General features: G+C 51.7%; 56 protein-coding genes and 1 other RNA gene (2 of these 57 only partly in view). 22 read left to right on the top strand and 35 right to left on the bottom strand.

Annotated elements, in window-relative coordinates:
• On the bottom strand, positions 1-1,879 hold the 5' portion of the coding sequence (locus FRIGORI9N_RS03050) for a UvrD-helicase domain-containing protein (RefSeq protein ID WP_159568420.1). Its footprint begins 353 nt before the window's first position; 1,879 of the gene's 2,232 nt are visible here — the first part of the coding sequence; the start codon lies at positions 1,877-1,879; the stop codon falls past the left edge of the window.
• A gap of 164 nt (positions 1,880-2,043) precedes the next feature.
• Between FRIGORI9N_RS03050 and leuS the strand changes: the two genes are divergently transcribed.
• From leuS to FRIGORI9N_RS03020, 6 genes are read left to right on the top strand one after another with little or no spacing between them, the layout of a single operon-like run.
• A complete protein-coding gene (gene leuS / locus FRIGORI9N_RS03045) occupies positions 2,044-4,689 on the top strand; it encodes a leucine--tRNA ligase (RefSeq protein ID WP_159568419.1) in 2,646 nt (881 codons plus the stop codon).
• A gap of 28 nt (positions 4,690-4,717) precedes the next feature.
• Positions 4,718-5,236 (top strand): LPS assembly lipoprotein LptE, encoded by a 519-nt coding sequence (gene lptE / locus FRIGORI9N_RS03040; RefSeq protein WP_159568418.1) that lies wholly within the window; start codon positions 4,718-4,720, stop codon positions 5,234-5,236.
• Positions 5,233-6,273 carry a DNA polymerase III subunit delta gene (gene holA, locus FRIGORI9N_RS03035; protein WP_159568417.1) on the top strand — a complete coding sequence of 347 codons (1,041 nt, stop codon included), beginning with the start codon at positions 5,233-5,235 and terminating at the stop codon, positions 6,271-6,273. Before lptE ends, holA begins: the two co-directional genes overlap by 4 nt.
• A 13-nt stretch (positions 6,274-6,286) precedes the next feature.
• A complete protein-coding gene (locus tag FRIGORI9N_RS03030) occupies positions 6,287-7,543 on the top strand; it encodes a glutamate-5-semialdehyde dehydrogenase (protein ID WP_159568416.1) in 1,257 nt (418 codons plus the stop codon).
• A 31-nt stretch (positions 7,544-7,574) separates the two neighbouring features.
• On the top strand, positions 7,575-8,006 hold the full coding sequence (locus FRIGORI9N_RS03025; protein ID WP_159568415.1) for a CopD family protein: 432 nt from the start codon (positions 7,575-7,577) through the stop codon (positions 8,004-8,006).
• Positions 8,007-8,022: 16 nt separating this feature from the next.
• Positions 8,023-9,306 (top strand): class I SAM-dependent RNA methyltransferase, encoded by a 1,284-nt coding sequence (locus tag FRIGORI9N_RS03020; protein WP_159568414.1) that lies wholly within the window; start codon positions 8,023-8,025, stop codon positions 9,304-9,306.
• A gap of 3 nt (positions 9,307-9,309) precedes the next feature.
• On the opposite strand, the gene FRIGORI9N_RS03015 is transcribed toward FRIGORI9N_RS03020, so the two are convergent.
• Together FRIGORI9N_RS03015 and FRIGORI9N_RS03010 are read right to left on the bottom strand one after the other, a co-directional pair.
• Positions 9,310-9,798: a glutathione peroxidase gene (locus FRIGORI9N_RS03015; RefSeq protein ID WP_159568413.1), complete on the bottom strand. Its 489-nt coding sequence runs from the start codon at positions 9,796-9,798 to the stop codon at positions 9,310-9,312.
• A gap of 57 nt (positions 9,799-9,855) precedes the next feature.
• Positions 9,856-10,890, bottom strand: a complete 1,035-nt coding sequence (locus tag FRIGORI9N_RS03010; protein ID WP_159568412.1) for a type IV pilus twitching motility protein PilT — start codon at positions 10,888-10,890, stop codon at positions 9,856-9,858.
• 39 nt (positions 10,891-10,929) lie between these two features.
• Here FRIGORI9N_RS03010 and FRIGORI9N_RS03005 point away from each other — a divergent pair, with 39 nt between their 5' ends.
• A complete protein-coding gene (locus tag FRIGORI9N_RS03005) occupies positions 10,930-11,643 on the top strand; it encodes a YggS family pyridoxal phosphate-dependent enzyme (RefSeq protein WP_159568411.1) in 714 nt (237 codons plus the stop codon).
• Positions 11,644-11,658: 15 nt separating this feature from the next.
• Positions 11,659-12,465, top strand: a complete 807-nt coding sequence (proC, locus tag FRIGORI9N_RS03000) for a pyrroline-5-carboxylate reductase (RefSeq protein ID WP_159568410.1) — start codon at positions 11,659-11,661, stop codon at positions 12,463-12,465.
• A 7-nt stretch (positions 12,466-12,472) separates the two neighbouring features.
• Here proC and ubiA read toward each other — a convergent pair whose 3' ends face one another.
• From ubiA to FRIGORI9N_RS02985, 3 genes are all read right to left on the bottom strand, one after another.
• The gene (gene ubiA / locus FRIGORI9N_RS02995; protein ID WP_159568409.1) at positions 12,473-13,336 is read right to left on the bottom strand and encodes a 4-hydroxybenzoate octaprenyltransferase; all 864 of its coding nucleotides are present in this window, start codon (positions 13,334-13,336) and stop codon (positions 12,473-12,475) included.
• 3 nt (positions 13,337-13,339) lie between these two features.
• Positions 13,340-14,284: a LysR substrate-binding domain-containing protein gene (locus FRIGORI9N_RS02990; protein WP_159568408.1), complete on the bottom strand. Its 945-nt coding sequence runs from the start codon at positions 14,282-14,284 to the stop codon at positions 13,340-13,342.
• A gap of 82 nt (positions 14,285-14,366) precedes the next feature.
• Positions 14,367-16,319 carry an APC family permease gene (locus FRIGORI9N_RS02985; RefSeq protein ID WP_159568407.1) on the bottom strand — a complete coding sequence of 651 codons (1,953 nt, stop codon included), beginning with the start codon at positions 16,317-16,319 and terminating at the stop codon, positions 14,367-14,369.
• Between the two features lie 134 nt (positions 16,320-16,453).
• Here FRIGORI9N_RS02985 and FRIGORI9N_RS02980 point away from each other — a divergent pair, with 134 nt between their 5' ends.
• Together FRIGORI9N_RS02980 and recG are read left to right on the top strand one after the other, a co-directional pair.
• The gene (locus FRIGORI9N_RS02980; RefSeq protein WP_159568406.1) at positions 16,454-16,837 is read left to right on the top strand and encodes a RidA family protein; all 384 of its coding nucleotides are present in this window, start codon (positions 16,454-16,456) and stop codon (positions 16,835-16,837) included.
• Between the two features lie 21 nt (positions 16,838-16,858).
• The gene (gene recG / locus FRIGORI9N_RS02975) at positions 16,859-18,964 is read left to right on the top strand and encodes an ATP-dependent DNA helicase RecG (protein ID WP_201301397.1); all 2,106 of its coding nucleotides are present in this window, start codon (positions 16,859-16,861) and stop codon (positions 18,962-18,964) included.
• An 88-nt stretch (positions 18,965-19,052) separates the two neighbouring features.
• Here the strand turns inward: recG and rplS are convergent, their stop codons facing one another.
• The 4 genes from rplS to rpsP form a co-directional block, all read right to left on the bottom strand.
• Positions 19,053-19,433: a 50S ribosomal protein L19 gene (rplS, locus tag FRIGORI9N_RS02970; RefSeq protein WP_159568405.1), complete on the bottom strand. Its 381-nt coding sequence runs from the start codon at positions 19,431-19,433 to the stop codon at positions 19,053-19,055.
• Positions 19,434-19,558: 125 nt separating this feature from the next.
• Positions 19,559-20,299 (bottom strand): tRNA (guanosine(37)-N1)-methyltransferase TrmD, encoded by a 741-nt coding sequence (gene trmD / locus FRIGORI9N_RS02965; RefSeq protein ID WP_159568404.1) that lies wholly within the window; start codon positions 20,297-20,299, stop codon positions 19,559-19,561.
• Positions 20,299-20,865 carry a ribosome maturation factor RimM gene (gene rimM, locus FRIGORI9N_RS02960; protein WP_159568403.1) on the bottom strand — a complete coding sequence of 189 codons (567 nt, stop codon included), beginning with the start codon at positions 20,863-20,865 and terminating at the stop codon, positions 20,299-20,301. The genes trmD and rimM overlap by 1 nt, the downstream gene beginning before the upstream one ends.
• Before the next feature lie 189 nt (positions 20,866-21,054).
• Complete coding sequence (gene rpsP, locus FRIGORI9N_RS02955; protein WP_105029926.1) at positions 21,055-21,309, bottom strand: 30S ribosomal protein S16; 255 nt, start codon at positions 21,307-21,309, stop codon at positions 21,055-21,057.
• 141 nt (positions 21,310-21,450) lie between these two features.
• Between rpsP and FRIGORI9N_RS02950 the strand changes: the two genes are divergently transcribed.
• Complete coding sequence (locus FRIGORI9N_RS02950; RefSeq protein ID WP_159568402.1) at positions 21,451-21,804, top strand: hypothetical protein; 354 nt, start codon at positions 21,451-21,453, stop codon at positions 21,802-21,804.
• A gap of 225 nt (positions 21,805-22,029) precedes the next feature.
• Here FRIGORI9N_RS02950 and rfaD read toward each other — a convergent pair whose 3' ends face one another.
• From rfaD to gyrA, 13 genes are all read right to left on the bottom strand, one after another.
• Positions 22,030-23,040: an ADP-glyceromanno-heptose 6-epimerase gene (gene rfaD, locus FRIGORI9N_RS02945; protein ID WP_159568401.1), complete on the bottom strand. Its 1,011-nt coding sequence runs from the start codon at positions 23,038-23,040 to the stop codon at positions 22,030-22,032.
• Positions 23,041-23,053: 13 nt separating this feature from the next.
• A complete protein-coding gene (rfaE1, locus tag FRIGORI9N_RS02940) occupies positions 23,054-23,977 on the bottom strand; it encodes a D-glycero-beta-D-manno-heptose-7-phosphate kinase (protein WP_159568400.1) in 924 nt (307 codons plus the stop codon).
• A 13-nt stretch (positions 23,978-23,990) separates the two neighbouring features.
• Positions 23,991-25,211 carry a lipopolysaccharide assembly protein LapB gene (gene lapB / locus FRIGORI9N_RS02935; protein ID WP_159568399.1) on the bottom strand — a complete coding sequence of 407 codons (1,221 nt, stop codon included), beginning with the start codon at positions 25,209-25,211 and terminating at the stop codon, positions 23,991-23,993.
• Entirely contained in the window at positions 25,201-25,521 is a 321-nt protein-coding gene (locus FRIGORI9N_RS02930) for a lipopolysaccharide assembly protein LapA domain-containing protein (protein ID WP_256366109.1), read from the bottom strand. Before FRIGORI9N_RS02930 ends, lapB begins: the two co-directional genes overlap by 11 nt.
• Before the next feature lie 102 nt (positions 25,522-25,623).
• The gene (locus tag FRIGORI9N_RS02925; protein ID WP_255411449.1) at positions 25,624-25,932 is read right to left on the bottom strand and encodes an integration host factor subunit beta; all 309 of its coding nucleotides are present in this window, start codon (positions 25,930-25,932) and stop codon (positions 25,624-25,626) included.
• A gap of 44 nt (positions 25,933-25,976) precedes the next feature.
• Positions 25,977-27,680: a 30S ribosomal protein S1 gene (gene rpsA / locus FRIGORI9N_RS02920; protein WP_159568397.1), complete on the bottom strand. Its 1,704-nt coding sequence runs from the start codon at positions 27,678-27,680 to the stop codon at positions 25,977-25,979.
• A gap of 175 nt (positions 27,681-27,855) precedes the next feature.
• On the bottom strand, positions 27,856-28,530 hold the full coding sequence (gene cmk / locus FRIGORI9N_RS02915; RefSeq protein ID WP_159568396.1) for a (d)CMP kinase: 675 nt from the start codon (positions 28,528-28,530) through the stop codon (positions 27,856-27,858).
• Between the two features lie 5 nt (positions 28,531-28,535).
• Complete coding sequence (gene aroA / locus FRIGORI9N_RS02910) at positions 28,536-29,879, bottom strand: 3-phosphoshikimate 1-carboxyvinyltransferase (RefSeq protein WP_159568395.1); 1,344 nt, start codon at positions 29,877-29,879, stop codon at positions 28,536-28,538.
• 31 nt (positions 29,880-29,910) lie between these two features.
• Positions 29,911-30,771 (bottom strand): prephenate dehydrogenase/arogenate dehydrogenase family protein, encoded by an 861-nt coding sequence (locus FRIGORI9N_RS02905; protein ID WP_159568394.1) that lies wholly within the window; start codon positions 30,769-30,771, stop codon positions 29,911-29,913.
• Positions 30,772-30,797: 26 nt separating this feature from the next.
• On the bottom strand, positions 30,798-31,925 hold the full coding sequence (hisC, locus tag FRIGORI9N_RS02900; protein WP_159568393.1) for a histidinol-phosphate transaminase: 1,128 nt from the start codon (positions 31,923-31,925) through the stop codon (positions 30,798-30,800).
• Between the two features lie 12 nt (positions 31,926-31,937).
• Positions 31,938-33,029, bottom strand: coding sequence for a prephenate dehydratase (gene pheA / locus FRIGORI9N_RS02895; RefSeq protein ID WP_159568392.1), 1,092 nt, complete (start codon positions 33,027-33,029; stop codon positions 31,938-31,940).
• Positions 33,029-34,147, bottom strand: a complete 1,119-nt coding sequence (serC, locus tag FRIGORI9N_RS02890; RefSeq protein WP_159568391.1) for a 3-phosphoserine/phosphohydroxythreonine transaminase — start codon at positions 34,145-34,147, stop codon at positions 33,029-33,031. Before serC ends, pheA begins: the two co-directional genes overlap by 1 nt.
• A 27-nt stretch (positions 34,148-34,174) precedes the next feature.
• A complete protein-coding gene (gyrA, locus tag FRIGORI9N_RS02885; protein ID WP_159568390.1) occupies positions 34,175-36,796 on the bottom strand; it encodes a DNA gyrase subunit A in 2,622 nt (873 codons plus the stop codon).
• Between the two features lie 169 nt (positions 36,797-36,965).
• Between gyrA and FRIGORI9N_RS02880 the strand changes: the two genes are divergently transcribed.
• The 5 genes from FRIGORI9N_RS02880 to ssrA all read left to right on the top strand — a co-directional run bounded on the left by FRIGORI9N_RS02880 (position 36,966) and on the right by ssrA (position 40,927).
• Positions 36,966-38,288, top strand: a complete 1,323-nt coding sequence (locus tag FRIGORI9N_RS02880) for a TRZ/ATZ family hydrolase (protein WP_159568389.1) — start codon at positions 36,966-36,968, stop codon at positions 38,286-38,288.
• A 75-nt stretch (positions 38,289-38,363) separates the two neighbouring features.
• Positions 38,364-39,014 carry an outer membrane protein OmpA gene (gene ompA / locus FRIGORI9N_RS02875; protein WP_159568388.1) on the top strand — a complete coding sequence of 217 codons (651 nt, stop codon included), beginning with the start codon at positions 38,364-38,366 and terminating at the stop codon, positions 39,012-39,014.
• A gap of 107 nt (positions 39,015-39,121) precedes the next feature.
• Positions 39,122-39,838 carry a bifunctional 2-polyprenyl-6-hydroxyphenol methylase/3-demethylubiquinol 3-O-methyltransferase UbiG gene (ubiG, locus tag FRIGORI9N_RS02870; protein ID WP_159568387.1) on the top strand — a complete coding sequence of 239 codons (717 nt, stop codon included), beginning with the start codon at positions 39,122-39,124 and terminating at the stop codon, positions 39,836-39,838.
• Positions 39,839-39,849: 11 nt separating this feature from the next.
• Positions 39,850-40,506 carry an HAD family hydrolase gene (locus FRIGORI9N_RS02865; protein WP_159568386.1) on the top strand — a complete coding sequence of 219 codons (657 nt, stop codon included), beginning with the start codon at positions 39,850-39,852 and terminating at the stop codon, positions 40,504-40,506.
• Between the two features lie 37 nt (positions 40,507-40,543).
• Positions 40,544-40,927: a transfer-messenger RNA gene (gene ssrA, locus FRIGORI9N_RS02860) on the top strand.
• A gap of 40 nt (positions 40,928-40,967) precedes the next feature.
• Here ssrA and FRIGORI9N_RS02855 read toward each other — a convergent pair.
• Both FRIGORI9N_RS02855 and FRIGORI9N_RS02850 read right to left on the bottom strand, forming a co-directional pair.
• Entirely contained in the window at positions 40,968-41,279 is a 312-nt protein-coding gene (locus FRIGORI9N_RS02855; protein WP_159568385.1) for a c-type cytochrome, read from the bottom strand.
• Positions 41,280-41,348: 69 nt separating this feature from the next.
• Positions 41,349-42,458, bottom strand: coding sequence for a sorbosone dehydrogenase family protein (locus FRIGORI9N_RS02850; protein ID WP_236550785.1), 1,110 nt, complete (start codon positions 42,456-42,458; stop codon positions 41,349-41,351).
• On the opposite strand from FRIGORI9N_RS02850, the gene FRIGORI9N_RS02845 reads away from it, so the two are divergent.
• A complete protein-coding gene (locus FRIGORI9N_RS02845; protein WP_201301461.1) occupies positions 42,385-42,786 on the top strand; it encodes a hypothetical protein in 402 nt (133 codons plus the stop codon). The genes FRIGORI9N_RS02850 and FRIGORI9N_RS02845 overlap by 74 nt on opposite strands.
• On the opposite strand, the gene FRIGORI9N_RS02840 is transcribed toward FRIGORI9N_RS02845, so the two are convergent.
• Positions 42,757-43,089, bottom strand: coding sequence for a hypothetical protein (locus tag FRIGORI9N_RS02840; protein WP_159568383.1), 333 nt, complete (start codon positions 43,087-43,089; stop codon positions 42,757-42,759). The two genes, FRIGORI9N_RS02845 and FRIGORI9N_RS02840, sit on opposite strands and share 30 nt — an antisense overlap.
• A 330-nt stretch (positions 43,090-43,419) precedes the next feature.
• Between FRIGORI9N_RS02840 and rarD the strand changes: the two genes are divergently transcribed.
• A complete protein-coding gene (gene rarD / locus FRIGORI9N_RS02835) occupies positions 43,420-44,310 on the top strand; it encodes an EamA family transporter RarD (protein WP_159568382.1) in 891 nt (296 codons plus the stop codon).
• Positions 44,311-44,319: 9 nt separating this feature from the next.
• Here the strand turns inward: rarD and FRIGORI9N_RS02830 are convergent, their stop codons facing one another.
• Positions 44,320-45,249, bottom strand: a complete 930-nt coding sequence (locus FRIGORI9N_RS02830; protein ID WP_159568381.1) for a LysR family transcriptional regulator — start codon at positions 45,247-45,249, stop codon at positions 44,320-44,322.
• A 122-nt stretch (positions 45,250-45,371) separates the two neighbouring features.
• Here FRIGORI9N_RS02830 and FRIGORI9N_RS02825 point away from each other — a divergent pair, with 122 nt between their 5' ends.
• Both FRIGORI9N_RS02825 and FRIGORI9N_RS02820 read left to right on the top strand, forming a co-directional pair.
• Positions 45,372-46,502: an alkene reductase gene (locus FRIGORI9N_RS02825; protein WP_159568380.1), complete on the top strand. Its 1,131-nt coding sequence runs from the start codon at positions 45,372-45,374 to the stop codon at positions 46,500-46,502.
• A 49-nt stretch (positions 46,503-46,551) separates the two neighbouring features.
• The gene (locus FRIGORI9N_RS02820) at positions 46,552-46,872 is read left to right on the top strand and encodes a nucleotide pyrophosphohydrolase (protein WP_159568379.1); all 321 of its coding nucleotides are present in this window, start codon (positions 46,552-46,554) and stop codon (positions 46,870-46,872) included.
• Here the strand turns inward: FRIGORI9N_RS02820 and FRIGORI9N_RS02815 are convergent.
• Genes FRIGORI9N_RS02815 through FRIGORI9N_RS02805 form a run of 3 tightly spaced genes read right to left on the bottom strand, consistent with a single transcriptional unit; the run spans position 46,869 to position 49,934 of the window.
• Positions 46,869-47,927, bottom strand: coding sequence for a serine endopeptidase (locus FRIGORI9N_RS02815; RefSeq protein ID WP_159568378.1), 1,059 nt, complete (start codon positions 47,925-47,927; stop codon positions 46,869-46,871). The two genes, FRIGORI9N_RS02820 and FRIGORI9N_RS02815, sit on opposite strands and share 4 nt — an antisense overlap.
• Positions 47,928-47,974: 47 nt before the next feature.
• Positions 47,975-48,811, bottom strand: coding sequence for an S-formylglutathione hydrolase (gene fghA / locus FRIGORI9N_RS02810; RefSeq protein WP_159568377.1), 837 nt, complete (start codon positions 48,809-48,811; stop codon positions 47,975-47,977).
• A 1-nt stretch (position 48,812) separates the two neighbouring features.
• The gene (locus FRIGORI9N_RS02805; RefSeq protein WP_371717143.1) at positions 48,813-49,934 is read right to left on the bottom strand and encodes an S-(hydroxymethyl)glutathione dehydrogenase/class III alcohol dehydrogenase; all 1,122 of its coding nucleotides are present in this window, start codon (positions 49,932-49,934) and stop codon (positions 48,813-48,815) included.
• Positions 49,935-50,067: 133 nt separating this feature from the next.
• On the opposite strand from FRIGORI9N_RS02805, the gene FRIGORI9N_RS02800 reads away from it, so the two are divergent.
• Both FRIGORI9N_RS02800 and FRIGORI9N_RS02795 read left to right on the top strand, forming a co-directional pair.
• A complete protein-coding gene (locus tag FRIGORI9N_RS02800; protein ID WP_159568376.1) occupies positions 50,068-50,649 on the top strand; it encodes a sigma-70 family RNA polymerase sigma factor in 582 nt (193 codons plus the stop codon).
• The gene (locus tag FRIGORI9N_RS02795; protein WP_159568375.1) at positions 50,646-51,281 is read left to right on the top strand and encodes an NrsF family protein; all 636 of its coding nucleotides are present in this window, start codon (positions 50,646-50,648) and stop codon (positions 51,279-51,281) included. The genes FRIGORI9N_RS02800 and FRIGORI9N_RS02795 overlap by 4 nt, the downstream gene beginning before the upstream one ends.
• An 18-nt stretch (positions 51,282-51,299) precedes the next feature.
• Here FRIGORI9N_RS02795 and FRIGORI9N_RS02790 read toward each other — a convergent pair whose 3' ends face one another.
• From FRIGORI9N_RS02790 to FRIGORI9N_RS02770, 5 genes are all read right to left on the bottom strand, one after another.
• Positions 51,300-51,923 (bottom strand): 2OG-Fe(II) oxygenase, encoded by a 624-nt coding sequence (locus FRIGORI9N_RS02790; RefSeq protein ID WP_159568374.1) that lies wholly within the window; start codon positions 51,921-51,923, stop codon positions 51,300-51,302.
• A gap of 69 nt (positions 51,924-51,992) precedes the next feature.
• Complete coding sequence (locus FRIGORI9N_RS02785; protein ID WP_159568373.1) at positions 51,993-52,925, bottom strand: chemotaxis protein; 933 nt, start codon at positions 52,923-52,925, stop codon at positions 51,993-51,995.
• Positions 52,926-53,019: 94 nt separating this feature from the next.
• The gene (locus tag FRIGORI9N_RS02780) at positions 53,020-53,955 is read right to left on the bottom strand and encodes a hypothetical protein (protein WP_159568372.1); all 936 of its coding nucleotides are present in this window, start codon (positions 53,953-53,955) and stop codon (positions 53,020-53,022) included.
• A gap of 66 nt (positions 53,956-54,021) precedes the next feature.
• Entirely contained in the window at positions 54,022-55,008 is a 987-nt protein-coding gene (locus tag FRIGORI9N_RS02775; RefSeq protein WP_159568371.1) for a succinylglutamate desuccinylase/aspartoacylase family protein, read from the bottom strand.
• Between the two features lie 106 nt (positions 55,009-55,114).
• Positions 55,115-56,779 carry the 3' portion of an RND family transporter gene (locus FRIGORI9N_RS02770; protein ID WP_159568370.1) on the bottom strand. 702 nt of this gene lie beyond the right edge of the window, so only the last 1,665 of its 2,367 coding nucleotides appear in the window; its start codon lies beyond the right edge, outside the window — the gene reads right to left on this strand; it ends in the stop codon at positions 55,115-55,117.

The following is a 56,779-nucleotide window of genomic DNA, read 5'->3' as shown; positions in this document are numbered from 1 at the left end:
GCTGGGCATGGCTCAAAAACAGTTGCTCGCGCGCACGGGTAATGGCCACGTACATCAAGCGGCGCTCTTCTTCCACAGCTTCCACACTGGTGCCGTCGCCGCCCTCCACTGAATTGCCAATGCTGTTCTCGTGCGGAAACAGACCTTCTTCCAACCCAGTCACGAATACACATTTGAATTCAAGACCCTTGGCAGAATGCGCTGTCATGAGTTGAATGGCCTCTTGACCAGCCGCAGCGGCGTTGTCACCTGCCTCCAGTGATGCATGCGATAAAAAATCCGCCAGGGGCGTAATCAGTTTTTCTTCGTCCACCATGGTGGCGGCTGCATCTTGGTAATAGCCTTCTGAAATCGCAAAGGAGGCCGCAGCGTTAACCAATTCCTTCAAGTTTTCTACGCGATCCTCACCATCTTTGTCAGCTTGAAAATGGGCAATCAAACCGGACTCATTAATCACTTTGTCGACCAAATCAGCAAGGCTCAAGCCACGGGTCTCGAACCGCATGCGCTCAATCAAGTCAGCAAATTTTTTCAAACCCGCCTGCGCACGCCCTTCCATGCGGTGGATAGCGCGATACAAGGAAGTACCCTGCGCAGTGGAAATGTCTTGCAACTGCTCCACACTGCGCGCACCAATGCCGCGAGTGGGAAAATTAACCACCCGGGAAAATGAGTTGTCATCGTCTGCGTTGTCCATCAAACGCAAATATGCCAAGGCATGTTTAATTTCAGCGCGTTCAAAAAAGCGCAAGCCGCCATACACCCGGTAAGGAATACCGGCGTTGAACAAAGCCTGTTCAACCACCCGTGACTGTGCGTTGGACCGGTACAGAATTGCGACGTCGGATCTGCTAAAACCTTCATCCAGAATCAACTTTTTGATTCGATCAATAATGAATGCGGCCTCGTCTTGATCGCTCACCGCCTCGTACACACGAATGGCCTCGCCCTCGCCTGCTTCGGTCCACAATTCTTTGCCCAAGCGGGCTTTGTTGTGCGCAATCAGTACGTTGGCCGCCTTCAGCACATTGCCAACCGAGCGATAGTTCTGTTCAAGCTTGATTCGGTTTTGTACATTGAAATCGTTTTCAAACTGCACCATATTCGCCACGCGTGCACCGCGAAATGCGTAGATGGACTGGTCATCGTCGCCCACGGCAAATATGCATCCTTGTGGCCCAGCCAAACGCTTCAGCCAGTTGTACTGCAGGCTGTTGGTGTCTTGGAACTCGTCCACCAAAATGTATTTGAATCGGGCTTGGTAATGCTCGCGCAATGCGGGGTTGGCACCCAGCAACTCGAATGAACGCAACAACAACTCCGCGAAATCAACCACACCTTCGCGCTGGCACTGGGCTTCGTAGGCCTCGTACAACCGAACCATCATTCGGTGGTATTCGTCGTGCGCTTCGACATCTTTTGGGCGCAAGCCCTGGTCTTTCGCAGAGCCAACGAAATAACTGAGCTGCTTGGGGGGAAACTTTTCAGCGTCAATGCCCAAGACCTTGTACATGCGTTTGATGGCCGACAACTGGTCTTGCATGTCCAGAATCTGGAAGGCCTGTGGCAAACCGGCTTCTTTCCAGTGTGCCCGCAACATGCGGTTGCACAAGCCGTGAAACGTACCCACCCACATGCTGCGGGTGTTAATGGGCAGCATGGTTGAAATGCGATGAAGCATTTCTTTTGAAGCTTTATTGGTGAAGGTAACCGCCAACACCCCATTGGGCCCCACCTGCCCGGTTTGAATCAACCAGGCAATGCGTGCAGTCAGCACTTTCGTTTTTCCGCTGCCAGCACCCGCAAGAATCAGCGCAGATTCACGCGGCAAAGTGACGGCTGCCAGTTGTTCGGGATTCAGGCTATCGAGTAAAGACACGGCTTCTCACAATCAAATTTGGTTTTGCTGTTGATTTTAACAGTGATTGGGGTACCAGCCGCGCCCGTAAAAAACGAAAAAGCCCGATATAATGACCGATTGGCCTGCCCAACCCGGCATGGTCCCGCCCGCATTCAAAATTCACACCAAGTTTCAACGCCACCATGTTTGACAAATACGCCGCACAAGACATTGAAAACGCCGTTCAAGGCCTATGGAAAAAATCGGACGCTTACAAAGCCGAGGCTTTCGCAAAAGATGCAAGCGGCAAACTCAAGCCCAAGTACTACTGCGTATCGATGCTGCCTTACCCCAGCGGAAAACTGCACATGGGCCATGTGCGAAATTACACAATCAACGATGTAATGATTCGCCAAAAACGCATGAAGGGCTACAACACCCTGATGCCCATGGGCTGGGACGCATTTGGCATGCCCGCGGAAAACGCCGCGATGGCCAACGGCAAGCCGCCAGCGGCCTGGACTTACAGCAACATTGATTACATGAAAAAGCAGATGGAATCCATGGGCTTGGCCATTGACTGGTCCAAGGAAGTGGCCACCTGCAAGCCCGATTACTACAAATGGAACCAGTGGCTGTTTTTGAAAATGCTTGAGAAAGGCATTGTGTACAAAAAAACAGGCACCGTGAATTGGGACCCAATTGACCAAACTGTGCTGGCCAACGAGCAAGTGATCGACGGCAAAGGCTGGCGCTCGGGCGCTGTCGTTGAAAAGCGCGACATTCCGATGTACTACATGGCGATTACCGACTATGCCGACGTATTGCTCGACGATTTGAATGGTTTACAGTGGCCTGACCGCGTGAAGGTGATGCAGGAAAACTGGATCGGCAAATCCACAGGCGTACGCTTTGCATTCCCGCATGAGATCAAAAACGCTGCTGGTGAATTGATTCAAGACGGCAAAATGTATGTGTTCACTACACGCGCCGACACCATCATGGGCGTTACATTTTGCGCCGTGGCGGCTGAACATCCCTTGGCTGCGCTTGCCTCTGAAACAAATCCTGAACTTCAGGCATTCATAGCCGAATGCAAAGCGGGTGGTGTGGCCGAGGCCGACATGGCCACCATGGAAAAGAAAGGCATGCCCACTGGCCTGAAAGTAACCCACCCATTGACCGGGGATGAAGTACCCGTGTGGGTCGGCAACTACGTGTTGATGAGCTACGGCGATGGTGCCGTAATGGGTGTGCCTGCACACGACGAGCGAGACTTCGCGTTTGCCTTGAAATACGGCATTGCCATCAAGCAGGTGATTGGCGTGAAAGGCGAAGTATTCAACAATGCTGAATGGGCCGAGTGGTATGGCGACAAAGAACGTGGCCAGTGCATGGCCAGTGGCCCGCTTGATGGGTTGAGTTACACAGCAGCTGTGGACAAAGTGGCTGATCTGTTGGCTGCCAAAGGGCTGGGCGAGAAACGCACTCAGTTCCGCCTGCGCGACTGGGGTATTTCACGCCAACGTTATTGGGGCACCCCCATTCCAATCATTCATTGCGACACCTGCGGCGATGTACCAGTACCCGAAGCCGACTTGCCTGTGGTGTTGCCTGAAGACCTGGTACCGGACGGCAGCGGCAACCCACTGGCCAAAAGCGCTGCATTCTATGAATGCAAGTGCCCAAAGTGTGGCAAGCCTGCGCGCCGTGAAACCGACACCATGGACACCTTCGTGGACTCCAGCTGGTACTTCACGCGCTATGTGTGCAACGACGCCCCCACCATGACAGACGAGCGCAGCGATTACTGGATGCCCATGGACCAGTACATCGGCGGCATCGAGCATGCCATTTTGCATTTGCTCTACAGTCGCTTCTGGACCAAGGTCATGAACGACCTGGGCCTGGTGAAATTCCGCGAACCCGCCACTGCCCTGCTGACCCAGGGCATGGTGTTGAACGACACCTATTACACCGAAGAAGCCAACGGCAAAAAAATCTGGATCAACCCGGCCGATGTCGCAGTTGAATTCGACGACAAGGGCCGCCCGGTGTCTGCACGCCTAAGCAGCAACGGCACCGCGGTGCAAATCGGTGGTGTGGAAAAAATGTCGAAGTCCAAAAACAACGGCATTGATCCACAAGCCTTGATCGACCAATACGGCGCCGACACCGCACGCCTGTTCACCATGTTTGCGGCCCCACCCGAGCAAAGCCTCGAGTGGAGTGATTCCGGTGTGGAAGGTGCACACCGCTTCCTGAAACGCCTTTACCAATTGGCCCTGAACAAGCAAGAGGCGATCAAGACGCAGCCCGCATTGAACCCAGCCGAACTTGGCAAGGCGGCGCAAAACACCCGCCGCGATGTGCATGAAATTCTGAAACAAGCCAACTTTGACTACGACCGCAATCAATACAACACAGTGGTGTCTGCCGGCATGAAAATGCTCAACACCCTGGATGCGTTTGCCAGTGAAGCCCATACCACCACTGACCACGCTGTACTGTCAGAGGGCCTTGGTATTTTATTGCGTGTGCTGTATCCGATTGTGCCCCATGTCACCTGTCACCTGTGGAGCAGCCTGAACTACAGTCAGGCCCATGGTGAGTTGCTGGATTCCCCATGGCCAGAAGTGGATGAAAAAGCGCTGGTGCGGTCTGAACTCACCCTGATGGTTCAGGTCAATGGCAAGCTGCGTGGCAGCATTGAAGTGCCTGCAAATGCCGACAAAACCAGCATTGAAGCGACCGCATTGGCCAGCGAAGCAGCTGAAAAATTCATGGAAGGCAAACCCGCAAAGAAAGTCATTGTGGTACCCGGCAAACTGGTCAATATCGTTGTTTAAGATCGACCCCAACAAGAAGCGAGCCCTTATGAAACGATTCATTCAAGCCATTGCATTACTGACAACAACCCTTGCGCTGACTGCCTGCGGTTTTCAGCTACGTGGTCAGTACAACTTCGACTTTGAGAAAATCGAATTGCGCGGCATGGAAAATTCGGAAATGAACCGCAATATGGACTTGCAACTTCAGATCCTGAACCTGAAAGTGAATCCTCCGGAAGGCGCACCTTTGAAGCTGAATTTGTTGGGTGAAACACGCGACCGGAGCATTGTGACGTTTAGCGCCACAGGCCGTGCGCGCGAGGTTCGTGTCACCTATGAGTTGGTGTACAGCGTGGTCGACACAAACGGGGACTTCCTGATTGCGACCAGCCAGCTAAGCCAGCGCCGCGAACTCACCTACACCGATGATCAAATCTTGGGCAAGGAAGCCGAAGAAAACCAGCTTTACACCGAAATGCAACGTGACATTGCGCGCCAAATTACCGGGCGGCTAAGCGCGTTACAACTGGGCAATGCGAAAACGACGGGGCAAGCCACGAAGTGAAACAGATTGCGCTCGACACCTGGTTAAACGATGAGGCAAACATCACTTTGCCCCAGTTGCTGTGCGTATTTACTGATGAACCTTTGTTTGCCACCCAAGCTGCTGACCTGTATCGCCAGCGCCTGAAAAAACAGACAGAATACCAACGCCAAATCGTTGAAGTGGACCGGCAATTCGACCCACAGGAATTTCTGTCCCTGTTTGCCGAGGTTTCCCTGTTTGGTGATGTCTCCCTGGTGGATTTGCGGATTAACCAACCCAAATTGAGCAAGGAAGCTGCCGAAGCCCTGGGCAAAGCAGCCCAATGGATTGCATCTGGCGAGACAGCTCACTGCCTCTTGGTCAGCGCCCCAAAATTAAACAAAACCCAAGAAAAAAGTGCTGGCTTTGCTGACCTGCTCGCCAGGGGAACCGAGATTGCCTGTCGCCCCGTAAGCGCTGACGCATTACCTGGCTGGATCGCGCAATCCGCCAAACGCAAAGGTGTACAACTTACCCGTGAAACATGTGCCTGGCTCGCTGTAAAAACTGAAGGCAATTTGTTGGTGGCGCACCAAACCATTGAAAAACTGGCGATCGAACACCAAGGCACGGTGGATATTGAACAGGTACAAGGCATGGTCGCCAACTCAGCCCGCTTCAATGTATTTGATTTGGGTGGCAGCCTGCTGGCCGGTGACACCAAACGCGTAACGCGCATGATCGAAGGGCTGGAGGCCGAAGGTGAAGCACCCACTCTGGTGTTGTGGGCCTTGCAGGAGGAAATTCGTGCCATTCGCGACACACAGCATGCCATGCGACGCGGAATGTCTTTGTCGGATGCCTGCCGGCAAAATAGAATTTGGGGACAGCGACAAAATCACATCAGTGCCGCACTGAAACGGCACAACCCCGCCAGCCTGCAAAAGCTGACGGCCTGGTGCTACGCCGCTGAAAAAACCATCAAGGGCATGAAACAGGGCAACCCCTGGACACTGTTTGAAATAATCGGTTTGGGTGTGGCTGGCGTTGAGCCACCCGAACTATGGAATACCTGAACGAGTAAGCATCATGAGCATTGAAGAACAAATTCTGGCTATCGGCAAAAAAGCCCGTGCCGCGGCCGTTGACATGGCCAAAGCCAATACCCACGCCAAAAACCAGGCACTGCTTGAAACCGCCAAACTGATTCGAGCCAACAAGGCCGAACTGACCAAAGCCAATCAGGCTGACATGGCCCAAGCCCAGGCCAACGGCCTGGATGCTGCCCTGCTTGATCGTTTGGCCCTGAGCGACAAAGCCATTGAAACCATGGCCGAAGGCCTGGAGCAAATTGCCCAATTGCCAGATCCAATTGGTGAGATGACCGACTTCAAGAATCGTCCATCCGGCATTCAGGTGGGCAAAATGCGTGTGCCTTTGGGCGTAATCGGCATCATCTATGAAAGCCGCCCCAACGTAACCGTGGACGCAGCAGGCCTGTGCATCAAATCAGGCAATGCCACCATTCTTCGTGGCGGTTCCGAAGCATTTCGCTGCAATCAGGCTTTGGCCGCAATCGTGGCCCAAGGGCTGGAGGCCGCAGGTTTACCTGCGGATGCCGTACAGGTGATCGACACCACCGATCGAGCCGCCGTGGGCACCCTGATCACAATGACACAATACGTGGACGTGATTGTGCCCCGTGGTGGCAAAGGCTTGATTGAACGCATTTCCCGCGATGCCAAAGTGCCTGTAATCAAGCACCTGGACGGCATTTGCCATGTATTCATCGACGAGTCGGCAAACCTGACCCATGCAGTGAATATTGCCGAGAATGCGAAAACCCACCGCTACGGCACCTGCAACACCATGGAAACACTCTTGGTTCATACCCATGTGGCCAAGCCCGTTCTTGCGGAACTTGCGCAGCGTTATGCTGCCAAAAGTGTTGAACTGCGTGGCTGCAAACGCACCATGGCTTTGTTGCCATCAGTTAAGGCCGCCACCGAAGAAGACTGGAACACGGAATACCTGGCACCGATTTTGTCGATCAAGGTGGTCGATAGCCTGGATGAGGCCATTGCGCACATTAACCAATATGGCTCTCAACACACCGACAGCATCGTGACCGAAAACCACAGCCACGCCATGCGCTTTATTCGGGAAGTGGATTCCGCTTCTGTCATGGTGAACGCATCGACTCGTTTTGCTGACGGATTCGAATATGGTCTGGGCGCTGAAATCGGTATTTCTACCGATAAAATTCACGCCCGAGGCCCTGTGGGTCTGGAGGGTTTGACCAGCCAGAAATACGTGGTGTTTGGTCATGGCGAAACACGCAACTAAGCATTTGAAAACCAACTAACTGGAGCAGTACATGGGTGGTTATCTTTGGGTGAAAGCCTTTCACATTTTGTTTGTGGCTTCATGGTTCGCAGGCTTGTTTTATTTGCCGCGTATTTTCGTGAACCTGGCCATGGAAACAGAACCTGCGGCCACGGCACGCCTGTTGCAAATGGCCAGAAAACTTTACAAATTCATGACCTTGTTGGCCATACCCGCATTGTTGCTGGGCTTCGCCTTGGTTGGGGTTTATCAAATTGGAGTGGGCGGCCAAAGCGGCTGGCTACATGCCAAAATCCTGATTGTCTTCATCATCGCTGGTTACCACTACAGTTGTGGTCGTATTCTGCGCAAATTCGAAGCAGGCCAAAACACGCGCAGCCACACCTACTTCCGCTGGTTCAATGAAGTACCCGTGGTGCTCATGGCCATCGCCATCATTCTGGTGGTTGTTAAACCGTTCTAATTTTTAAAAGCAATTCATGCCCAATTCAAATCAACACAACTCCACCAAGCAAAGCGTATTCAAATGTTTTGCAAGTTGCCCGCGCGGTCTGGAAGAAATTCTGGTGGCTGAACTGGAAACCATGGGTGCACAAAAAACACGTGCAGTCACGGGCGGCTGCACCTTCGAGGCCAGCTGGCGCCAAGCCACCCGCATGACCTACTGGAGCCGCTTTGCAGGCCGTATTGGACTGGAATTGGCGCGGGGTGAATGCACGAACGAAGAACAGTTTTACAACATCGCCAAATCGGTTGATTGGTACAACTGGTTCAAACTGTCGAATACTTTCCGCGTTGACTTGAACAATTTGGGTGCCGATATTCAAAGCGTGCGTTTCACGCAGCTTCGCCTTAAAGACGCAGTGTGCGATGCATTCCTGGAACGATTCGACGAGCGTCCGAACGTGAGCGTGGAAGCACCCGATGTGCGCATTTTCGCAGCCATTAACCCCACGGAAGCGATGGTGTACATCGACCTGGCTGGTGAAAACCTGTTCAAACGTGGCTGGCGAGAAGAAGCGGGTGTAGCGCCGTTGAAGGAAAACCTGGCTGCAGGCCTTTGGCACATTGCGCGCCAAAGTGAAGCCGGCAAGAACGCCAATGTATTCCTTGACCCGTTTTGTGGAAGCGGCACCTTGGTGATCGAATCACTTTCACAATTGTGCGACCGAGCACCGGGCCTTGAGCGCGCCTTTGCATTTGAAAACCTGAAGCCTTTCACGCCAGAATGGGGCAAAGAACTTCAGGAAGACGCCAACCGACGCTTCAATGCGGGCTTGGACAAAGCACTGACCACGCCTCACTTTCAGTGGTATGCCAGCGACATTACCGAATTGCTGATCGAGATTGCAAAAGAAAATTTAGCGCGAGCCGGTTTCGAAGAACTGCTCGATGCTGGCATTGTGCAATTTGCACAGCGCGATGCGCTCACCGTAGAGCCACCAGCTGCCAACGGCATTGTGTTCAGCAACCCACCTTACGGCGAACGGGTTCGCGCAAAAGGTGCCGATGTGCCCGAGGACGAAGCCTACGAACGGCTGTTCAAGGCGTATGGCGATCATTTGAAAATGAATTTCTCGGGCTGGACCGCCTTTTTGTTCTCTGGCGATCTGGAAATCAAGAAAACGCTGGGCTTAAGCCCCAAGCGCAAACGCCCATTGTTCAATGGGCCGATTGAATGCCGCCTGTTTGAAATTCCGTTGACCCGTGGTGTTTATCGTCCACGGGCCAGTGGGGACAGCCCCGAATCTCAGGAAAACTGAGGTTTATTCAGCCAGCAGCTTGCCAATGTCGGCTTTCAGATCCGCCGGCTTGGTGGTGGGGGCGTAACGGTCATACACCTCACCATTTTTGCGTACCAAAAACTTCGTGAAGTTCCACTTGATGGCCTCGGTGCCCAAAATGCCCTTGGCCTGAGAAGTCAGGTACTTGAACAAAGGGTGTGCGTCGCTGCCCTTCACGTCTACTTTCTCGGCCATCAAAAAGTCCACACCGTAATTCTTCTGGCAAAAACTGGCGATCACCTCTTCAGTGCCAGGCTCTTGCCCGCCAAACTGGTTGCACGGAAATCCGATAATCACCAAACCCTTTTGGCCCAATTCTTTGTGCAGTTCCTGCAAACCTTCGTACTGGGGCGTAAATCCACATTTGCTGGCCGTATTCACAATCAGCAACACCTTGCCCTGAAAATCGGCCAGGCTCAGGGGTTTGCCATCCAGCGTTTTGCCAGAGAATTCATACACATTGTTCGCCATGGGAATTGCCTTTCACGTGTTGTTTGAAAAGCAAGTTTACCTGCAAACCTGAATGGCTCAAGGTTGGTTGGACCCCGAAATAACGCTCATGGCCACTTCTCGAGTAATCCTTCCAGTCATCAAAAGCCGCTGTACCGCCTGCTCCATGGTTTGCATGCCATGCTGCGAACCGGTTTGAATCGAGGACAACATTTGCGCCACCTTGCCTTCACGAATCAAATTTCGAATCGGCGGTGTGGCCATCATAATTTCGTGAGCCGCAACTCGACCACCGCCCTGCTTTTTCAGCAAGGTTTGGCAAATCACAGCGCGCAGTGATTCCGACAACATGGCGCGCACCATGCTTTTGTCAGCCGAAGGAAATGCATCAATAATTCGATCGATGGTTTTGGGTGCCGAGGATGTGTGCAGGGTTGCAAACACCAGGTGACCAGTTTCTGCGGCAGTCAGCGCAAGCTGAATGGTTTCAAGATCCCGCATTTCTCCCACTAGAATAACGTCTGGATCTTCCCGCAACGCAGACCTTAAAGCCGCACCAAAAGAATGGGTGTGCTCGCCAAGTTCTCGCTGGTTGATAACGCAATTCATCGGCGTGTGGGTGAACTCAATGGGATCCTCAATGGTCAGAATGTGCGCCTTCTGGTTGCGGTTCACATCATCCACCATCGCAGCCAAAGTGGTGCTTTTGCCTGAACCTGTTGGCCCCGTTACCAGCACCAGTCCATTCGGTTCGCGTGCAATTTGGCGAAACACCGCTGGCGCTTCAAGTTCCTCCAGTGTTTTTACGCGGCTGGGTACCACACGAAATGCGGCAGCAGCCCCCCTGCTCTGCATGAATGCATTCACACGAAATCGCGACAGACCTTCCACCGAAAAACTGTAATCACATTCATGGGACTGCTCCCAACCTTGCCACTGAGCCTCGGTCATTGACCCTTGAATCAATCGATAAATTTCACGATGGCCCAATACTGACTCGCTCAATTTCCGCATTTCACCGTTCACACGAATCATCGGCGGCATGTCCGCCGACAAATGCAAATCCGATGCATGTTCTTCCACAGCCCAGGTCAACAGTTCGGTCAGTGTCATGTGGCTATAATCTCCTTTTAAGCATTGAATTGATGCACCATGAACCGAGCCACACAATTGGCTGACATTCAAAGCAGAATTGCAGCCGCATGCAGCAAAGCTGGTCGACCTGGCTCGGCTGTCAAACTGCTGGCAGTCAGTAAAACTTTTCCCTTAAGCGACATTCTTGAGTTTCACAGCTGCGGCCAAACCTCTTTTGGTGAAAATTACCTGCAGGAAGCCTTGGATAAAATCACCCAGCTGGCTGATCACCCCAATGCGCAAACAACGGGTACCCATATTGACTGGCATTTCATTGGCCCAATTCAAAGCAACAAAACGAAGCCGATCGCAGAAAACTTTTCATGGGTGCACAGCGTTGATCGCTTGAAGATCGCGCAGCGGCTGTCTGACCAACGACCAGCAAACCTTCCTCCATTGAATGTACTGGTGCAAATCAACACCTCGGGCGAAGACAGCAAATCAGGGGTCAACCCGGATCAGGCCATTGATCTTTGCATGGCAATTCAAGGCATGAAAAACTTGGCGCTGCGCGGCCTGATGACCATACCTAGCAACACCGACAACACAGACCAACTAAAAATTGAATTCTTGAAATGCAAATCCGTATTCGATGCGCTCAATGTGCAAGGATTGAAACTGGACACGCTTTCAATGGGCATGTCCGCAGACCTTGAATTGGCCATTGAATGTGGATCAAGCTGCGTGCGTGTGGGTTCTGCCCTGTTTGGCGCACGCGACTACTCAAAATAAACACACGGAATCACTATGCAGAACACTCTATTCATCGGTGGCGGCAACATGGCTTTCGCCATTCTTGGCGGTTTGATTGGCAATGGCGCACCTGCCAGCGCATTTCATGTGGTTGATCCCAGCGCGGAAGCTGCCTCAAAAATGTCCACACTGAAAATCGGCTGCTCCACGGACTGGCCCGATCACTTCAGCCCTGAAGTGGTCGTACTTGCCGTGAAACCACAAATGATGCAACCGGTGCTCAACAGCCAAGCAGGCAATTTGAAAAACAGCTTGATTGTCAGCATTGCTGCTGGTGTCAGCGTGGCTCAAATTCAAGACTGGAGCCAGCAGCACCAGGCGCGGGTGGTACGTTGCATGCCCAACACGCCAGCATTGGTATCACAGGGCATATCGGGCTTGTATTTCACTGCCAATTGCTCTGAAAGCGATCGAAGCCTGGTCAGGCAAATTTTCAGCAGCTGCGGCGAGGTACTGGTACTGAACAATGAAGACGAAATCAATGCAGTCACCGCCATTTCAGGCAGTGGGCCAGGCTATGTATTCTTTCTCATGGAAGCATTGGCGCAAGCCGCAAAAAATCTGGGATTTGACGACGCGCAAGCCAACTTGCTGGTCAGTCAAACTTTTTTGGGAGCCGCCACACTGGCCAAGCAGTCAGACGATTCATTCGCCACCCTGCGGGAGAAAGTCACCAGCAAGGGAGGTACCACCTTCGCCGGCCTGGAACAGTTGCGCACACTGGGTGTGCAAGAAGCAATAAACAGCGCAGCCAAGGCAGCCTGTGCACGTGCTGTGGAGCTGCAAAAAGGTAGCAACTAAATTTAACTCAGAGGTACTGAAGCACCAGGCCCGCAAACAAGGCAGCGCCCAGCCAGTTGTTGTGTAAGAACGCTTTAAAACACAGCGCACGGTCTCGATTGCGAATCAGGGTGAAATGGTAAACAGCGATACCCACCGCACAAACCCAACCCAGCCAGAAAGCCGGGCCATAAGCCTGCAAGCTGGCCACCCAAGCCCAAATCAACAGGCTGGCTGCGTAGCACACCACAATGCCCGCTATGTCGTATCGGCCCAGCGTAATGGCAGCAGTTTTTATATCCAGTTTCAAATCGTCTGGCTTGTCGACCAATGCGTATTCCGTGTCGTAAGCCACTGTCCAGAATACATTGGCAACAAAAATCAACCACGCGTACGCGGGCACAGTGCCCTGAACTGCGACAAAAGCCATGGGAATCGAGAAACCAAACGCAATGCCCAAATAAGCCTGCGGCATCGGGAAAAAACGCTTGGTAAACGGGTAGCTGCCAGCCAAAAAGGCTGCGGGAATACTCATCAAAATAACCGGCCAGCCCAAGGGCAAGGTAATCAGCAAAGCCACAATTGCCAAAGCCGCCGCCAACAGCAAAGCCTCTTTTTCAGCAATTCGCCCACTGGTCAAAGGTCGGTTGCGGGTACGTTCCACATGCAAGTCAATGTCACGGTCCGCATAATCGTTAATCGCGCACCCCGCCGAACGCATCAACACCACACCGGCGACAAATATCAACAGCACATGCCAAGGCGGCATGCCTTCAGCGGCCATCCACAAGCCCCAAAGGGTGGGCCACATCAAGAGCAATATCCCGACGGGTTTGTCCAGGCGCAACAGCAAATAATAGTCTCGCAAGCGGGCCTTGTTCAAAACAGCCATTGCTTAACGCACCATTTGAGGTGCATCAAGAAACTCAACACCGTTTAAATCACATTCCATGATCGCAACGCGCAAGGCCTCAAGCGCTTCACGCCGACCAAAACTTTTACGCCATACCAATGCCACAGTTCGCCGCGTGTCATCATCGGCAAGCGGTATATACGTGAGCAAGCTTTCCTTAGGTACTGGGTTTGGCACAGAGCTGGAAGGCAGAACTGTAATTCCCACACCAGACGCAACCATGTGGCGAATCGTTTCAAGTGAACTGCCTTCAAAGGTGCGCTGAATGCCTTCGGACGACTGCGAGAATCGTGACAGCTCCGGACACACACCCAAAACCTGATCCCTGAAGCAATGTCCCGTGCCCAGCAAAAGCATGTTCTCGCTGCGCAGGTCATCTGACCTGATTGTTTCTTCGTTGGACCAACGGTGAGACTTGGGTAAAGCAACCATGAAAGGCTCATCGTACAAAGGCTGAATCACAAATCCCGATTCATTGATCGGTAATGCCAAAACAGCCACATCGATTTCACCCTGTTTCAGCAACTCGAGCAGGCGCACCGTGAAATTTTCTTGCAACACCAAGGGCATGGAGGGCACGCGTTCAATCATGCTGGACACCAGACCGGGCAACAAATAGGGCCCAATGGTATAAATTACGCCCACGCGCAACGGGCCCGCCAACGGGTCCATACCCTGCTGCGCAATACTTTTGATTGCCGAGGCTTCTTCGAGCACGCGCTGTGCCTGAACCACGATGCGTTCACCCACCGGTGTCAGCGACACCTCATTGGAGCCTCGCTCAAACAAGGAAACACTGAGCTCCTCTTCAAGCTTTTTGATGGCCACGGACAAAGTTGGCTGGCTGACAAAACAGGCATCAGCCGCACGGCCAAAATGCTTTTCGCGAGCCAAAGCGACGATGTACTTGAGTTCGGTGAGGGTCATTTAGTTTTTCTATCAAAACATCGAGTACGATTATTATTGCAAACGCAGCCCCATGAAGCAACACATCTTTTGATTAAAACCCTTAAAGTCGCATGGGCAGAATAACCATTTGCTGACCTGCATTGTGCAAGCGGCGTTGAAGTTCCAGCGCCGCCTGGTTGTGCAATAGTCGAGTCAAAATATTCTCGTTCTCAAATACCAGTTTGCTGGTAAAGAAAATTGCATTCGGGTGATTCTCGGCAACCACCTTCGCCAGGTTCGTTAACTCTTCCACGGCATCGGTGCCGAACGACAAATAGCTCTTGGCACGTAATCCATGGCTGCGGCAAAAATTCACAAAGTAATTCAGTGACACCGACGCATCAACTCGCATGGCTTCAAGTGCCTCACGACCACCGTATGCCTTGGAATCCACGGTGCGCGCATTCATGAATACAAAATTCTGAAAGTGGTTTGGAAACATGCGCTGCACCCAAAGCAATGCGTGTAAACCACCGCCACGGCTATTGCCCACAATGAATACTGCGGTGTTGCCATCAGGAATCAACTCAGGCGGCGAATGCGCCGAGCCATATTGCGCCATGGCAAACACTTCGTCGATCTTCGTAATTTTATCTTTGGTTTCCCGGTAGTGATTGCGTACCCACAGGCACACCAACACCACTACCGTGGTGATCAGCATCGTGATCCACCCCCCTTGAAAAAACTGGGTAATGATGGTTCCCAGCAAAATGGAAGCAGACACAACAAAGCCCAGCGACGCTGACAAAAATCCTTTGACGAAACGCTTCTCGTGGCGATTTTTAAGCCAGTAAACACACAGCCCCAACATGGAGAGGCTGAACACGATAAACACATTGATCGAGAACAGCACCACCAATAAATCCACATTGGCATCGCTCAGGTAGATGGCCAGCAAGGCCAACCCGCCCATTAGCATGATTCCGTTCTTGGTCACAAAACGATTGGACAGGTAACGGAACTGGTGGGGCAACCAGGAATCAATCGCCATGGTCGACAACACCCGCGGACCCACTACAAATGCAACGTGCGCGGCCAGCAGCAACACGGCTGTCTCAAGCCCCAGCATCACCAACAAGCCCAAAATGACATAGGGCCAGTCCCAGCCAATGTCAGTGAACACCCTTTCAAACAAAACACCATTTAAAGCCATGGTGGGCTCAATGTTCACGTCCCACAGGGAATACAGGGCCGCAAGGCTTGCTGCAGCAAAGGCCAGCGCGCAGGCCACATAAGCCAACATCTTCCGACGGTTCTCGCTGCTTTGCCGGTAGCGGCTTAGCTGCACCGTATCCGAAGCCGCCTCAATGCCAGTGTAAGTGCCACCACCCAGAAAAAAACCACGCGCGAAAATTGCCAGAACTGGCAACCAGCCAAACGTGCTCAGATCCGATTGCGTGGTTTCAATGCTGCGGGTGACTACGCCACCGATGTCCTGAAAATGATCAGAAAAACCCACCAGGATAAACACAAGATGTGTGAGCAGAAATGCGACAAACAAATACTTGAAAGGCTTCAAGTTCAAATGTCGACCTTGTATGTGGAAATTCATCAAACCCAGCATCAAAGCCATGGAAACCCACACCCGGTACTCGTAAAAGTACGGCGGCAAAAAACTGAACATTAAATGAGTGGAAGCACTAATGCCCAAAGCCACCATCAACACATAGTCCACCAACAGCGCCGCGCCTGCGATCAGACCCACCCTGGGGCCGAGCAAATTGGTGGCCATGGCGTAACCACCGCCACCCTTGGGAAAGAGTTCGGTGACACGGAAATAAGTCAGGGAAACAAGAAGAATGGACAGGGCTGTTAACAAGCCCAAGAACAACAACAGATGGCGGGAATCACCAAGCGCCTTGAACGACTCCTCGGGTCCAAACGCGACAGAGGCCAAACCACAGGCGCCTACAGCAACCCAGGCATACTTTTCCGAGAAAATATCATCACGCTCATTCGCCTCGAGAGACGACGATGCGGAGCGTGGCGAAGCCGGTTTTTGGGTTTGACTCATGCGTACATTGCAGCGCAACAAACAAGTCGAGTATGGTATACCGTCCCCAAGGGCAACACAATGCACCGCTCGGCGTTATCATTGCAAATGAACGCATTTAGATTCCTTTACCCAAACACTCTCCAATTCTGAACATGACACAAGCCACCGTTGTATCTACCTCCAAAGCCCCAGCAGCAATCGGGCCCTACAGCCAAGCCATCAAACTGGGCAACCTGGTTTTTACATCAGGCCAGATCGGCCTGAACCCAGCCACCGGCGACCTGGTGGGCCCTGGCACTGAAGAACAGGCTCGCCAAGCCTTCACCAATTTGAAAGCAGTGGCCGAAGAAGCTGGTGGAAGTCTTGCCAATGTTGTGAAATTCACCTTGTTTCTAACCGACTTAAGCGAATTCGCGCAGGTGAACGCCATCATGCAGGAATATGTGTCGGCTCCCTTCCCAGCCCGTTCCACAGTGGGTGTAGCCAGCCTGCCCAAAGGTGCACGTTTTGAAGTCGAAGCCATTCTGGCACTGTAACCGCGCACCCAAGCCACGCCCTTGAGCGCAGCAGCCCCCATTCAAAAGCCAGACTTCGAGGAGCTGTTGCCGCTGCCCCTCGCCATCGCGGATGCAGTCAGCGGACTGCTCACCGCACCGCACTGGATGGGGCTGGCGCTTCACCTGCCTCTTCGTTTCGAAGACAAGGCCTCGATCACCGCCATGGATTCTCTTCAGGTGGGCCAGAAGGTCAACCTGCTCGCCACCGTCGTGGGAACTGAAGTTCAATACCACCCACGCAAACAGCTTCGGGTTTGGGTTGAAGACGGCGACACCACGCTTCTTTTGCGCTGGCTCCACTTTTACCCCGGCCTCCAGCAAAAGCTCAGCGAGGGCAGTCGAATTCAGATCAGCGGACAAATTCGCCAAGGCTATGGCACCTTCGAGATGGTGCACCCAACGGTGAAAATCGCGCCGCCGGGCGCCTTCGACGAACCCAACATTTCGACAAATCAAACTGCAGCCAGTGCCGATGCCGTACTGGAGCCGGTCTACCCCAGCACGGGGCAACTCAAGCAAGGCGATTGGCACCGATGGATGAAAAAACTGCCGGCAGCTTGCTTCATCGACACCCTACCTTTGGCCCAGTGCAAAAAGTACAAGCTCTTGCCCTGGCCCGTCGCTTTGCAAACCTTGCATGGCCAGGCCAAGCCTGAAGAACTTTATGACTTGAACTTGCGCACCCACCCAGCCTGGAGCCGGGTGAAGGTGGATGAAATGCTGGCCCAGCAACTTTTGTTGCGAGAATATCGCCAACAGCGCACCCAAGAAAAAGCCAGTCCGTTGAAACCAACTAAAGCAGGACTGGTTCAAAAATTCATCAATCAACTACCATTTCAATTAACAGGTGCCCAAGAACGCGCCAGCCAGGAAATTTTTGACGATCTCCGCCAACCCTACCCAATGCAACGTTTGCTTCAAGGCGATGTCGGGAGCGGAAAAACACTGGTGGCGGCACTGGCGTGCCTGCGCGCCATAGAAAACCGCAAGCAAGCTGCAATACTGGCCCCCACCGAGGTTTTGGCTGCGCAGCACCACCACAAGCTCACCCCCTTGTTTAATGCCGTGGGCGTGCGTTGCGCAAAGTTACAAGGGGCCATGAAGAAAAGCGAGAAAGATCGCACGCTGAAAGCGCTGGCAGCCGGTGAAATCGATGTTGTTATTGGTACGCATGCCCTGGTTCAGGACAACGTTGAATTCAAAGCACTGGCCTTGGTTGTGGTGGATGAACAGCACCGTTTCGGAGTCGCCCAACGTCTCTCACTCATCGCCAAAGCCAGCGATGGCCATTTGGCACATCAACTCATGATGAGTGCCACGCCAATTCCACGCACCCTGGCACAAACCTATTTGTCAGACCTCGCCGTCTCGAATCTGGACGAAAAACCACCAGGCCGAAAACCCATCATCACCAAACTGCTGTCCCAAAAAAAACGGGATCAGCTTATTTCAGCGATTGAAGGCGAGATTAACAAAGGGCAGCAGGTGTACTGGGTATGCCCTCTGATTGAAGAAAGTGAAACACTCGACCTGCAGGCCGCGCAGGCCACCTACAACGACCTGTGTGAACAACTGCCCACCCGTAAAATTGGCTTGCTTCACGGCAAACAGGACAACAAACTCAAACAGACCACCATGGCAGCCTTTGCAGCCGGTGAAATCGATCTGCTGGTATCCACTACCGTGATCGAAGTGGGCGTTGATGTGGGCAATGCAAGCTTGATGGTCATTGATCAAGCCGAACGTTTTGGGCTGGCACAACTTCACCAGCTGCGGGGCCGTGTTGGCCGGGGTAGCGTGCAAAGTGTGTGCGTGCTGCTGTACGGCGGGCCATTGTCGAATACGTCAAAATTACGCTTGAAAGCCATGCACGAAAGCGATGATGGTTTTTATCTGGCTGAAAAAGACCTTGAAATCCGGGGGCCTGGTGAATTGCTGGGCAAGCGGCAATCTGGTTTACCCATGATGCGTTACGCCGACCCACTGGTGGACAAAGACTTACTGGAATTGGCGAGAACCCTGGCTCAACAAATGCCCAGGAATGCGGACAATACTCGCCGGCATATTCAACGGTGGATTGAAGAAACACCCTGGTGGCTAAGCTGAAAATGAGTTGAAAACAAAAAAGCCAGTTCACGGGGAACTGGCTTTTTGGTGCTACCCGGGCATAACGCCTTGGTGAACTGCAAATCGCTTATTTAGCAGCTTGCTTGTTCACGCGGTTAGGCAACTTTTCCTTAATACGTGCAGACTTGCCTGAACGATCGCGCAGGTAGTACAGCTTAGCGCGGCGAACATCACCACGACGCTTAACTTCGATCTTTTCAATCGAGGGTGAGTACAGCTGGAATGTACGCTCAACACCTTCGCCAGAGGAAATCTTGCGAACGATGAAAGAGGAATTCAAACCACGATTGCGACGAGCAATTACTACGCCTTCGTACGCTTGCAAACGTGAACGTGTGCCTTCGATTACACGAACACTCACGATCACTGTGTCGCCGGGGGCGAACGCAGGGATCTCTTTACCCAAACGAGCAATTTCTTCTTGCTCAAGTTGTTGAATCAAATTCATTGATAGCTCCAAGTCATCATTCACGGGCTTTATTGACTCAATTAATTGAGAGTGCACCGCCAGAGGATGAAAAAATTAAAAGGTGTATGCCTGCCAATTCGACATTGTGCAAAGCAGCCACCAACCTAGACCTTTTTGCCAGCTTTCCCTGCTTGACTACATGAATCAGGAGCAAGAGCCTCTAGCAACTCCGGTCGAAAGCGTTCTGTATAAGCTTTCGCTTGCTCAAAACGCCAACTCTCTATTTTCGCATGATTTCCAGACAAAAGCACGTCTGGAACTGCTTTATTTTCAAAAACTTCCGGTCGGGTGTAGTGCGGACAATCCAGCAAACCCGACTCAAATGAATCTTGCGTGGCAGACAAGGCGTGATTCAACACGTCGGGAAGCAGGCGTACCCAGGCATCCACAAAGCAGGCCACCGCCAGCTCGCCACCTGAAAGTACGAAATCACCCAAGCAATAGGTTTGATCCACATACTCGTCAATAAACCGCTGGTCTACGCCCTCGTAGCGACCACACAGTAAAATTGCACCCAAACCCTGATCGCTCAAAGCCCGGATAGTGGCCTGCTTCAACAAAGGACCGTGGGGGGTTAAAAACACCACAGGCGCCTGATCACCGCGGTCTGCACGAATGGCATTGACACAACGCACCAGTGGCTCGGCCAGCATTACCATGCCAGGTCCACCGCCATAGGGCCGGTCATCAACCGTGCGGTGAGGGTCATCGGTAAAATCACGAGGATTCCAGCAATTCAGCTCGAACAGCTGTTTTTTCAGCGCCCTGCCAACAACACCCAATTCGATCAGATTTGGAAATTGATCGGGAAAAAGGGTAATGACATCAAAGCGCGAGCCGGACATCAGTAATCTTCCTGCCAATCCGCTTGAATTTGCTTGGACTGCGTGTCCACATTCAAAACATACGCGGCCACGAATGGAACCAGTATTTCCTGCTCAGCATCGCCCTTGACCAACAAAATTGGATGCGCACCGTGGTCAACCACCTGCACCACCGTGCCCAATACCTTGTTTTGCAAGTTACTTACCGTGCAACCTACCAAATCAACCCAGTAGTACTCACCCTCAGCAGGTGTGGGAAAACGAGACCGCGACACATAAACCCGACGTCCCTTGAACTGAGCGGCAAGTTCTGGCTGTTCAATGCCTTCCAGGTGCGCAACAATGCGACTGGAGTGCGGCTTGCTTTGCAAGACACGAAATGGCTCAAACACCAAGTCCTCGAACTTCGGTTGCGCTGCGCGACGAATTGCGGCCCCTTCCGTGACTGGCAAGCGTGAAACCCACCATTGCTTGCTCTTGAGCAATACGTCCGGCTCTTCAGACGAAGGCAGCACATTGAGCCAACCCTTCAGGCCGTAAGGCTCGCCAATTCTGCCCAGTTCTACCAAATCGTCAGGTACGTTCATGCTCAGTGTCCAAACCTTAGTGTCACAACATCAGCCCACAATGGGTACTTCGCAAAACCAAAAACAAAAGTCCGCGAACGTATCATCCACGGACTTTGTATACCAACCTGCTTTCTGACTCAACCGCACCCCGGAACACACCGGTTTTAGAGGTACCTGACTCAGAAAGCTTAGCTCAAGCGGCTAAACTCAAGCGGCTTGTTTGGCGTTGTATTCACCAACCAGGCGCTCTACTGTTGAAGAGCACTGTGCGCCAACGCTTTTCCAGTAGGTCAAGCGATCCATGGCAATGCGCAGGCCTTCTGAACCTGCAGGCGCTACCGGGTTGTAAAAGCCGATACGCTCGATGAAACGGCCATCGCGACGGTTGCGTGAATCAGCAGCCACCAGGCTATAAAATGGGCGCTTTTTAGAACCACCACGTGCGAGTCGAATGACGACCATAATTTCCTCTATTAAATTAGTGCCTGCAGCACACACCTAAGCCACTGCAAACGAATGAATCATTGGGATTTCGATACACGAAATCCGATAACCCGCTATTATAGCCAGCGTAATCCAATCTAACAAGCAGTGTTTTAAAAAATGAATGCATCACCTCAAGAACCTTTTAAATCCAAGCTTTTGTTCTGCTGGCTTGCCCTGCTTACAGGCGCCATTGGAGGCCACTGGATTTACGCCGGAAAAAAACGCTTCTGGCTTTACATGCTGACGTTTCCATTGTCCGCATTTGCCGGGTGGATAGACACCATGCGCTACGGCTTGATGAAAGACGAAGAATTCAATGCGAAGTTAAATCCAGAGTATGAAAGTGACATTAAACAAACCACAGGCGCTGTGGTGGTATCGATCGCCCTGTCGCTGGCCTTTGGAATGACCGCCCTGATGGCCACACTGGCCATGGTGTTTCAGTGGTATTTCAGTGGCATTGTGAGCTGAATAGGCAATACCAAAAAAAAGCCCGCTAAAAAGCGGGCTTAACAGGGCTTGAGGAGACAGAGACACTTGCTTGGTCGCAAGGCTCGCCCCTAAGGGGAGTATGCGATTCCACAAGCAGTTGGCCTACCCTTAAAACGCGGGGGGAACCCCAACGGTTTACAGGCGACTCGGTTCAAGAGGCCGAGTCAACCAACATTAATAAGTGTCATCCTCTCCGCATTAGTTTCATGGTTTCAAATATTTTTTAATTAAACGCCCAACATACCGCGCCACACCCGCTTCTACGCTGTAAAAACTACCTGTGTAACCCGCTGCACGCAAATTGCTCAAATCGGCTTGCGTGTAACTTTGGTACTTGCCTTTCAAAGCATCCGGAAACTCAATGTACTCAATAAAGCCGCCCTGCACCGCTTCATTCAAACTCAAAGTAGCACTGCCCTGACTCTCTCGCAGAGTGTTCAATGTGGTCAAGGCCACATCATTGAAGGTTTGTGCGCGCCCGGTACCTAAATTGTAGACACCCGAAGGCGCAGTGCTCGCCTGCTCGAAAAAGAACATGTTCACCTTGACGACATCTTCGATCGACACGAAATCGCGCTGCTGGCAACCCGCTTCGTAACCACCGTAAGGGCCAAACAATTTAACCGAGCCGCCCTCACGAAATTGATTGAAGTTGTGAAACGCCACCGAAGCCATACGGCCTTTGTGCTGCTCACGATCGCCGTACACATTGAAATATCGAAAGCCAAATACCGGCGCCTTCAGACCAATATTCATTTGCCTGCGCAACACCTGGTCGAACAAGAACTTGGAGTATCCATACACATTCAGCGGCTTTTCAACTTCACGGTTTTCGATAAATTCCGTGCTGCCGCCGTAAACCGCGGCCGAGGATGCGTACAGGAATGGGGTGCCAGTGCGCTGCGCCCACTCAAACAGGGCCTGAGTGTAGCGAAAGTTATTGGCCATCATGTAGTTGCCATTGTGCTCCATGGTGTCGGAACAAGCACCTTCATGAAAAATCGCATCAAACTTGCCAAATTCGCCGCGCTCAATTCGCGCCAGGAAATCAGTTTTATCGAGGTAATCGGAAATTTCACAATCCACCAGATTCAAAAACTTGTCGCCCTTGGTCAGGTTGTCCACAGCCAACACATCGGTAATGCCTCGATCGTTGAGCGCTTTTACCAAATTGCTGCCGATCAAACCGGCGGCACCGGTCACAATCACTTTCATCGTCTCAAATCCTTTAATTTAGCTCTTCCGGCAATATCACAGCAGTACCCAATTTGCCAACCACCACACCGCCGGCCTTGTTGGCCAATGCCACGCTGTCTGGCAAACTCATACCCGAACCAACCGCACAAGCCAGCGTTGCAATTACAGTGTCACCGGCACCCGACACATCAAACACCTCGCGGGCCTGGGCAGGCACATGGAAACTACCCTCCGCAGTGAACAACGTCATACCCTCTTCCGAGCGTGTCAACAACAAGGCCCCCAAACTCAAACGCTCACGCAAAATTTGCGCCTTTTCAATCAACTGGGCTTCGGTTTTCCAGCTACCCATGACCTGTTTGAACTCCGAACGATTTGGAGTAAGTACCGACGCACCAGCATACTTGCCGTAGTCGTCCCCTTTGGGGTCGACCAAGGTGGTTTTGCCCGCCTTTTTACACAAAGCAATCATTTCTGCGACATGCTCCAGGCTGCCTTTGCCATAGTCTGAAAACAGAATTACATCGTGATTGGTGTATTCCTGCTCAAACAACTCCATTTTCGTCGTCAATTGCTCAGGCGAAGGGCGCTCTTCGAAATCAATACGTACCAGCTGTTGTTGGCGGGCGATCACACGCAGCTTAACGGTGGTGGGAAAATTCGGATCTTTCAGCAAACGTGAACGCACGCCACTTTTTTCAAGCAAAGCTTCAACGGTGTGGCCAGGTTCGTCGTTGCCAACTACACCCATCAAACACAGTTGCGCGCCCAATGAACTGGCATTAATGGCCACGTTGGCCGCGCCACCCAATCGTTCATCTTTGGTGCCCACTAAAACCACGGGCACGGGTGCCTCTGGAGAAATGCGCTCTACATCGCCAAACCAATAGCGATCCAGCATGACATCGCCGACCACGAGAATTTTAGCGTCTTTAAATTGAGACCTGTCGACCATTGTTCAGCCTGTTTTAATGGGTATGAGCCTGGGTGTGTGCAGCCTTTTTTGCAGACACCGGGTAAAAATCAAGTTCTTCAGCACGGCGCGGCACAATCGAATCCCAATTGGCGCAACCTGGGCATTGCCAATAAAACTTCTTGGCCTGAAAACCACAAGACTGACAACGATAACGCTCCAGGCGCTGCGTATGTTTTGAAATCAACTCGCGCGTCAGGCGAAGATCCTGCATTCGATCGTCGTCGAGCTTGCCGCGCAGCTGATGTTCCAGCAACTTGTCCAAACCCAGCAAACTGGGGCGGGCACGCACTTGCTCACGCAACAATTCGAACGCCGCAAAAGGCCCCTTCGTTTCTTCAACAGCTTGCGCCAGCACCAGCAACAAATCAATCGAAGGATACATGGTGCAGTATTCCAGCAAGGCTGCAATACCCTCTTCCTCACGCTCAAGTTTCTTGAATGCGGCCCACATATTCGGCCCAACCAAGGGTAGATACCAGGGATTTTGACGCTCAGCGGCGCGCCACTGGCCAATCGCATCTTCAAACTGATTCTGCGTGAAGTAAATTTCACCCAACAACAGGGACGCACGTACGTTTTGCGCATCCGTTAGCAATGCGTTTTGCAGCTCAGCCTTGGCTTTGGGCAAATCACCCTCATCAATCAACTGGGCAGCAAGTTCGCAGTAAAAGTGCGCAATGTCGCCCGCTGGCACATCGGCACCGTACTCTCGAAGTTTGTGGGCCTGCGCAATGGCCTTGTCCCACGCCTTTTCCAGCTCGTATAACTCCAGCAGCTGGCGAGACGCTTCGGCTTTCATGTGGGAATTCGACAAACTGTGAAAGGCCTGCTCGGCGCGATCAAGAATACCGGCCCTGAGGAAATCAACACCCAGCTCATAGGTGGCCTTTTCCCGGTCTGAGGAGGTGATTTGCTCGCGTGTGGTCAAAAACTGGTGAACCCGGATGGCGCGGTCAATTTCACCTTTTTTGCGAAACAGATTGGCCAGCGCAAAGTGCAATTCAACGGTGTGGGTATCAATCGCCGCCACTTCCAGAAACGCATCAATGGCCTTGTCAGGCTGCTCGCTGAGCAGAAAATTAACGCCTTTGAAATAGGATGCTGGCAATTGACCACGCACTGATGCGTCTGAACGTTTTTCCAGACGTGCCGCCATCCACCCCAAACTGAAAATCAGCGGAATGAGTACCAACCACCAAGTTTCAAATTCCATGACTTGGGCCTATTGGCAATGCGGGCATGGGTTCTTCAACGATAACCGCCGTGTTGCCTTGCGCTTTAAGTTGATTCAACTCTCGCTCAAGACGTTCGGCATTTTTGGAGGCCACAGATGCGGCACGCTTGGCTTTTAACCAGGACGGTAGAAGTGAAATCCACGCGAACACTGCACCAAGTAACAGTGCAATCAGCAATGCCACAACCAGTTGCACCTGAATTTCAAGACCAGGCAACCATTTCACTGTGACTAAATCTGTGTTTCGGATTGAAAAGGTGAGAACAACAAGGAAGAGTGCAAGTCGCACTACCCAGGCAAGTATTTTCAAGGTGGTCCCCTGTTTGTAGTTGGATCAACACCGATACATTCATCGGCGTGATAACTCAGGCTTCACCGAAGAACGATCGAATTAACTCTCTTTCTTGGAGTATAAATCAACTCGCTCGCGTAGCTCTTTGCCGGGCTTAAAGTGTGGCACGCGCTTTTCAGGCACAACCACCTGTTCTCCTGACTTCGGATTGCGACCCACACGCTGCGGGCGACGAGTCAGGGAGAAACTGCCGAACCCTCGAATCTCAATGCGCTGACCTTCGGCCAAGGCTTGAGTCATGGAATCGAGAATGCTTTTGACAGCGAAGTCCGTGTCGCGCACAGGCAACTTGGGGAAACGCTTGACCAGCTGATTGATGAGTTCTGATTTTGTCATTGTTCTTGAAATAAAAAGGCGCTTCCCGAATGGGAAGCGCCACTTCTACAGACTGATTACTGGTTGTTACCCAGCTTTGCTTTCAACAACGCGCCCAAGCTGGTTGTACCAGCAGAGCCTGCGCTTTCTTCAGAGATTTTCTTCATGGCTTCATCGGTATCAACCTGGTCTTTGGCCTTGATGGACAAAGCGATCGAACGGGCCTTGCGGTCCACGTTGATTACCATGGCTGTTACAGCGTCGCCTTCCTTGTATGCATTGCGAGCATCTTCAACACGGTCGTTGGAGATCTCGGAAGCACGCAGGTAGCCTTCGATGTCATCGCCAAGGTCGACAACAACACCTTTGGCGTCTACTGATTTAACAGTACCGTTGACCATGCTGCCACGGTCATTGGATGATGCGAACACTGTGAAGGGGTCGCCCGACAACTGCTTGATACCCAAGCTGATGCGCTCACGCTCAGTGTCGATTGCCAATACCAAGGCTTCAACTTCGTCACCTTTCTTGAAACGACGCACGGCTTCTTCGCCGGTTTCGTTCCAGGACAGGTCAGACAGGTGCACCAAGCCATCGATACCACCAGGCAAGCCGATGAATACGCCGAAGTCAGTGATTGACTTGATTGCGCCAGATACTTTGTCGCCTTTCTTGAAGCTGGTAGAGAACTCTTCCCAAGGGTTGGCCGCACATTGCTTCATGCCCAGGCTGATACGACGACGCTCTTCGTCGATTTCCAGAACCATGACTTCAACTTCGTCGCCCAAAGTAACAACTTTCTTGGGATCTACGTTCTTGTTGGTCCAGTCCATTTCTGAAACGTGTACCAAACCTTCAATGCCTTGCTCAACTTCAACAAATGCGCCGTAGTCAGTAATGTTGGTTACTTTTCCGAACAAACGTGTGTCGGCTGGGTAACGACGTGACAAACCGACCCATGGGTCTTCGCCAAGCTGCTTCACGCCCAAGGACACGCGGTTCTTTTCCTGGTCGAACTTCAATACTTTTGCTTCGATTTCTTCGCCAACTGTCAGCACTTCTGACGGGTGACGTACACGACGCCATGCCAGGTCGGTGATGTGCAACAGGCCGTCGATACCACCCAGATCCACGAACGCGCCGTAGTCGGTGATGTTCTTGACGATGCCCTTGACTACAGAACCTTCCTGCAGGTTGGACAGGAGCTTTTCACGCTCTTCACCCATGGTGGCTTCAACCACTGCACGGCGTGACAACACAACGTTGTTGCGCTTGCGATCCAGCTTGATCACCTTGAATTCGAGGGTCTTGCCTTCGAATGGTGTGGTGTCTTTCACGGGGCGCACATCTACCAGTGAACCTGGCAGGAAAGCACGAATGCTGTTGACCATCACGGTCAGGCCGCCCTTCACCTTGCCGGTGATGGTACCTGTTACCAGCTCGCCTGATTCCAGAGCTTGCTCCAGGCTCAGCCATGCGGACAGACGCTTGGCCTTGTCGCGGGACAGCAATGTTTCGCCGTAACCGTTTTCCAGCGCTTCGATGGCCACGGAGATGAAGTCACCGTCGTTGACTTCGATGTTGCCGTGGTCGTCTTTAAATTCTTCGAGGGGAATGTAGCTTTCAGATTTCAGCCCGGCATTCACAACAACGTAGTTGTAATCAACACGAACAACTTCGGCTGTGATCACTTCGCCTGCGCGCATTTCTTTGCGATTCAGGCTTTCTTCAAACATAGCTGCAAAGCTATCTGGGGCTTGGGTAATTTCAGTTGTGGTCATAAATTTGAGATTTAACACGCCATTGCGGGAAGCAAGGCGGAGTTCAAAAACGTGCCATTCGGGATTGAAAAGCACGGCTTCTTGTTCAGCACACAAAGACCTGCTTGAAAAAACAGGCGCTGTTAAGCAAACAAGGGATGAGATTATACCAAGAAAGTCTTTGCTGATCAAGCGTTTAAATGCGTTCTTGTGCCCAGGTGAAGATGGTCGCAACCACTTGATCAATTGGCATGTTCGAACAATCCAACACCAAGGCATCTTCGCAGGGTTTGAGTGGCGCAACGGCCCGCTCGGTGTCGCGTTTGTCGCGGGTCATCAGATCGTTATAAATGGCCTGAAAGTCAGCTGACTGGCCTCGCCCTTCAATTTGTTTCACGCGCCGCTCGGCTCGGACTTGTGCGCTGGCTGTCAGAAACACTTTCAATACAGAGTCGGGAAAAACAACAGACCCCATGTCGCGACCATCCGCCACCAAACCGGGATTCTGTCGAAAATCACGTTGACGCGCCAGCAAGCCTGCACGAATTTCAGGCACCACGGCCAAACGAGAAGCCATGACACCCGCTTCTTCGGTACGAATGGCTTCCGACACATCGTTACCCTGGAGCAGGATGCTTTGCCCTTGAAATTGCACCGGTAAATTGGCAGCCATTGGAATGATCTGCTTTAAGTCTTCAGACAGGTCTGGATTCAAACCCGTTTGCGCCACCGCCACAGCCAACACACGATAAATTGCACCGCTGTCGAGATAGTGATAGCCGAGTCGGCCTGCCACTAACGCAGCCACTGTGCCCTTTCCCGAGGCGGTTGGGCCGTCAATGGCAATGACCGGGCAGTTTGACATGCTCATGAGGTTTAACCTTTGCGAACCGATTGGACATTCATGCCCAATGAATTGGCCAAAGCAACAAAGCCCGGGAAGGAGGTGTCTACCGTTTGCGCGCCATGAATAACCATGGTGCCGTGGGCACGAATGGCCGCGACACTGAATGACATCGCAATGCGGTGATCACCTTGCGATTCGATACTTGTTGCTTTGTAGCGCAAGCCGTCCAAATGGCCCAAGCCCTGGATAATCATGCCGTCCTCAGTGGGTTCTGCATCAATGCCGCACTTTTGCAGACCATGTGCCATCACGGCAATTCGATCAGATTCCTTCACGCGCAATTCTTCGGCACCAGTCAACACGGTACGCCCAGTGGCATTGGCCGCAGCGACAAACAACACAGGGAACTCATCAATGGCCAAAGGCACCAGGTGCTCTGGAATTTCAATGCCCTTCAAGGCAGCGCTGCGAATGCGTACATCGGCCACTGGCTCGCCACCCACTTCCGCATGATTGCTCAACTCGATATTGGCGCCCATCAACTTCAAAATATCAATTACGCCGATGCGGGTTGGGTTCAAGCCCACATGTTTCAATGTAATGTCCGCTTGCGGCGCGATGGATGCCGCCACCATGAAAAATGCAGCCGATGAAATGTCGGAAGGCACATCAATTTTTGTGGCTTTCAATGTTTGGCCACCCTTCAAGCTGGCCCGGGAACCTTCGGTGATCACCTCCACACCGAAGCCACGCAACATGCGCTCAGTGTGGTCGCGGGTTACCGCAGGCTCGGTGACGGTAGTGGTGCCATCGGCATACAAACCAGCCAGCAACACGCAAGACTTCACCTGTGCCGAGGCCATGGGCAATTCGTAGTCAATGGCTTTCAAGGTGGTACGCCCGTGGATGTGCAAGGGTGGCCGCCCACCTTCTTGTGACTCGATGCGAGCTCCCATCAGCACCAGCGGATCGATCACTCGCTTCATGGGGCGTTTGCCCAAACTTGAATCGCCAGTCAGCATGCAGTCAAAATCCTGCCCGGCCAGCAGACCCGACATCAGCCGCATTGATGTACCGGAGTTTCCACAATCAAGTACCTCGCGCGGGGCTTTCAAGCCGTGCATTCCAACACCGTGCACTTTCACCTTGCCGTGGTCAGGCCCGTCAATGCTGACTCCCAAAGCCCGAAAAGCGTTCATGGTGGCCAAGGCATCCTCGCCTTCCAGAAAGCCTTCCACTTCTGTGGTGCCTTCAGCAATGGACCCCATCATGATTGAACGATGAGAAATCGATTTGTCGCCAGGTACCCGGGCGAAGCCCGACATGTTCCCTGTGCTGCTCGCGTGAAATTCGATCAAATTCAGATCTGACATAACAAAATACCTGTTGAATAATTGGCCTGAATCAATTCTGTTTCCAATGGCTTCGATACTCCGAAGCCTGACTCAAAATACGCTCCAGCGTCGCGCGATCATTGGTTTCAATCGCTGCGCGAAGGCTTGAAATATTTGCCTCAAAACCACTGAGCATGTTCAATAAAGCAGCGCTGTTATTTTGAAAAATATCGGCCCACATTTCGGGTGAACTTGCTGCAATCCGGGTAAAGTCCCGGTAGCCCGCGCCCCCCTCTTTCATGAACTCAGCACCTTTGGGATGACCCAATACGCTGGCCACATAACTAAAAGCGAGCAAATGAGGCAGGTGACTGACGGCACCGAACATTTCATCGTGGTCCATGGCATTCATGGTGCTTAATTTGGCACCAATCGCAGCCCAAAAGTTTTCAACTTTTTTCAAACCAGCCGGGTTGGTTTGTGGCAGGGGGCACAGCACGCAATTGCGCCCTTCAAACAAATCGGACACTGCAGCGGCCGGCCCGTGCGATTCGCCACCCGCAATGGGATGGGCCAACACGAACCGGGATTTCAAACCTGGAAACTGCGGCTCAAGCTCATCTAGCATGACAGCCACATCCGACTTGGTACTACCCGCATCAAAAATCAAGCAATTGGGTGGCAGAGAAGGCAGAAATTGGGTCAGCACCTGCTTGTATTGCCGAACGGGAATTGACAGCACGACCACGTCGACATTTCGTACGTTGGCATCGCCCGGACCCGCTATGCATTCATCGACAATGCCCAAGCGAAGCGCCTCATGCGCTGTTTCAAGTTTGCGCGAATAGCCCAGAACATGACCTGCCAAACCTTTTTTCTTGGCCGCCAGACAGATTGAGCCACCTATCAGGCCCACCCCGATTGCAAGCATGCGATTAAAACTGGTTCCTTTGACCATTACGGAGCCTGTAGGCTGGCCAGCGCCTTGGGCAGGGCGACCAAAAAGGCTTCGTTTTCGTGGGGCAGGCCAATGGACACCCGTAGCCACTCAGGCAAACCATAGCCATTCACCGGGCGAACAATGACGCCCAAACGCTGCAATGCATCAAACACTTTCATGCCGGCATCGGGCGTGTTCCCAGCCTTGAACAACACAAAGTTGCCATAAGAAGGTACGAACTCAAGACCCAGAAATTTCAATCCACTTTCTATCTGCTCCAGCCCCCTGAGGTTTACTTCATAGGTTTTCCGAAGAAACTCGTGATCATCGATTGCGGCTTCAGCCGCAGCCAGCGCCAAGGAGTTGACATTGAACGGCTGGCGCACTCGGTTCATCAAATCAGCCACCTCGACACTGGACACCGCATAGCCAACACGCAAACCGGCCAGGCCGTACGCTTTGGAAAAACTGCGCGACACCAGCAAATTGGGGAATCGGGCAACCCACTGCGTGGAGTCGTATTGGTCTTCAGGCTTTAAGAATTCGTTGTAGGCTTCGTCCAGCACCACCAACACATGCTCGGGAACCTGCTCTAAAAATGCCAAGAGCTTTTGCTGCGGCAAGAAGGTGCCTGTGGGATTATTCGGGTTGGCGATAAACACCACACGTGTTTGGTCGTCGATCGCGCTCAGGAATCCATCGAGATCATGGGTAAAACACACCGCAGGCACTACTTTGGACTGCGCGCCGCAACCCTGCGTGGCCAAGGGATACACGGCAAATGCGTACTGCGAAAACACGGCGCTGGTACCCTGCGTCAGAAACGCCTTGGCCGCCAATTCAAGTACGTCATTTGAACCATTGCCCAAAGTAATTTGCTCTGGCTTCACACCATGGCGCGTTGCAAGTCTGGCTTTCAGCGCAAATCCATTGGCATCCGGATAACGACCCAAATCAGCTGCAGCCAGCGCAATCGCGGCCTTGGCTTTTTCGCCAAGACCCAACGGATTTTCGTTCGAGGCCAGCTTCACAACCGTGTTGGGGTCAAGACCCAACTCGCGAACGACGTCGGATACAGGTTTGCCCGCCTTGTAAGGTGCAATCGCGCGAATGAATTGTGGTGCTTGCTCGGTCAGTTTTTGCATGGTGCTACGTCGTTAAGTGCGTTGTGCCGCTGGGTACGAACCCAGCACTTTCAGAAAAGATGCGTTTTGCCTCAGCTGATCCAAGGCTTTTGCCACGGCTGGCTCAGTTTGATGACCTTGAAGATCAATGAAGAAATAATACTCCCAGCGCCCATTTCGAGCAGGCCGGGATTCAAGCCGGGTCATGGAAACATTTTCCGCGTTAAATGGTTCCAGCATTTTATAAACAGCACCCGGTTGATTGGGCACAGAGGCGACCAGGCTTGTTTTGTCCTGCCCGGAGGGTCCTGTCAATTGATTGCCCAATACCAGGAAACGAGTGGTGTTGTGGGCGTCGTCCTGAATGTGTTCCTGAAAGGCCTTTAAGCCATAACGCTCACGCGCCGCCTGCCCTGCAATTGCAGCCACCTTGGCATTTTCACTGGCCATTTGCGCGGCAACGCCATTGCTTCCCACAGTTTCTTGCTGAATATGCGGCGCATACTGCGAAAGCCAACCACGGCACTGCGCAAGGGCTTGCGGATGGGCACAAATTTTCTCGATGCCTTCCAGCAACCCGGTTTGACACAACAACTGGTGGTGAATGGCCAGCTGTACTTCACCACACACCATGGCACTTGATTCAACGAGTGCGTCCAGCGTGCGGGCAATTGAGCCTTCCGTAGAATTTTCAACAGGCACCACCGCAAAATCAACTTGTAGTGCCTGCAACTGCCGGAAGGCTTCTTCGATGGTTTCCACGGGTTCAACCTGAACACAGTGCCCAAAGAATGACCACACCGCCTGTTCGCTGTAGGTGCCCAAGGGACCCAGAAACGCCACATGCACCTCACGCTCAAGGGAGCGGCATGTCGACATGATTTCTTTGAAAAGGGTATTGATGTGTTGTGAATTCAGAGGACCTTTGTTGCTGGCATTCAACTTGTCGAGTACCTGCGCCTCTCGCTCCGGACGCATCACTGGGGCATCGGTTTTTGCCTTCACATGACCAATCGACTGGGCAAGGCTTGCGCGCTTGTTCAGCAACACCAGCATTTGTTGATCAATGTCATCGATTTGATCACGGAATTTCAACAGTTCCGCATTGATGTCAGGCGTGCTCATCAAGCCTCCGTTTTCTCAAATTCGCGCATGAACTCTACCAAGACCTTGACCCCTTCAAGAGGCATTGCATTATAGATAGAAGCACGCATGCCGCCGACCGACTTGTGCCCCTTGAGCTGTACCAAACCACGCTCTGCAGCAAGACTCAGAAATTTCCCGTTCAATGACTCATCTGCCAAAGTAAATGGCACATTCATGCGAGACCGATCTTCAACGCGAACCGGGCAGTTGTACAAACTGCTTGTGTCAATGGTGCCGTATAGCAAACTGGCTTTTTGCTGTGCCTGTGCTTGCGCCCAAGACACACCACCTTGCTCAAGCAACCACTCAAACACCAAACCTGCGATGTAAATGGAGTAGGTAGGCGGCGTGTTGTACATCGAGCCATTTTCGGCCACGGTGTCAAATGTGAATGCCGATGGGCAAATTGGCAAAGCACGATCGAGCAGGGCTTTGTCGACAATCACAATGGTGACCCCGGCAGGCCCCACGTTCTTCTGAGCGCCACCATAGATCAATCCGTACTTGGTCACATCAAGCGTTTTCGACAGAATATTCGAGGACATGTCGGCCACCACCGGGCAATCAAACTGACCCGCCAATGCCTCAATTTGCCCGTTGAATTCCACACCGCTAATGGTTTCGTTGTCGCAATAATGTAGGTAGGCCATTTGCTGACCATTCACGCGGTCAAGCAGGGACGCGCAATCGGGCACGTAACATGCTGCGGCAACATCGGCCAAGGCATTTGCATTGTCAAGCACCACACGGGCAATGCCGTATTTCGAAAATTCCTTGGTGGTTTTCTTGGACCAGGCCCCAGTGTTCACGAAGGCAGCCTGCTCAAATCCCTGAAGCAAATTCATGGGAACGATCGCATTCATGCCAACTGCCCCACCCTGCATGAACAGCACTTCATGCGACTGCGGCACGTTCAGTAATTTGCGAAAGTCATTGCGGGTTTTTTCGAAAATAGTGGTGTATTCAGGGCTGCGATGACTCATCTCCATCACCGACAAACCTTTGCCCTGCCAATCCAGCATTTCTTCAGCGGCCCGACGCAAGACCGACTCAGGCAAAGCGGCCGGACCTGCAGAAAAATTCCAAACTCTAGACATGCTTGCCCTGTGCAATTAACCGTTTATTTACTCTTCAGTGGCGGCAGGCGCTTCGGGGGCGTCGCCCTCCTCTACCTCACCAAGATCCTCGGCATCCGACTCCACGATCCGCTGCAAACCAGACAACCAAGTGCCCTCGTCTACGCTAATCAAGGTTACACCCTGTGTAGCGCGGCCCATTTCGCGAATTTCTGAAACACGGGTTCGCACCAATACACCACCCGTGGTAATCAGCATGATTTCATCGGTTGGGTTCACCAAAACGGCTGAAACCACCTTGCCATTGCGCTCGGAAGTTTGAATCGCGATCATGCCTTTGGTGCCTCGACCGTGACGGGTATATTCGGCAACAGGGGTCCGTTTGCCGAAACCATTCTCAGTGGCTGTGAGCACAGATTGCTGTTCATTTTCAGCAACGAGCATCGCGATGACAGTTTGTCCTTCTTCAAGATTCATGCCGCGAACACCGCGCGCATTTCGACCCATGGCTCGCACATCATTCTCATCAAAACGAACGGCTTTACCCGAATCACTGAACAACATGACATCGTTGGTACCATTGGTCATGGCCGCGCCGATCAGGAAGTCACCTTCGTCCAGGTTTACAGCAATGATTCCTCGCTTCATGGGGCGAGAAAAATCGCTTAACTTGGACTTTTTGACTGTTCCCAGGCTGGTGGCCATGAATACGTATTTGTCGTCCTCTTCAAAACTTTTCACTGGCAGTACAGCAGTGATTTTTTCACCTTCAGCCAAGGGGAACATGTTGACGATGGGGCGACCGCGCGAAGTGCGCGAACCTTGCGGCACTTCATACACCTTGAGCCAGTAAACACGGCCTGCATTTGAAAAATACAAAATGGTGTCGTGGGTATTGGCGACGAACAGGTAATCAATCCAGTCGTCTTCCTTGGTGGTGGCGGCCTGCTTGCCCCGTCCACCGCGTTTTTGAGCGCGGTATTCAGTCAATGGCTGGCTCTTGATGTAGCCCGAATGAGAAAGCGTAACCACCATGTCCTGGGGCGTGATCAAGTCTTCAGTGCCCAGTTCCGTGGCATTGAACTCGATCATCGAACGACGTTCGTCAGCGAACTCGTTGCCAATCGATGTCAATTCGTCTTTGATAATTTGACTGATACGCTCTGGCTTTGACAAAATATCGAGCAGGTCAGCGATTTGATCAATCACTTCCTTGTACTCGTTCAGTATTTTGTCCTGCTCAAGACCGGTCAGGCGCTGCAAGCGCATATTCAGAATTTCCTGCGCTTGAACTTCGCTCAGGCGATACAAGCCGTCGTCTTGTATGCCCAAACGGGCCGGCAAACCCTCGGGGCGGAACGCTTTGATACCGCCAGAATCGCCCAACTCAGTGCGCGCCAACATTTCTCGCACGATTGAGGAATCCCAGCTTTTCGCAACCAGATCGGCTTTCGCAACCGGTGGCGTGGGGGCAGCCTTGATGATGGCAATGAATTCGTCAATATTGGCCAATGCCACCGCCAAGCCTTCAAGCACGTGACCGCGATCACGGGCTTTGCGCAACTCGAATACAGTTCGGCGGGTAATTACTTCGCGGCGATGGCGCAAGAAGTAGAAAATCAGATCGCGCAGGTTCAACAAACGCGGCTGACCGTCGACCAACGCAACCATGTTGATACCGAAGGTGTCCTGAAGCTGGGTGTTCTTGTACAGATTGTTCAGAATGACTTCGGGGACTTCGCCACGCTTGAGCTCAATCACAACACGAATACCGTCTTTGTCCGACTCGTCGCGAATGTCGGAAATACCTTCAATTTTCTTTTCAGACACAAGCTCGGCAATGCGCTCAAGCAGTGTTTTCTTGTTCACCTGATAAGGCAACTCATCCACGATGATGGACTGACGGCCGCCTTTATCCATGTCCTCGAAGTGCGTTTTTGCACGCATTACCACACGCCCACGGCCAGTTCTGTAGCCTTCGCGCACACCTTGAATGCCGTAAATAATGCCTGCGGTGGGGAAATCGGGTGCCGGGATCAGTTCGATCAAATCGTCAACCGTGCATTCAGGCGCATCAATTGCATAAAGGCAGGCGGCTACCACTTCTTTCAGGTTGTGCGGGGGCATGTTGGTGGCCATACCCACCGCAATACCCGACGAACCGTTGACCAGCAAATTGGGCAGGCGGGCGGGCAATACCTTGGGCTCGCGCTCGCTGCCATCGTAGTTGGGGCCGAAATCAACCGTTTCTTTGTCGATATCCAGCAACATTTCCTGAGCAATCTTGGCCAGGCGAATTTCCGTGTAACGCATCGCGGCCGCGTTGTCACCATCGATTGAGCCAAAGTTACCCTGGCCATCGACCAGCATGTAACGCAATGAAAAATCTTGCGCCATACGCACAATGGTGTCGTACACCGCAGAGTCGCCGTGCGGGTGGTACTTACCGATCACGTCACCCACAATACGGGCAGACTTCTTGTAAGCCCGGTTCCAGTCGTTGTTCAACTCATGCATGGCAAACAGCACGCGGCGGTGCACAGGCTTCAAGCCGTCGCGCACATCTGGCAGGGCTCGACCCACAATCACGCTCATGGCGTAATCGAGATAAGACCTGCGCATCTCCTCTTCAAGGCTGATAGGGAGCGTTTCTTTTGCGAATGAATCCATGTTTCTTCTTGTGTTGAATTATTTGACTGAAGGAATAACAATCCGGGACGCTGCCAATCACGGCGGCGTCACATCCCTGGCGCTACACTTGCAAGCTTTCGATTGTATCAGCCAAAATCGTTGAAACTGGGCGCAATGGTGCGTTCCAAATCATCTAGTGACCCTGCCCATGCAACTGCTTACCCCCCAATGGCTTTTGTGCCTGAACCACACCACTGAAGTGCTTGAAAACCATGCTGTTTTGATCCATCAAGACCGAATTGTGGCCCTAGGTCCGCGCGATGAACTGCTAACACAGTACCCCGATGCTGAACGGGTGGATCTTCCCGGGCATGTTCTAATGCCTGGCCTGATTAACTGCCACACCCATGGGGCCATGAACTTGTTGCGCGGAGCAGCTGATGACCTGGCGCTACATGACTGGCTTCAAACGCGGATATGGCCCCTGGAAGGTGCCTTGGCTGACGCGGAGTTTGTATATGACGGCACAGTGCTGGCTGCCGCCGAAATGCTCCAGGGTGGAGTCACCACGTTCAACGACATGTATTTTTATCCTGACCAAGTGGCTCAAGCCGCGGTGGACTTGGGTTCACGCGTGTTTGCAGGCATCACGGTGATTGAGTTCCCCACCCGTTACGCGGCAGAAGCGAAGCAATACATCGAATTGGGGATAGCTGCCCGCGACAAATTCAAAAACGAACCCACCGTGCATTGGACGATTGCCCCGCACGCGCCTTACACCGTCAGCGATGACACCTTTAAACACATGGCCATGCTGGCCGAAGAACTGGATTTACCAGTGCACTGCCATTTACACGAGACAGCCAGCGAAGTGACTGACGCAGTGAGTCGAGACGCAGAGCGACCTTTTACTCGATTCGAACGCCTCGGCCTGATCAACGAACGGTTATTGGCTGTGCATGGCGTACACCTGAATGAATATGAGTTGCAGGCCATGGCCGCCAAAGGTGCAACGCTGGTGCATTGCCCTGCATCCAACCTGAAACTGGCCAGTGGCATTGCGCCCGTGGCTGGCGCGCTGAAAGCGGGAGTCAATGTGGTTATCGGCACCGATGGCGCAGCCAGCAACAACAAGCTGGACATGTGGGAGGAAGGCCGCCTTGCCTCCCTGCTGTGCAAAGGGGCCAGCGGCGATGCGACGGCTTTTAATGCCGGGGAGCTGCTTAAAAGCATGACCTGTAACGCGGCAAAAGCGTTGGGCGCAGACCACCTGATTGGGCGCATAGCCCCCGAAATGCAAGCTGACCTGATCGCCGTGGCGGTTGGGGAGTCTGCACACCAACTACCCAACCACAATCTAATCTCGAAACTGGCTTACAGCGGGGCTTCCAGAGACGTGAAGCATGTTTGGGTGGCAGGCATTCAAGTTGTGCAATCGCAACAACTTGTGGGCAAAAGGGCACAATTAGTCGGGGAAATCATGCGAAAAACCCAACGAGTGTGGCAGACTCGTGTCGAGAAAGTTGGTTGAGAGGGTGATAACTATGACAGCCTCTACTGTAAACTATCAACCAGCTTGAACCCCTATTTAACCCAAGGAGCAACAATGAAAAAAATGTCGACTCTCACGCAAGTTCTGATGGCGATGGCCATTGGTACAGCGTCTACAGCCGCTATGGCCCACACAACAGACAAAGGTGAAGGCCTGTCAGGCTATGTAGTAGATGGCAGCGGCAAAGTTGTTAAAGACGGCTCCGGCGAGTGCATCCGCACTAGCTACTTCACAGCCGCTTTGGCAATCCAGGAATGCGATCCTGACTTGATCCCCAAGAAGCCTGCTCCAGCACCAGTTGCTGCCCCAGCACCTGCTCCTGAGCCAGCACCGACTCCAGTGATTACCAAGGTAAGCCTGGAAGCCGACGCGTACTTCGACTTTGACAAGGCCACTTTGAAGCAAGGCGGTAAAGACCGCATTGATTCAGAGATCACCAAGTTGGGTCAGGTTGACCTGAACAGCGTAATCGCAATTGGTCACACAGACTCAATCGGTTCCGATGCTTACAACCAGAAGCTGTCCGAGCGTCGTGCTCAGGCTGTGAAAGACTACATGGTAAGCAAGGGCGTAGCTGCTGACCGTATCCAGATCAAGGGTATGGGCGAAAGCCAGCCAGTGGCTGACAACAAGACCCGCGAAGGTCGCGCCAAGAACCGTCGCGTTGAAATCGAATTCAACGCAACACAGAAAGTTGTGAAGTAATTCGCAGCCTTTGGTTCTGATCAAAAAAGCCCGGCTTAGCCGGGCTTTTTTGTTTCTGGCTTCGGGTAAACTACAACTTATCGCATTCAATTGAAGAGCCTTTACCCATGAGCAGTATCGAATCCAACAACGTTGACCATGCCGAATTGGCAAAATTCTCAGCTTTGGCCAGCAAGTGGTGGGATCCCAACAGCGAGTTCCGTCCCCTGCATGAAATCAACCCGCTTCGATTGAACTGGATTGATGAACGGGTCGGCCTGAAGGGCAAGCGAGTGCTGGACGTGGGCTGTGGCGGTGGAATTCTGGCCGAGAGCATGGCCCGCCGGGGAGCGGACGTTCTAGGCATTGACCTGGCGGACAAGTCTCTGAAAGTCGCCGAGCTGCACAAGCTTGAAACCGGTGTAAACAATGTGAACTACCGCTTTGTATCGGCCGAACAGCTGGCCGCAGAAGAACAGGGTACTTTCGATGTGGTCACCTGCCTTGAAATGCTGGAACACGTGCCTGATCCCGCACAAACCATCCAGGCTTGCGCAAACCTTTGCAAACCAGGCGGCTGGCTGTTTTTCTCAACCATTAACCGCAATCCCAAAAGTTTTGTGTTTGCGATTGTTGGCGCAGAATATGTGCTCAACCTGCTGCCCAAAGGCACGCATGAGTACAAAAAATTCATCAAACCGTCTGAATTGGCCCAATATGCGCGTCAGTCGAAACTTGATTTTTCAGAAATCATTGGATTGGTTTACAACCCGCTGACCAAGGTTTATCGCCTGGCTCGTGACACCGATGTGAACTACATGGTGGCTTGCAGAAAACCCGCTTGAGGAATTTGCTGATGCCTTTAAACGGAATTCTGTTTGATCTGGACGGTACGCTTGTAGACACCGCACCAGACCTGTGCGGCACCATTCAAGACATGCAAAGCGATCGTGGCGTTGACATCACCCCCTACCGCGCCATGGAACACCTGGCCTCGGGCGGAGCCCGCGCCTTGCTAAAAGCTGGCTTTGGCCTGGAAATGCACTATCCCGAATTTCCAAGCATGCGTGCAGAATTTCTGGAGCGCTATGAGGCCCGCATTGCACGGGAAAGCGCGGTTTACAGCGGAATTATTCCCTTGCTGAATGAGATCCGGGCACGCGGTGCTCAATGGGGCATTGTCACCAACAAACCTTACTACCTCGCTGAAAAGCTGGTGCATGAACTGGGGTTGACCCAAGGTTGTAGTGTGTTGATTGGAGGTGACACTGCCGAAAAACCCAAACCCTCCCCACTCCCCTGTTTCATGGCTGCGGGTGAAATGCGCCTGCCCACCGAACAATGCGTCATGATCGGTGACGATGAGCGGGATGTAATCGCCGGGCGTGACGCCGGCATGACCACCGTGGCAGTCGAATACGGGTACATTGCCAGCCCGATTGACCAATGGGGCGCAGATGCGGTGATTAAAACAGCGCATGATTTGGCCAGGTGGCTTGAAATTAGAATGTGAGCCCCCACATCAAGGGTGTTACAATGGTGTTTCCAATGGGGTCGATCTGGTTTCGACGTGGGTTGCAAAGCTATTGGGGCGTGTCGAGGATCAGTTACCTCGTAAATCCATCTGAAAAACTTTAAACGCAAACGACTCTTCGTTTAGCCCCGAACTCAAACTAGCTGCTTAAGCTAGTTTAGTTTGGACTTCCTACACCAGCTCGCCGATGGGCTGGGCGGGGTCAAACCCGCAGTGGGATCATCTACATCGGACCGCTTACCGGAATGCTGCCGGCCAGTAAGTTAAATTAGGTGGATCGCGGATGCTGAAGAATGTCGCTTTTCGTCAGTAGCCGTTAAATGCAAAGAAGACGACTACACACGTAGAACTGGTAGTGGAGGATTTGCGGACGCGGGTTCAATTCCCGCCGGCTCCACCAAATAAAAAGAAAAGGCCATCCCTGTGATGGCCTTTTTTGTTTACTTCACAGCCAAAATGTACTTGGCAATTGTCAATGCGTCCTCGTCGGTCACACGTGGCTGCGCAGGCATGGGCGTGTTACCCCACACTCCAGCACCTCCTGTTTGAATTTTCTTGGCCAATCTTTCTGCCGCTCCCGCGTCATCTGCATATTTCAAGGCGACTTGCTGATAGGTCGGCCCGTACTTTTTCTTGTCCTCGGCATGGCAAGCCGTGCAATTGTATTTCCTGACCATTTCCGGACTGGCAATTGCATTGCCCAATGCTGTCAACATTGAGCCAAAAAGAACAAATACGAGATACTTCTTCATGGGTATTTCCTCTCAAGAACCGCGCAATCATTCAGACTGCGCGGCTTAACTGCTTAATTCAAACGTGTGTCAGTTGGGTTTGATTTGATAAATTTCACCTTCATCGGTGGCCATGTACAAGTTCCCATCGTGACCCTGCACCACGGAACGGAAACGACCCGCCGGCATGGGCAAAGGCATCACAGTTCGCTTGGCGGACAGTCCGTCTTTGCTGATATCGAGCAAATCAATTCGGTTACCAACCGGGGTTCCATGAATACCAATTCCCATGTAGCCCACCGCCATTTTCCCGTCCCAGTCTTTCCACTGCTTGCCACTCAGGAAAACGCCTGATGACATGCCTTGGGACAAGTTTTCATTGTTCCATGCGGGCTTCATTGCCTTGGGATAAGTCTTGGTGTCTGTCATGGACATGAACGCGGCACGCTTGACGGGCTCCATGGCACCCATCTGATTTGGGCTGTAACCGCAATATCCGTCTGGGCAGTCTCCACGGCCCCCGACATTCGGACGAGGGTCCCAGCCCGCGTTGCCGCCATTGCTTAATACGGTGACTTCATCAGAATGCCATGGACCATTTTCAGCTGTTACAGGCTGATTGGTGCCGGGGCGGAATGCGATACCTTGTGGGTTGCGGTGACCATAAGTAAATATTCGGGCATCGAAACCTTTTGGCGGTTTGTTGCCAGCAGCAGCCTTTCCGTTACGATCAATGCGCAACACCTTTCCACCGAGTTTGGTTGGGCTTTGTGGCACCACGCCATTGTGTGTATCGCCAGTGGTCACATACAAAAACCCATCACCGGAATTGAAACGAATTCTTCCGCCGTTGTGCGCGCCAGACGAGCCAAAGGGATGATCGCTGGCGGCAATTTTATAAGGAATATCATCCACGATATCGGTGCGGTCAGACAACTTGCTCAAATCAGCATTTGCCTTCAATCGAATAACACGATTGGTCTGAGGGCTGGATTTACTCGATGTGGAATACACATACACGTAACCATTTTTCGCAAAATCAGGATCTACCGCTACGCCATTCATTCCAGCCTGGCCATCGCAAAAAAGATCCGGCATGGAGTCTGCGTATCCTGTGGCGTCCTTCATGCCGACTAATTTGTTAACTGTCCCCGACGGCAGTCTGACCGACAAACCATGGCATTTTTCGGTAAAAAACATGGCTCCATTGGGTAAAAACGCCATATCCCAAGGATTTTCCAACTTGGTTAAAACCGTTGTAGAGGTAAGATTAGGCGCTGCTGCTATCGCTGCCCCACCAACGACCAAGCTGGCCGAGGCAAAGACTGCGCAGGACAAAAGTTTATCAAGCTTCTTCATTTTGTCTCCTGATTTTGTGATTAAGACTGATGCGCAATTCGATGGCGAAACGATTCGTCAATCGCATCCATTCAAGATCGCGCAGATTGAAAGTTACACATATTCAACACTCGGTCAATATGGCCTTACCCGCAGTCAATCACTCAGATTTAGAAGACGTGCCTTTTAATATCAGGCTGAAGAAATTTTTGCCGCCTGCTTTGTTATCTTGATCGGAGAGCAATCGCGGAACGCTGCAGCCCAGCAGCAAAATAGTAGACCCGCTAAAGGCCAAGAGGGCCCCTACGATGGACAAAGGCCAACTAAGATCGAGAAGACGAAGCAACAAAGCGACGACAACACTGAACAACACCACCAAACACAAATAGACTTTCATGATCCAAAACACCTGTTCAGAGAGACAAACGCTGGTCTCCGGACCAGTGGATGCGCACTGCAATGCAAGGTTTCCTTGCCAACGAACAACGCTCACTCGAGCGCACCTGTTTGATTGCCAAAAACTATTACCTTGATTGCCTGTGTTTTTGGACCAACGAATATTAATGAATTCAGCAATTTAGATCCAGAAAATGTAATGTCGAATTGCGGTCATTTTTGAATACACCAGATGAATGATTTTCATCACAATGCTAATTTTTAAAGACTTCGATTTTTAACAATTTCGACATACGATTGCTGCAGCGCAAAAAAACCATTGATTGTCTATTTCACAAACCAGGCAAAACAGGAATTCCAGTTAATGTTTCGTATTTCACAAATGTTAACTTTTCACCACACCAAATAAATCAGGACGCTGTAAATCATGCAGAAAGGCATATTTCTCTCAATTTTGGCCTCTGTGCTCTTTGGCAGCATGTACTACTACACCACCCTGCTTGAGCCTTTAACTGGAGAGGAAATTTACGGCTGGAGAATGCTGCTGACTTTGCCAGTGATGACCCTGTTCCTGATCGGAACAAAAGACTGGGGCTTGGTCCGATCGATTGCACTGCGCCTGAGAAACGAATGGAGGCTCTATCTGGTATTGCCTGCGTCTTCCTTGTTACTGGGCATACAGTTGTGGCTGTTCCTGTGGGCACCGCTTCATGGGCATGCGATGAACGTTTCATTGGGTTACTTCATGATGCCGCTTGTGATGGTTTTGATTGGCCGCCTCTACTACAAAGACAAACTTAGTTCACTTCAAAAATTGGCCGTTCTAATGGCAGCGCTTGGCGTAATCAATGCTGTATTTCAGGCGGGGGGCTTTGCCTGGACTTCCCTTGTGGTGTGCTTGGGATACCCGTATTACTTTGTGCTTCGATCCAAATTCAAAATAGACAACCTGGGTGGGCTTTGGTTTGACATGCTGCTGATGTCACCCCTGGCGCTTTATTTCGCCTTGTCGGGCGAGGGTTTGGAACAAATGACAGGGCTGCAAATACAACTGCCTTTGCTGATTTTACTGCTGGGCGTATTAAGCGCTTCCGCGCTAATTTCTTATATTTTGGCCAGCAAAATGTTGTCTTTCAGTCTTTTTGGATTGCTTGGCTACGTAGAACCAGTGCTATTGGTGATTGTTGCGTTCGTGATCGGGGAAACCATTGCGGCGCAAGAATGGCCTACTTACTTGGCCATTTGGCTGTCGCTGAGTGTGCTGGCCCTGGAAGGCACCTACAAAATGAGACGACAGCCCATGGAGACTTGCCCTTGAACAGAACTATCACTGCATTTTATAAGATCGAATCACGGTCGATAGGTCTGGATCTCGATTAAAGGTCTCGGTGAAGAAATCCACAAAACTACTAATCTTGATTGAGGGACGACGTTCGGGTTGATAGACGACATTCAGAGGCAATGTGCTGGGCTTGTAGTTATTCAAAATCGTTTTCACACTGCCCTCTCGAATATCCCGACCATAAATCCATGTGGGTGAATAGCAAATACCCAAACCTTCCAGTACACCTTGGCGAATTGCCTCGGAACTATTCGATTGAAAGTTGCTACCTACGCGCACAGTCATGGCCTTGTCTTTGCTGCCATAAAAAGTCCATTCATTGAAATTGTCGATTCCCGTGTACAACAGGCAATTGTGATTTCTCAAGTCTTCTGGTGTATCGGGGGTGCCATGGCGGATCAAATACCCTTCAGACACAATAACAGCTCTGGCCACAGAGCCGATTCGCCTCGCAATCAAGCGACTGTCCTTCAACTCGCCCACACGAAACGCCACATCGATACCCGCCGCAACCAAGTCAACGAAACTGTCGTCAAGCTGCAAATCGATGCGCATGTTGGGATAGCGCTCATAAAATGCACCCAAGCGGGGAACAATATGAATTCGCCCAAATGCAACCGGTGCGGCCACTCGTAACAGACCACTGACCTCGTGCTCTGCGCGCAGCACCTCGCTACGCGCCTCCTCCAGTGTGTCAAGCACCTGTCGACAGCGCTGATAGTAAAGACGCCCGGCCTCTGTCAACGAATGGCTTCGAGTGGAACGTACCAACAGCAACACGCCAATGTCGGCCTCCAAAGCCTGCACTTGCTTGCTGATCGCGGACTGGGTGGTGTGAGACTGCCGAGCCACCGCCGAGAAATTACCGGTTTCGACAACCCTCACGAAGGTTTCCATCAGTCTCAATCGATCCATTCACGTGCTCCCTTTCCATTCCCAGCAGGAATAAATACTATAACAACTGTTCCGTAGATATGTGGGCTTTGAATACGCATAATGTGCAACATTGCACTGCAACACAAGAGGAGTAACGACGTATGAATTCACCGATCCCACATTTGAATGAACAGATCAACAACGTGGATGATTTGAAGCTGTTTCAGCCTGGAAAAATTGGCAGCATTGAAGTAAAAAATCGGGTGGTTATGGCTCCACTAACCCGCTGCCGTTCCGATGAGGCTGCAGGTGATATTCCCGGCAGTGAGATGAATATTGAGTACTACAAGCAACGAGCCAACGCTGGCCTCATCATTAGCGAAGGAACACAGGTTGCACCAGCTGGCAAAGGCTACATGGCAACCCCAGGCATTTACTCTGAAGCGCAAGTGCAGGGCTGGAAGTCAATTACCGAAGCAGTTCACTCTGCAGGCAGCAAAATTATTGCCCAAATTTGGCACGTGGGCCGCATTACCCACCCTGAACTGACAGGCGGTTTGAGTCCAATCGCGCCTTCTGCAATTAAACCCAATGTGGTCGCCTACACCCACAATGGCAAGGTCGATGTACCAGTGCCACATGCACTGACTGTGGAAGAAATCAAAGTTGTGGTGAATGAATATCGTCAAGGTGCAGCAAATGCCATCAAAGCTGGCTTTGATGGCGTGGAAATACATGGTGCGAATGGCTATCTGATCGACCAGTTTTTGCGGGACGGCGCAAACCACCGTACTGACGAATACGGCGGCTCTGCAGAAAACCGCGCACGCTTTGCGCTTGAGGTAATTGACGCAGTGATCGCAGAAATAGGTGCAGGCAAGGTGGGTATTCGCTTATCTCCTGTGACGCCATTCAATGACTTGGGCGATAGCAACCCACAAGCTGTCTTTGGTTACCTGATCGAGCAACTGAATCAGCGCGGTATCGGCTTCATACACATGATAGAGGGCTCAACCGGCGGTGATCGTAATGTGCCCGGCTTTGACTATGCGTGGGCTCGCAACACATTCAAGGGCACCTATGTCGTCAACAACGGGTACACGCGTGAAATGGCCATCAACGCACTTGAAACAGGCTGGGCCGATGCCGTGTCCTTTGGCCGTGCATACATCGCCAACCCTGACCTGGTGCCGCGCTTGAAGCTCAACGCGCCATTGGCAGAAGGCAATCCACAGACTTATTACGCACCGGGGCCTGAAGGCTATATTGATTACCCATCGCTGGATGTGTAAATGAAAAACGCCAGTCACAAGCTGGCGTTTTTTTTGATACTCTCCAGAGATGAACAAAGACAGCCTTGAGCAACTACAACAGCGATTGATCGAGTTTTCCAATGCACGGCATTGGGAAAAATTCCATTCTCCCAAAAACCTCAGCATGGCCTTGTCCGTTGAAGTGGCTGAATTGCTTGAACACTTTCAGTGGTTGACCGAGGAGGAATCCAGAAAAATCAACGGGCACAAACTGGATGAAGTTAAAGATGAGGTGGCCGACGTGCTGCTGTATTTGTTGCAAATTTGCAATCAGCTTCACATCGACCCCGTGGATGCTGCCCAGAAAAAACTGCTCAAAAATGCCGTGAAGTATCCAGCGAACGACTAAGCGTGGTCCGGAGTTTCAGGCAAGCGTGCACTGGTGCCACACGCATGACAATACTTTGAAAAAGTGCTTTTACGCGAGTTGCAAGTGCCGCACTTGTCGTGAAGACCAATGCCGCAATGCGGACAAAAATCAATATCGGTGTCTTTTAAATCTACCTTGCGCTCACAGCCCGGGCATATGCTTTTGAGCAAACGCGACTGGGCAGTCTCGTAATCCAGAACTTGCCGCCGCTTGGTTTCCGGCTGAGCCTCAGCCAAGCGCTGTTGTTCCAAATATCGATTCAAGGCAAGAATGGCCTGGCGCCCCACCAACACTGTTATTACAATGCCCACCAGGTAGCGAATATATCCACCGTAGCTGGGCAAGTAAGGCACCAACTCAACAAAGAATACAAACAAGGCGAAGTAAATAAAACCCCACACAAACGGCCAATAGGTGCTTTGGCGTTTGGTTTTGTAAAACCAGCCAGCAACAAGCAACAGTGGCAAAGTCAGGGCCAGGCGGTAGCCGAATACCCGCAATTCCTGGCTTTGAATGGCACTGGTGTATTCTTCTTGCGCGGCTCGTTCCAATTCATTCAAGCGCAATTGCGCTTTTCGGTTGGCCTGCTGGGCATCCAGCAATAGTTTTTGCTGCATTTCCACCTGGGCCAATGCCACGCGCTCCAAGGCTTGCAAGTTGTCCACACGATCGGTGCGTGCGAGCAATTCTTTGTCTTGGTCTGGTAGCGCAGTCGCTTTTCTGGTAGCAACAGACGCCATGAATTTTTCACGTTCTGAATCGGTATCTGCCTCGGCTGCGCTGTACTTCAGGCGCGACTGCTCAAGCGAATCACTGACCTCCCGCTCATTCAGCTCAGTCTTTCGAATTTCCTCTCGAACCTTTTTAAGCTCAATCGGATCCATAAAGTCTTCAAGCGTTTTTGTTTGCTCTATTTTGGGCAAATCGCCCACAACAGTGCCACCCAAGCCGATCAAAAACCACGCAAATATCACCGCGACAAGCCAAAGTCCGCGACGAAACCATTTTTCTGACAATCTCAGCGATTTGCTCATCTGAATCTCATTCTGTTTTTATATGGTTTCATCAACGCGCGAGTGGCTTATTTCAGATACTTCGCATGAAAATGCAAATGATCTTCAATAAAGGTCGCAATGAAGTAATAGCTGTGATCGTACCCAGCCTGATAGCGTACTTCCGCTTTATAACCCGTTTCTTGCAAGGCCGCTTCCAACAATTCCGTTTTCAGCTGATTGACCAAAAAGTTGTCTGCCAAACCTTGGTCGACCAGCATTGGCAGTTGTGAAGCACCCGAACGAATAAGTGCCACGGTGTCATGACGCTGCCAGGCAGCCTGATTGTCACCCAAATACAAACCCAATGCTTTTTGCCCCCAAGGGCATTGTATGGGACTCACTATTGGAGAAAATGCACTTACACAGACATATCGATCCGGATTATTCAACGCAATTGTCAAGGCTCCATGTCCGCCCATGGAGTGGCCGAACACCGATTTAAGCTGGCTCACCGGCAAAGCGGACTCGATCAGTGCTGGCAATTCCTCAACAATGTAGCTATACATTTTGTAATGGGTGCTCCACGGTGCCTCTGTGGCATCCACGTAAAATCCAGCACCCAAACCAAAATCGTAGGATTTGTCTGCGTCGTCGGGTACATCCTTACCTCGGGGGCTGGTATCCGGCATGACCACAGCAATACCCAATTCAGAAGCCACTCTTTGAGCACCCGCCTTGGTGGCGAAGTTTTGATCCGTACAAGTCAAACCGGATAACCAATAAGCCACTGGCACCTTGTGCCCAGCTTGAGCTTGGGGCGGCAGGTAAACGCTGAACTGCATGGTGCAGTTCAGTGTTTCTGACGCATGCTCATACTGGTTTTGCAAACCACCAAAGCATTGAACGCTACTAAGTAATTTCATATCAAAAATGGATCACGGTGCGAATGGATTTGCCTTCATGCATCAAATCGAATGCCTCGTTGATTCGCTCCAAAGGCATGGTGTGCGTAATAAACGTATCCAGATCTATTTCATCGTTCATAAACCGGTTCACATAGCCCGGCAGTTCCGTGCGCCCCTTCACACCGCCAAACGCGCTGCCCCGCCACACCCGGCCAGTCACCAACTGGAAAGGACGCGTGGCGATTTCCTGCCCCGCACCAGCAACGCCAATAATTACAGACTCGCCCCAACCCTTGTGGCAACACTCCAGGGCTGACCGCATCACATTCACGTTGCCGATACATTCGAACGAGAAATCAACACCGCCGTCGGTCATTTCTACAATGACTTCCTGAATCGGTCTGCTGTGTTCTTTGGGATTGACAAAATCAGTGGCGCCTAACTTCTTGGCAATCTCAAACTTGTCTGCGTTGATGTCGATCGCAATAATTCGACTGGCTTTGGCCTGCACGGCGCCAATAATTGCAGCCAAGCCAATTCCGCCCAAACCAAAAATGGCCACGGTGTCGCCAGCCTTCACCTTGGCTGTGTTGTGAACAGCACCAATGCCAGTAGTCACGCCACACCCCAGCAAGCACACCTTCTCAAGTGGTGCATTGGGGTCGATTTTTGCCAGTGAAATTTCAGGCACAACGGTGTGCTCTGCAAACGTGGAGGTACCCATGTAGTGAAAAATCGGTTTGCCGTCTTTGGAAAAGCGCGTAGTGCCGTCTGGCATCAAGCCTTTGCCTTGTGTGGCGCGAATGGCCTGGCACAAATTTGTTTTGCCAGAGGTACAAAACTTGCACACTCGGCACTCCGCTGTGTACAGCGGTATCACGTGATCTCCAACCGCCAGGCTGGTAACACCTTCTCCAACCGCTTGCACAATACCCGCACCTTCATGGCCAAGAATTGCCGGGAAAATCCCTTCAGGATCGTCTCCGGACAAGGTATAGGCATCGGTATGGCAAACACCTGTTGCAACAATACGAACCAGAACTTCTCCCTTTTGGGGAGGCATCAAATCGACTTCCTCGATTGACAAAGGTTGACCTGGGCCCCAGGCCACTGCGGCGCGTGTTTTAATGGTTTGCAACATGTATTTCCCCCAATGCTGGCGAGTGTTCAAGACAGACTCCATTATAGGGGCTCAGGGCTACCATGCAGGCGGCTGGCCGCATTTGAAGTGTGGTAGTGTCTGGTAACAATTAAAAGCATGTCTTTGTAACCGAATGATCCCTCCCAGCGAATCCAATGGTGTTCACCCTCAAGACGATTTTGAGCTGTCGCTCAAACCCTTGTGGATGCGCGCGCAAAGCGGAGATCCCCAAGCGTATCGGGAGGCACTTTCTAAAATCGCTCAGCGTTTGCGTCGCTTTTACAGTCGCAGGCTTCAAGCCTTGCCCGACGAGGTTGAAGACTTGGTGCAGGAAACTTTGTTGGCATTGCATATGCAGCGAGGTACTTATGACGAGACATTGCCCGTTAGTAGTTGGGTATTCGCAATTGCGCGTCACAAGTTGGTTGATTTGTGGCGTAGGCGTGGTCGAAAGGACAACTTAAATGACTCGCTTGACGATCTGACTGAGGACCAGCACCCCGCCACACAGGAGGAGCTGCCCTCGAAACGTGACTTGGGGGTATTGCTTGAGCAACTGCCGGAATTACAGAAACAGGCCATTTTGCTCACGAAAATTGAAGGCCTTTCGATGATTGAGGCCTCTGAGCGTAGTGGGGTATCCGTGGCTGCCTTGAAGGTGCAAGTGCATCGAGGATTGAAACAATTGGCAGCTTTGGTCAGGAGTGAAACATGAAAACTGATGATCTGATCACAATGATAGCAAACCAGGCCGGCCCTGCCCCAAAGGTATCGGTGGTCAATCGCTTGGTACCTGCCGGTATTGTGGGTGGGCTGATTGCTGCGGCAATCGTATTGGGGGTTTTAGGTCTGATACCCGGCACCATGTTCGCTGAAACTGGCCCCTGGATCAAGATTGGATATGCTGGCACGTTGGTCATTGCAGCAGGTTGGCTGTTTGCACGTTTGGGTAAACCAGGCGCATCAGGAAAACAGGCCACTTCGGCTGTAATCGCCGTGGTGTTGCTCATGGCCATGGCCGGGGTGCTGTCGTACCTAGGCACCCCTGAGGCAGAGCGAGCTGCTGCGCTATTGGGCCACTCCTGGTTGGTCTGTCCATGGGCCATTCTCGCCTTATCGATTCCCGTAATGGCCTGCTCATTTTGGGCCATGCGAGGTTTCGCCCCCACTCATTTAACTTATGCAGGCGCAGCGTGTGGATTGTTCTCGGGTTCAGTGGCGGCCCTGGCCTATGCGCTAGCCTGCACAGAACCTGCTGCGCCCTTCATTGCTGTTTGGTACACACTGGGTATTGCCCTTTGCGGTTCGTTGGGTGCCCTTCTAGGACCGAAATTTTTACGCTGGTAAAACGATGGTCGACCCGTCTCAGGCAGGGGGATCAATATGCTGGGTGCTCGATGTGTTGACTCTATACCAGCCAGCAATGCTGTAGCGATCACGCTTCGCGGGCAGCACTTCATGCGGAAAGTCTTCACTTAAAAACACGACCAAGGTTCCGCCCAAAGGCTGAATGGTCTCCAGGATCTGTTGGGGATTCTGGTCAGAATAAAGCACCATTTCCCCGCCATCTGCCGGGCCCCATTCCAGGTTCAGGTACAACACAACTGACAACACCCGATTGGCCTGCCCCCTGAATGCATCTACATGGGTTTTGTAAAAAGCGCCCGCTGCATAATGCGCGAAATGCGATTCAAAAGAAAACAAACCCAGCATCAATGTGCGATTCAAGTATTGCTGCAACTGCGCGCTGAACTCCAGCCATTGTTCTGCCGCACCCTCGTCAGTGCGCTCTATCCAGGCTATTTCATCACGACGAATTTCAGCGTTCGACTGTTGACCATGCGCACGTCCAATTCCGGCCTTCTTCAACACGCCGGGCGGCTTTGCTTTTAAAGCGTTCAACAAGTCTGAGATTAATTGGACAGGCAGTGCGTCTTTTTGAACGCTGTAACCTTTTAAACGAAGATCACTCGCGATTAAATCAAACATGAAACAATTCTTCCCGGAAAGCACTCACTTCGATTGATCAAAAGTGTAGCGCGTTCCAGGTAATTGTTATCAAGCGTGCGCCAAAAGCTGACCGATGGCGTTGGAAAGAGAAGTTGAATCAAACTTCTTCACGTAAATGTTCACGCCAGCCTCTATGCCGCGTCTGGCATTTTCTTCTGACGTCAACGAGGAATACATAATGATTGGAATATTCTTAAACCGTGGGTCACCTTTGAGCTTTCTGGTCAGGGTGCAACCATCCATAATCGGCATTTCCTCGTCCACCAGCACCAAAGAAACCCGCTCCTCCAGCTCTTCGGAATTCTGATTGGCACTGGACGCAATCGCCAAAAGCTTTTGCTCTGCCTCAACGCCGTTTACTGCATGGCTGTGTTTTAAACCCATGGTGTCGAGTACTTCGCTGATTTTGCGCCTGGCCACAATTGAATCATCAACAAAAAAGACAGGGCCCGCCTTGTTCAATTCGAATCCAGCCGTCACAGGCGTGGCGTCTTTTTCTGGCAAGACACGGTGGCAAACACTTTCAATGTCCACGAGAGAGACCAGACTGCCATCTTCGAGCATCACAACGCCGAAAACAGAGCCTTCTTCAGAATCGTACTTTTGCGGTGGCTTTACAGCCGACCAAGGTACCCGAATGATTTTGTCGACATCGGTCACTGCAAAAGCCACCGAACGAGAGGCAAATTCGGAAATAATCATTTTGGAGTTGGGCTCACCAGTGGACATGCCAATTGCATCTCCAAGCGAAACCACGGGCAGTACCTGCCCCCGCAGCGATATCACGCCATTCATGGCGCCTTGCTGCCCAGGAATCTGGGTGACCTGCGACAATTCTGTGACTTCGCGAATTTTGAATACGTTTAAACCGAATGTTTCCTGAGCACCCAAAGAAAACAGCAGTATCTCAATCATCTCTGTCGATGATTCACCAGGAGTTCTTTCGTTGTTGTAGTTCATGAGTGGATTGACTGTTGACATGGTTCAAGCTGTATTTTGAACCAAGTGACAACGAATCAAATCCTTAGGAAGGGGGATAAAAGCGGTCTTTTACGCCTTTAGACGAATCCGTTATTCAGCCGAGATAGGCTGACAACTCTTCGCGTGGATCGGCCAACAAAGGCCCCAATTGTGGCAAGGCAATTGAACCGATGGGCTGCGCCACAGCATCCATCAGGCTGTTAAGAACCTCAGCGGACTTGGCGTAATAATCAACACTCAACAAAGGATCGGCAACCGGGTCCAAAACATCGACTCCCGTGGCATCAATGGCCGAAGACAATAGATCGCGGCCGACACCCGCGACGTTTTCTTGTAGAAACCCGCGAACTCCAGAGTCAAGCTCCATACCGGTATTTACCAGAAACTCACGAAACTCGCCTTGACGACTACCATCAAAGGTGTCACCAAAATCTTGTTGAGACGCCTCAGCTTGTGCAATAGCCTGCTCGATAAAATCAAAGAAAGAAAATCCGTTGACATCGCTCGCAAGGCCCTCAGAAGAATCTTCCGGACTCAATGCGGCGCCGGGCGACTCCAATTGCTGAGCATCAAAGTCACTCTCGTTTTCAACTGAAAACTCGTCAAAGCGTGACATTAATTCTGGATTTTGAATTCCCATGCCGACGAATCCGCTGGGCAAGTCGCTCAGCTCATCATTCATGGTTAACGATGCAAATCGATTAGATTGCTGACCAAGTGACGAATCAACAAATGATTTGTCTACGGCGTGCGAAGTGTATTCCACCTCACTTTGAATAGACTTGATCGTGGTTTCCAACTGAGCGAGACCTGAACCGGCATCGGGCACATCAAGTGCCGCTGAGAGCGTATTCAAACTTACTACACTGTAAGACTGCGCAGTGGCACCGCCAAGCAACGCAACAGCGTGGTTGGTCTGATCTGTAATCTGGTCTCTAATACCGCTCATTGTTATGAAATACCCCTTACCGGAGTCTTTATTTAAACAAAAGCGCGCAGAAGACTCAATCAGGAAAGTGATATATTTCAATCACTTGTTTGTAGGCATTTGATGCGTTTTATTAGGAAAAATTACTTATTTACCCCCTCTTTGGGGTTACTGATTGATCTCCGCCACGTAAAACCACTCCTGCCCGGCTTGCGACAAGGTATTAGGGAAAACAATAAATCCGTCTCGGCTGGCCCGGACTTCCTCCCCGCTTTGTCGAATCCCGATCAGCTCACCTTTTCGAATAGGATCGAAGCTTGACCAGGAACGAACAAACTGATCATCAAAATGGTGCTTGTCATTCACCTCAACCAAACTGAGATGTTGGTATTCACTGACCGCCGGCACGGGCAAGCCATCGATCAAATCCAGATGAATCAAAGCATTGGAAATGGCCTGATAAGCCACATCTGGTCCTGCAGGATCGTCATGCTGACCACATTCCAAAGTTACCGCATAACCCCCACTTGAGCGCATACACTCGGTGGTGCCCATCCCATAACGTGGATCGGTATTCAAACCCTCACCTGACTGAGCTGTCGCCTTCAGGTAGACGACCCGATTCGCTACACCCTTGGCGTAAGTGTCCAGCCATCCATCGACAAAACGAGACACCCCCAGTCGTAGCGCCAATCCACGTTCTGCGCTTTCATGCTCAAAGGACTCCAGCTCACTGTTGTTGTTCCTCGGACCAAACAAAGCGAAAGGTATGTCCCCTTTCTGAAAGCTGTGTATGTCCAGCAAGACATCATGTGCGGCCAACAGAGGACAAAGCCAATTTGCAACATGGTCTTCAAAGTCAGCCGGATTATTCGTTGGCGTCAAATTGCGATTCAGGTTTCTGTCGCCATTGCGCTGCTTTCGGTTGTAAGCCAAAGGGTTGGTAATCGGAACGAAAGTTAGCTGCCCTTTGGTCAGAAAACGTTCACCAGTCTCAAACTCCTGAATCATCTTCAGAATTGCCTTGCTGCCCGACACTTCGTTACCGTGAACGGCACCAAGAACAATAAATTTTGGCCCCGGCTCCAAACCTGTGAAAGTGACCGACTTAAATTGCAAAGGGTGAGGAATGGCAGGGAGTTCTGGAAACTGCATGGCAGAAATTGGCGAATGAAGAACGATTCAAGGAGGTTACCACAAACCCGAGTCCATAAAAAAAGGGCAGCTTAAGCTGCCCTTGAGTTCATGACAACACCTGTGATCAGCGACCTGGCCCCTCTACCGAAGGACCAAATCGTTTTTTAACCGCATCAAAGGCAAACAAACGCACCAAGGCCGGAATCAAAATTACTGCCCCCACCATGTTCCACAAGAACATGAAGGCAAGCAACATCCCCATGTCGGCCTGGAATTTGATTGCTGAAAACGCCCAAGTGAATACACCCAGAGCCAAGGTGACAGCAGTTAGGGCTACAGCCACACCGGTAGATCGCAAGGTTTCAAAATAAGCATCCTTGAAATTCAGACCCTTGGCCAGGAAGCTCTCCAAACGGTTATAGATGTAAATACCGTAATCCACACCAATACCCACACCCAGTGCAATGACCGGCAGTGTAGCTACTTTAATACCCAGGTTCAGTTGCACCATGATTACCTTGCACAACACCTCCGTGATAAACAGCGGGATCATAATGGCCAGCATCACGCGGAAACTCTTGAACTCCCACCACACAAGCGCACCAACAATGCTGTAAACCAACAGCAACATGGTTCTTTGTGCCTGTTCCACCACAATATTGGTTGCCGCTTCAATACCGCTATTGCCCGCTGCCAGAGTAAATTTGGCATCGGCCGAATCATTCTCTGCTGCAAAAGCCTGCACCTTCGCTACCACGCGCTCAAGCGTCTCCGCCTTGTGATCAGACAAAAACAGAATAACGGGTGTCATCGAACATTCGGAGTTGTACAAGGTAGTGGGAATGTTTTTGTGTGCCCCGTTGGAAATGAATCGATCACGTGAAATGGCCAACCATTTCGGATTGCCGCCATTGAAACCCGCAATGATGTTTTTCATCACAGTGAAAAGCGAAACAGTGCCTTCCACCCCAGGGGTATTTTCCATATCCCACTGAAAACGATCTACAGCCGAAGCCACAGGGTACGCGCCGCACTCTCCCGCAGGGGTTTCAACCATCACAACAAATACATCTGAACTGGTCGAGTAGTTTTCCACCAAGAATTTCACATCCTGGTTGTACCGTGAATCGGGACGCAATTCAGGCGCGCCCGGGTCAAGGTCACCAATCTTGATTCCAGAGGACGCATACAAACCGCTCACAAGAATTACAGCGGCAGCGGCGCTAACGCCATAGGCCACTTTCTTTTCTGTCAAGCGAGAAAGCCAATGCGACACAGTGTGCTTGCTGGCTTCCTGTTTGGCTACTTGCTTCAGACCACGTTCCGTCACATCGGTGTAACTCATCAGCACCGGAAGCAAAAACATTTTGGTAAAAATAATCACCGCCACACCAATCGAAGCGCTGATCGCCAGTTCGCGAATCACACCAATCTCGATCACCAGCAAAGTAGAAAAACCAACGGCATCGGCTAGCAAAGCCACAGAACCCGGAATAAACAACAAATGGAAAGTGGCTTTTGACGCTTCGATTTTGTTTGCGCCATGGAATCGCTCCGTGGCCATGGTTCGAACGTTTTGAATCGCGTGACTAACACCGATCGCAAACGTCAAAAACGGCACCAGAATCGAATATGGATCCAAACCAAACCCAAGCAAACTCACTGAACCCAAGTGCCAGATCACTGCAAGCGAACAACAGAAAATGGTTGCAGTCGTACTCTTCCAGCAACGGGAGTACCAAAGCAGCAAAATCACAGTAAGAACGAAAGTAATGGCAAAGAAGCCCGC

The organism is Limnobacter sp. 130 (assembly GCF_902506325.1).
Lineage (GTDB): Bacteria > Pseudomonadota > Gammaproteobacteria > Burkholderiales > Burkholderiaceae_B > Limnobacter.
The sequence above is the reverse complement of the archived record's forward strand: the minus strand, read 5'-3'. Positions and strand labels throughout refer to the sequence as shown.

Coding starts and splice junctions, on each gene's coding strand:
- lapB (WP_159568399.1), bottom strand. CDS start 25,211: ATGGAATTTGAAACTTGGTGGTTGGTACTCATTCCGCTGATTTTCAGT.
- FRIGORI9N_RS02850 (WP_236550785.1), bottom strand. CDS start 42,458: ATGTTTTTTACCGAAAAATGCCATGGTTTGTCGGTCAGACTGCCGTCG.
- FRIGORI9N_RS02880 (WP_159568389.1), top strand. CDS start 36,966: ATGCAACTGCTTACCCCCCAATGGCTTTTGTGCCTGAACCACACCACT.
- gyrA (WP_159568390.1), bottom strand. CDS start 36,796: ATGGATTCATTCGCAAAAGAAACGCTCCCTATCAGCCTTGAAGAGGAG.
- FRIGORI9N_RS02980 (WP_159568406.1), top strand. CDS start 16,454: ATGACACAAGCCACCGTTGTATCTACCTCCAAAGCCCCAGCAGCAATC.
- leuS (WP_159568419.1), top strand. CDS start 2,044: ATGTTTGACAAATACGCCGCACAAGACATTGAAAACGCCGTTCAAGGC.
- FRIGORI9N_RS02795 (WP_159568375.1), top strand. CDS start 50,646: ATGAAAACTGATGATCTGATCACAATGATAGCAAACCAGGCCGGCCCT.
- FRIGORI9N_RS02820 (WP_159568379.1), top strand. CDS start 46,552: ATGAACAAAGACAGCCTTGAGCAACTACAACAGCGATTGATCGAGTTT.
- FRIGORI9N_RS02775 (WP_159568371.1), bottom strand. CDS start 55,008: ATGCAGTTTCCAGAACTCCCTGCCATTCCTCACCCTTTGCAATTTAAG.
- ubiA (WP_159568409.1), bottom strand. CDS start 13,336: ATGGCTGTTTTGAACAAGGCCCGCTTGCGAGACTATTATTTGCTGTTG.
- ubiG (WP_159568387.1), top strand. CDS start 39,122: ATGAGCAGTATCGAATCCAACAACGTTGACCATGCCGAATTGGCAAAA.
- cmk (WP_159568396.1), bottom strand. CDS start 28,530: ATGAGCATGTCAAACTGCCCGGTCATTGCCATTGACGGCCCAACCGCC.
- FRIGORI9N_RS02805 (WP_371717143.1), bottom strand. CDS start 49,934: ATGTTGCAAACCATTAAAACACGCGCCGCAGTGGCCTGGGGCCCAGGT.
- FRIGORI9N_RS02845 (WP_201301461.1), top strand. CDS start 42,385: ATGCCGACTAATTTGTTAACTGTCCCCGACGGCAGTCTGACCGACAAA.
- FRIGORI9N_RS03020 (WP_159568414.1), top strand. CDS start 8,023: ATGCCCAATTCAAATCAACACAACTCCACCAAGCAAAGCGTATTCAAA.
- aroA (WP_159568395.1), bottom strand. CDS start 29,879: ATGTCAGATCTGAATTTGATCGAATTTCACGCGAGCAGCACAGGGAAC.
- FRIGORI9N_RS03015 (WP_159568413.1), bottom strand. CDS start 9,798: ATGGCGAACAATGTGTATGAATTCTCTGGCAAAACGCTGGATGGCAAA.
- FRIGORI9N_RS02800 (WP_159568376.1), top strand. CDS start 50,068: ATGATCCCTCCCAGCGAATCCAATGGTGTTCACCCTCAAGACGATTTT.
- FRIGORI9N_RS03025 (WP_159568415.1), top strand. CDS start 7,575: ATGGGTGGTTATCTTTGGGTGAAAGCCTTTCACATTTTGTTTGTGGCT.
- hisC (WP_159568393.1), bottom strand. CDS start 31,925: ATGCAAAAACTGACCGAGCAAGCACCACAATTCATTCGCGCGATTGCA.
- FRIGORI9N_RS03005 (WP_159568411.1), top strand. CDS start 10,930: ATGAACCGAGCCACACAATTGGCTGACATTCAAAGCAGAATTGCAGCC.
- proC (WP_159568410.1), top strand. CDS start 11,659: ATGCAGAACACTCTATTCATCGGTGGCGGCAACATGGCTTTCGCCATT.
- rpsP (WP_105029926.1), bottom strand. CDS start 21,309: ATGGTCGTCATTCGACTCGCACGTGGTGGTTCTAAAAAGCGCCCATTT.
- rpsA (WP_159568397.1), bottom strand. CDS start 27,680: ATGACCACAACTGAAATTACCCAAGCCCCAGATAGCTTTGCAGCTATG.
- rfaE1 (WP_159568400.1), bottom strand. CDS start 23,977: ATGGTCGACAGGTCTCAATTTAAAGACGCTAAAATTCTCGTGGTCGGC.
- FRIGORI9N_RS02985 (WP_159568407.1), bottom strand. CDS start 16,319: ATGAGTCAAACCCAAAAACCGGCTTCGCCACGCTCCGCATCGTCGTCT.
- ompA (WP_159568388.1), top strand. CDS start 38,364: ATGAAAAAAATGTCGACTCTCACGCAAGTTCTGATGGCGATGGCCATT.
- lptE (WP_159568418.1), top strand. CDS start 4,718: ATGAAACGATTCATTCAAGCCATTGCATTACTGACAACAACCCTTGCG.
- rarD (WP_159568382.1), top strand. CDS start 43,420: ATGCAGAAAGGCATATTTCTCTCAATTTTGGCCTCTGTGCTCTTTGGC.
- FRIGORI9N_RS02825 (WP_159568380.1), top strand. CDS start 45,372: ATGAATTCACCGATCCCACATTTGAATGAACAGATCAACAACGTGGAT.
- rfaD (WP_159568401.1), bottom strand. CDS start 23,040: ATGAAAGTGATTGTGACCGGTGCCGCCGGTTTGATCGGCAGCAATTTG.
- FRIGORI9N_RS03010 (WP_159568412.1), bottom strand. CDS start 10,890: ATGACACTGACCGAACTGTTGACCTGGGCTGTGGAAGAACATGCATCG.
- FRIGORI9N_RS02905 (WP_159568394.1), bottom strand. CDS start 30,771: ATGCTTGCAATCGGGGTGGGCCTGATAGGTGGCTCAATCTGTCTGGCG.
- FRIGORI9N_RS02815 (WP_159568378.1), bottom strand. CDS start 47,927: ATGAGCAAATCGCTGAGATTGTCAGAAAAATGGTTTCGTCGCGGACTT.
- FRIGORI9N_RS02950 (WP_159568402.1), top strand. CDS start 21,451: ATGAATGCATCACCTCAAGAACCTTTTAAATCCAAGCTTTTGTTCTGC.
- fghA (WP_159568377.1), bottom strand. CDS start 48,811: ATGAAATTACTTAGTAGCGTTCAATGCTTTGGTGGTTTGCAAAACCAG.
- rimM (WP_159568403.1), bottom strand. CDS start 20,865: ATGAACGTACCTGACGATTTGGTAGAACTGGGCAGAATTGGCGAGCCT.
- trmD (WP_159568404.1), bottom strand. CDS start 20,299: ATGTCCGGCTCGCGCTTTGATGTCATTACCCTTTTTCCCGATCAATTT.
- FRIGORI9N_RS02785 (WP_159568373.1), bottom strand. CDS start 52,925: ATGTCAACAGTCAATCCACTCATGAACTACAACAACGAAAGAACTCCT.
- FRIGORI9N_RS02865 (WP_159568386.1), top strand. CDS start 39,850: ATGCCTTTAAACGGAATTCTGTTTGATCTGGACGGTACGCTTGTAGAC.
- pheA (WP_159568392.1), bottom strand. CDS start 33,029: ATGAGCACGCCTGACATCAATGCGGAACTGTTGAAATTCCGTGATCAA.
- FRIGORI9N_RS02990 (WP_159568408.1), bottom strand. CDS start 14,284: ATGACCCTCACCGAACTCAAGTACATCGTCGCTTTGGCTCGCGAAAAG.
- serC (WP_159568391.1), bottom strand. CDS start 34,147: ATGTCTAGAGTTTGGAATTTTTCTGCAGGTCCGGCCGCTTTGCCTGAG.
- FRIGORI9N_RS02830 (WP_159568381.1), bottom strand. CDS start 45,249: ATGGATCGATTGAGACTGATGGAAACCTTCGTGAGGGTTGTCGAAACC.
- FRIGORI9N_RS02855 (WP_159568385.1), bottom strand. CDS start 41,279: ATGAAGAAGTATCTCGTATTTGTTCTTTTTGGCTCAATGTTGACAGCA.
- FRIGORI9N_RS02790 (WP_159568374.1), bottom strand. CDS start 51,923: ATGTTTGATTTAATCGCGAGTGATCTTCGTTTAAAAGGTTACAGCGTT.
- rplS (WP_159568405.1), bottom strand. CDS start 19,433: ATGAATTTGATTCAACAACTTGAGCAAGAAGAAATTGCTCGTTTGGGT.
- FRIGORI9N_RS03030 (WP_159568416.1), top strand. CDS start 6,287: ATGAGCATTGAAGAACAAATTCTGGCTATCGGCAAAAAAGCCCGTGCC.